Source organism: Lachnoanaerobaculum sp. MSX33, from assembly GCF_000512995.1.
Classification (GTDB): Bacteria; Bacillota; Clostridia; order Lachnospirales; family Lachnospiraceae; genus Lachnoanaerobaculum.
In genome coordinates this window covers 1-57,671 of record NZ_AZXX01000061.1, presented here as the reverse complement: position 1 = coordinate 57,671, position 57,671 = coordinate 1, and the positions used below count along the sequence as shown (strand labels likewise).

Sequence of the window (57,671 nt, the reverse complement as noted above, 5' to 3'; positions counted from 1 at the left end):
GTTGGAACTTGATATAATGCATATGGATAATGAAAGATATGCCAAAATATGGAGTATAAAAAACAGCTATCCGGTATATGCGGCCAAAAGACAGGAAATACTGGATGATAAATATGAAGCCAAGGACTTTATAGAAAAAGTATATAATGTGTATGAAATGCAGGATTATCTGATAAGCTATGGGGAAAGACTGATGGATGTTACTCTCAGTGAGAACAATGCCATATATCAAAAGAGAGCCGAATTCTTTAAGAAAATGCCTCTTGTAGTGGGGATAATACTGATACCTATCATAGTATTGATAATTTATATGGCATTCAAGCTACAGGCTCTTATAATCTCACCGATAAACAGGATGGTTGAGATATCAAAAAATATTGCCAAAAATGATTTTTCAGATAAGGACATCATAATACGCAATAAGGATGAGATGGGAGATTTGACAAATGCCTTTAACAAGATGAAGCATGCCACCTCGGTATATATTTCAAGTTTGGAGGAAAGGTATGAGCTTTCGGAACTTTTGCATAAAGAAGCCATGGAAAAGATGAACATGGAAAAAAGGCTCAATGAGGCAAGATTTGACCTGCTTAAAAATCAGATTAATCCGCATTTTTTATTTAATACCTTAAATATCATAGCGGCTTCGGCCAATCTGGAAGATGCCAAGGATACCGAGGATATGATAAGGGCACTTGGAAATATATTCAGATACAGCTTAAAGACCGATGAAAAGCAGGTAAGTCTTGAGAGAGAACTGAGCATTGTAAATGATTATATGTATATACAAAAGATGCGCTTCGGTGATCGTGTTTCATACGATATAGTTTCAAAAGTCGAAAATGATAAGGTGTATATTCCGTCATTTTCACTTCAGCCTATAGTGGAAAATGCGATAGTGCATGGAATTTCCAAAAAGGAAGAGGGCGGTAAGGTAGTAATAAGAGTATGGGAAAGAGAAAATATGCTTCACATTATTGTTGCGGACACCGGTGTCGGAATGAGCACTGAAAGGCTTAATCAGCTGAAAGATTTTATGAGAGAGAGGCCTACCGCAAAACTCGGAATAGGTTTCGGAAATATCTATAAGCGTATAAAGAATATATATAAAACAGGTGATTTGAGAATATATTCCAAAGAAGGAAAGATGACAGTGGTATATTTTCTGATACCGCAAACCGTTTAGGAAGGAGAAAATGTGAATTTACTGATAGCTGATGATGAAAACCTTGAGCTTAAGGTACTTGAAAAGACAATTAAGAAGTTTTTTTTAAATGAGCTTGATATTTTCATGGCAAGTAACGGAAAGCAGGCGGCAGGTATAGTTGAAAATACAGATATAAATATTGCACTTTTGGATATTGAAATGCCGGGTATGAACGGAATAGAGTTGGCAAAGCTTATAAGAGAGAAGAATCCGGATTGTATTATCATATTTATAACGGCATATGACAGATTTGAATATGCCATAGAAGCGATGCATATAAAGGCATTTGACTATCTTTTGAAGCCGTGGAAGGAGGAAAAGCTTACAGGACTTATCATTGAAGCCATATCAAGTATAAAAGAAATAAGTTCCGATGACGGTAAAAGTGAAAATCTTCAGGATTCACAAAAAAGCATTATAAAAAAATATATAAAGGAAAATTATAAAAGAGATATAAGTGCCGGAGATGTGGCAGGTATACTCGGTTATTCGGACGTTTATTTTTCAAAGATATTTAAGCAGCTCTTTGACGATACCTTTATAAATTATCTGACCAATCTGAGAATAGAAAAGGCAAAGGTACTTTTAAAGGATGTCAGTTTTAATATAAAAGAAGTCGGTGTAAGTGTGGGGTATACGGATTCAAACTACTTTACAAAGGTGTTTAAAAGGGCGGTAGGAATGAGTCCTTCAGAGTACAGAGGTAACATTTAGTTTAAAGATTAAAAATTTACTTATTATATTAAAATATTACCATTCACATAAGTTTTTCTTAAATATAGAATATATAAAAGAGATGTAAGACTTTTTAGTCTTAAGTATTTATTTTTTGGAGGAACAATGAAAAAGAGATTTTTTGCATTAGCAATTGCTACATTAGCATTATCAGCTTGCGGACTTAAGAGTCCTGAGACAACAACAACTGCAGCAAACAGCAACGAGACAACCGCAGCAAAGGCAGACGGCGGCAGCGAGGGTGCGGAGGTAACCTTGGTTTATGCGGAGGTAAATCCGCTTGATACAATCGTAGGACAGAGCGGTACGGCATTCAAGGAGAAGGTGGAAGAGCTTTCAGGCGGAAAGATTCATATCGATGTTCAGGCAAGCGGTGTACTCGGTTCAGAGAACGATGTACTTGACGGAATGCTTGGAGGAACAGGTACAGTAGATATGTCAAGAATTTCAGCTTTCGCTCTTACAAGCTATGGCGCAAAGAAGGCTTCACTTCTTTCATTACCATACACATTCAACTCAAGAGAGCATTTCTGGAAGTTTGTAGACAGCGACTTGTCAAAGGAGTTCTTACAAGAAACATCAGATCTGAACCTCGGTATCAAGAGCTTGTACTATGGTGAGGAAGGTTTCAGACACTTCTTTACAAAGAATCCTGTAAATTCTGTTGAGGATTTAAAGGGAATGAAGATGAGAGTTTCAAACGATCCTGTAATGAACGGAATGGTTGAGGGACTTGGTGCATCTCCTACAGTAGTTGCATTTAATGAGCTTTACTCAGCACTTCAGACAGGTGTTGTAGACGGTGCAGAGCAGCCTATAACAAACTATAAGTCAAATGCTTTCCCTGAGGTGGCTCCAAACATCATCCTTGATGGTCATACACTGGGAGCATTCCAGGTAGTAATCACTGATGAAGCTTGGGATAAGCTTACACCTGAGCAGCAGAATATCCTTGTTGAGGCCGGAAAGTATGTAGGTGAAGTAAACAGAGAAATCGCTCAAAAGGCGGAGGATAAGGTTTTAGAGGAGCTTAAGTCATCAGGTGTAAATGTTGTTGAAGTAACAGATAAAACACCTTGGAAAGAAGCTACAAAGAATGTTATCGATAAGAACACAACAGATCAGAAAGAATTATATCAGCAGTTAGTTGACTTGGATAAATAATATTATTGCCTCTTGGAGACTTCTCCAAGAGGTTTGTTGATAGAATAAGAGGTAATTATGTCAGATTTTTTTAAGGCGGTAGATAAAATAAAGCCGGCATATGATGCTACATACAAATTTGTTTTGCTTATATGTAAACTGTTATTGATAGGAGATATTGCCATCACAACAATGGCGGTTGCCGGAAGATATGTATCATTTATACCGGATCCCGCATGGAGTGAGGAGATAGTTCTAACATTTATGGCATATATGGCAGTGCTTTCAGCCGCACTTGCAATAAGAAGAGGCGCACATATCAGAATGACGGCCTTTGATCCGTATCTGCCTAAGAGTGTTGTAAGATTTTTGGATGTACTTTCAGATGTTGCGGTTTTGATACTTGCAGTGGTAATGATAGTGGTAGGATGGAAATATGCTATGAAGATTGGTGCAAAGGGTACTTATGTAAGTATGCCGGGACTTTCAAAATTCTGGCAGTACTTCCCGATACCTTTAGCAGGTGTTGCAATGTTAATATTTGAGCTTGAGGCACTTTATAATCATATAAAGGCTATTTGCTTAAAAGAAGATCCTAAGGAGGTGCAGGCATGAGTACAGGAGTAGCAATTGCTATATTACTTATAAGCTTTTTTGTAATGATATTTTTGCGTTTCCCGATTGCATATGCGGTAGCACTTTCATCTTTGCTCTGCCTTTTGGCACAGGGACAACCGCTTTCAACAATATGTCAGCAGATGGTTAAGGGTATTTCATCATTCTCACTTATGGCGGTACCGTTCTTTATAACAATGGGTTGCCTTATGGGAAGCGGCGGTATATCGGAGAAACTTATTGCACTGGCAAATGCCTGTGTAGGCTGGATGCGTGGAGGTATGGCGATGGTTAATATCGTGGCTTCATACTTCTTTGGAGGAATTTCAGGTTCTGCGGCAGCAGATACGGCATCACTCGGTTCAATCCTTATACCTATGATGGTGGATCAGGGATATGATGCGGATTTTTCTACAGCGGTTACAATTACATCATCATGCGAGGGACTTTTGGTACCTCCTTCACATAACATGGTTATATATGCTACCACAGCGGGCGGTGTATCGGTAGGAAGCTTATTCCTTGCAGGATATATTCCGGGAGCATTGCTTGCGGTATCACTTATGATCGGTTCATATATTATTTCAGTGAGAAAGAATTATCCGAAGGGTGAGAAGTTCTCGATGAAGGTGCTTTTAAAGCAGCTCAGCGTATCATTCTGGGCATTGGCGGCAGTGCTTATAGTAGTTGTAGGTGTAGTAGGCGGTGTGTTCACTGCAACAGAGTCGGCAGCTATTGCGGTTATCTACAGCCTTATTGTCAGCGTATTCATATATAAAGGTCTTGACTGGAAGGGTGTATGGAAGACTCTTGATGAATGTGTAAATACATTGTCAATTGTACTTATCCTTATTTCAACATCAAGTATCTTCGGATATTGCCTTACAACACTTCATGTTCCGGATATGGCTGCAAGTGCAATCACAGGATTTACAAACAACCCTATAATACTTGCATTACTTCTTAACCTTATTTTGCTTATACTCGGATGTATCATGGATATGGCACCTATCATACTTATTGCTACACCTATACTTCTTCCGATAGCAAACTCTATAGGAATAGGACCGATACAGTTCGGTGTAATGGTTATCTTAAACTGCGGTATAGGACTTCTTACACCACCGGTTGGAGGAGTACTCTTTATCGGTTCGGCCGTAGCAAAACTGCCTATGGAAAAGGTAGTAAAGGCAACATTGCCATTCTATCTGTGTATGATAATTACACTTTTACTTATAACATTTATACCTGTTATAAGCCTTGGACTTCCAATGCTTTTGGGAAGTTTATAAATAACAAAATATATTTTAAAAAATTTAACTGTACAAGCCCGAAAATGCTTGTTAAAAGTTATAAAACATAGTACAATTTGTTAAAGAGATGACAATAAATATTAAGATATATTTTGGAGGAAAATATGAGCAAGGTAGTAGTTGTTGGAGCAAATCATGCAGGTACTTGTGCAATCAATACAATCACAGGATTCAATGAGGGAGATGAGGTAGTAGTATTCGATCAGAACTCAAATATCAGCTTCCTGGGATGTGGTATGGCACTTTGGATAGGCGGTCAGATATCAAAGCCTGACGGACTTTTCTATTCAAACAAGGAAAAGCTTGAATCACAGGGTGCAAAGGTAAATATGAACAGCAAGGTTGAGAGAATAGACTTTGATAAAAAGTTTGTATATGCAACTTTGGAGAACGGTAAGAAGGTAGAAGAAAGCTATGACAAATTGATACTGGCTACAGGTTCACTTCCTATCGTACCACAGATACCGGGCAAGGATTTGGAGAATGTTCAGCTGGTAAAGCTTTTCCAGAATGCCGAAGAAGTAATTAAGAAACTTGAAAATCCTGATATCAAGACAATTGCGGTAGTCGGTGCGGGATATATCGGAGTAGAGCTTGCAGAGGCGTTTGAGAGACATAATAAGAAGGTAATAGTTGTTGATATAGCAAAGACTTCACTTTCAAGTTACTATGATCCGGAGTTCAGTGCACTTATGGACAAGAACCTCTCAGATCACGGTATCAAGCTTGCTTTCGGTGAGACTGTAAAGGAGATTAAGGGTAACGGCAAGGTAGAGGCTATAGTAACCGATAAGAATGAATATCAGTGTGATATGGTTATTCTTGCTATAGGATTCAGACCTAATACTGAGCTTGGAAAAGATTATCTTGAAACAATGTCAAACGGTGCATATATAGTTGATGAGACTCAGCAGACAAGCAAGAAGGATGTATATGCTATCGGTGACTGTGCTACAGTACTTTTTAACTCTACAGGAGAGAAGTCATATATCGCACTTGCAACAAATGCCGTACGTTCGGGAATTATAGCCGCATATAATGCATGCGGTAAGAAACTTGAGACTATCGGAGTACAGGGATCAAATGCTATTTCAATTTATGATTTAAAACTTGTATCCACAGGACTTAGCGAGCAGAAGGCGAAGCAGCTCGGTATGGATGTGCTTTCCACTTCATTTGAAGACTTACAAAAGGCAACATTCATTGAAACAACAAATCCTAAGGTAAATATAAAGATAGTATATGATGCAAAGACAAGAGTGATACTTGGAGCACAGATGGCATCTACATATGATATGTCAATGGGTATCCATATGTTCTCACTTGCAATACAGGAGAAGGTAACTATAGACAAGCTTAAATTGCTTGATATATTCTTCCTTCCACATTTCAATCAGCCATATAACTACATCACAATGGCTGCATTATCCGCAAAATAAAATTATAGTAAACCAAAAGGGAGCATATTTGATATGCTCCCCTTTTTATGAAGTGTGTTAATTATTATTTATTTTTAGCAAGTTTTTTGAACTCGTCCGCTACGAACTGAACTTTTGTACCGATAATAACCTGTACGGCAGTCTTTGAAGGTCTGATAACACCTGCAACACCTGCAGATTTGATCTTCTTCTCATCAACCTTTGTATAGTCCTTGATCTCAAGACGAAGTCTTGTGATACAGTTATCAATAGATGTAAGGTTTTCAGGACCGCCTACACCCTCTAAGATAATAGCCGCAACCGAGGTAAAGTCATCATTAGCTAAAACAGCCTTCTTTTCTTCTTCCTCATCATCCTCTCTACCCGGAGTCTTTAAATCAAACTTTGTGATAACAAAGCGGAAGATTGCATAGTATATTGCACCGTAAACCACGCCGATCGGAACCATAAGAAGCGGATTTTGTGCAAACGGAGCTTTAAAGCTGAGTACCCAGTCAACAAGACCGGCACTGAAGTTAAATCCTGCTCTTATAGGAAGGAGTGCAACTACAGCAAGTGAAATACCTGTTAAAACAGCATGGATAACGTAAAGTACAGGTGCAAGGAACATAAATGCAAACTCAAGCGGCTCTGTAACACCTGTAAAGAATGATGAAAGAGCTGCGGCAAGTAAAAGACCGTAAGCGGCTTTCTTTCTTGCATCCTTAGCTGTGTGATACATAGCAAGAGCAGCGCCCGGAAGACCGAACATCATTACAGGGAAGAATCCTGACATATACATACCTGTCTGTCCGAGGACACCGCCTTCTGCGCTTCCCCAGAATTTACCGATATCATTGATGCCTGCAACATCAAACCAGAATACAGAGTTAAGTGCATGGTGAAGTCCGAACGGAATCAAAAGTCTGTTGAGGAATCCGTAGATACCTGCACCTACAGCACCTGTGCTCAGAATCGCCTCACCGAAGCTTACCAATACACCATAAACAACAGGCCAGATAAAGAATAAAACAATAGCTGCAATAAGTGAAAAGCCTGCAGTAACGATAGCCACACTTCTCTTACCGCTAAAGAAAGAGAGTGCATCAGGAAGCTTTGTTGTTTTAAACTTATTATAGCAAACAGCACCGATAAGACCGCAAATAATTCCGATAAACTGAGTCTGTGTCTTACCGAAAGCCGCAGGAACGGCATCAGCCTCAACACCTGTAAACATAGCTACTGAACCCTTTGATAAAAGAGTTGTAACAACAAGCCATGAAACAAGTCCTGCAAGTGCTGCGGCACCGTCACCATCATCACTCATACCGACAGCAACACCTATGGCAAACAAGATAGCCATATTGTCAATGATAGCACCGCCTGCCTTTAAAAGGAAAGCTGCTATTATGTTATTTCCACCCCAACCGGTAGGATCGATCCAATAACCGATACCCATCAAAATCGCCGCCACAGGAAGGCAGGCTACAGGAAGCATCAAAGACTTCCCAAGACGTTGTAAATACTTCATAAAAATTTCTCCTTAATGTTTAAGTTCATCCCTTTGCCGGCCGGTCAAAGAGAAAATTTATTATTTTGGTATTACTACCAATATTTCACTATCCTTAGTCACAGCTATATCTGTGATACTTTCAACCGATTTAAAATCCGGAGTATTGCAAACAAGCATTATGGTTATAGTATTAAATCCTGCTGACTTTATTTTATCAAGATCTGCCTGTATAAGCGGATCTTTTGCTTTAACTCTATCCCCCGCTTTTACAAAGGAAGAGAATCCTTCACCGTTCATCTTTACGGTATCAAGCCCGATATGGATGAGAATTTCCTCACCTGTATCGGCTAATATACTGACAGCGTGTAAGGTTTCAAAAATCATAGTTACCTTACCGTCAGCAGGAGAGGTTACAAGACCGTCATTTGGAACGATTGCAACTCCCTTTCCAAGCATCTCTGATGAAAATGTCTCATCAGGAACCTCTTTTATAGAAACACTTTTTCCGCTCATAGGACTGAAAAATGTATTTTTCTTCTTCTTAAATAAACCGAACATATTTTACTCCTCTGCCATAGTTACTCTTTTTATATGAATTGCCAAGTAGGTCATTTCCATTCTTGTTATCTTTGAACGGGTTTCAACCTCTATATATTCTGCAATCCTTTTTCCGCATTCGAATTCTTCGGGATACTTTTCTTTCATCATATCCTCAAAAATTGTATCGTCGTCATGTAGCATCTCATTTCTGTAAAGTCTTTGAATAAGAAATTTTACATGAGTAACAAATCTTTCATAGTGGATAGAGTTTTCATTCAGCTCCACGTTCAATTCACTCTTTACAATGTCCATTATATCCCTCATAAGATGTGGAAGACTTAAAGTCTCCTTCATATGAGTGCTGTACTGCGCATTGACAAAATGAAGTGCAATAAAGCCTGCCTCCGAATCCGGAAGGGAAAGTCCTATTCTATCATCTATGAGTCTGAGTGTATAGAGTCCAAGGGCATATTCCTGAGGATAAAATCTCTTGATTTCCCACATAAGAGCATTCTCGGGAGTCATGCCTTCTTTAAATCGTTCAATGGCAAAATTCACATGGTCAACCAGAGTAAGATAAATGCTTTGGCTGAGCTTAAGCTTTTCCACATTGATTGCATATGAAATGACATCATCTGTAAGAGTTATCCTTTCAATAGGGATATCCGCAATCATATCCTGAAACTTAAGAAGCATTTCATTTTCCTTGATACGAAATACCTTTTCTATTTCAGACTCCGATAGAGAATCCCCTTTTTTTCTGCCGAAGCCTATACCCTTACCCATGGCAATAATTTCCTTGTTTTTATGGTCATGGGTTAAGACAATATTATTATTTATAATTTTTTCAATGATCATCGCACCACCATAAAGCAATAAAAAAAACCAAATAAACCATAGAACTATGGTAAATTCGGTCTTGCCTGCGTCTCAGTAACAATCCTAAAATATTAGAATTTATGTAAGTATTATGACAGAATTCTTAAGATAAATCAATCGGCAAAATGTAGGAATTATATTTCTAAAATTGGAGATAATAGATAAAGAATTGAGAATAAGAAATGAAAAGAGCAAAATTAAAGTATTAATTATTGCTAATAAACATTTTAAAAGCTAAAATACTTAATATAGCAATTCGTAAAATCTATTTATATCAGGAGGAATATGTTAGAAAAACTGAAAAAAGAGGTATATGAGGCAAATATGCTTTTGCCGAAATATGGTCTGGTGACATTTACATGGGGAAATGTATCGGGTATTGATGAAAGCGGAAAATACTTTGTAATAAAGCCCAGCGGAATAGAGTATGACAAACTTACACCTGATGATATGGTGGTAATGGACCTTGACGGCAACCGTATAGAAGGAAGATATAATCCTTCATCCGATACAAAGACACATCTTATACTGTATCAAAACTTTAAAGATATAGGTGGAGTTGTACACACACATTCACCCTATGCAACGGGATTTGCACAGGCAGGAGCGGATATTGCCTGTATGGGTACTACGCAATGTGATTATTTCTATGGTGATATTCCATGTATAAGACATCTTACAAAAGAAGAGTTGGATGAGGATTATGAGCTTAACACAGGTAAGGTGATAGTGGAAACTTTCAAAGAAAGAAATATCAATCCTGTATATATACCCGGATGTATATGTCACAGCCATGGTCCTTTTGCATGGGGTAAGGATGCATATACGGCGGTACATAATGCAGTAGTAATGGAAGAAGTTGCGAAGATGAATTTATTTGCACTAAGTATAAATCCGAATGCTGTGAAAGCGCCGAAATATTTACAGGATAAGCATTTTTTGAGAAAGCATGGTAAGAATGCCTACTATGGTAACTAGGGGGAATATGGAAGTAAAAAAGATAATAGAAACAGGAGATATATTCTTAGGAATTGAATTTGGATCTACAAGAATAAAGGCTGTATTGACTGATGAAAACGGAGAAGTACTGGGAACAGGGATCCATGATTGGGAAAACAGCTTTTTAGACGGTATTTGGACATATCCGCTTGATGAGATACTTTCAGGACTTTCAAGCTGTTATGCGAGTATAAAGAGGGATATAAAAGAAAAGTATGGAGTGACTCTAAAGCAGATAAAATACATGGGTATCAGTGCTATGATGCATGGATATATGGCGTTTGATAAGGATATGAATCTGCTTGCTCCTTTTCAAACTTGGAGAAATTCAAATACTTGGGAAGCGGCAAAGGATTTAAGTGAAAGCTTTAAGTTCAATATTCCGCTCAGATGGACAATAGCACATCTGTATCAGAGAATAATTGATAAAGAAGAGCATGTTGAGAAACTTGATTTTGTTACAACATTGTCATCATATATTCATTACCTGCTTACAGGTGAAAAGAATATAGGTATAGGCGATGCTTCCGGAATATTCCCTATAGATTCTGTTGCTATGGATTATGATGCATCAATGCTTAATATATTTGAAGAAAAGATTGCAGAGTACAAATTTCCGTGGAAGATAAGAGAGATATTGCCAAAGGTAATGGTTGCAGGACAAAGAGCCGGAGTACTATCAAAGTCGGGTGCAAGTCTTTTAGATAAAGACGGGGACTTACAAGAGGGAAGTATACTTTGTCCACCTGAGGGTGATGCGGGTACCGGAATGGTAGCAACCAACTCTATTAAAAAAGGTACAGGAAATATGTCTGCAGGTACAAGTATGTTTGCAATGCTTGTACTTGATAAGAAACTTAATGATTACTATGAGGAAATAGATATGGTGACTACACCGGCCGGAGATCCGGTGGCTATGTCACATGCAAATAACGGTACAAGTGATTTGAATGCCTGGGTTGGCTTATTTAGAGAATTTTCAAAGCTTTTCGGTATAAATATTTCAGATGGAGAACTGTTTGAAAAACTCTATACAAATTCATTAAATGGTAGCCCCGACTGTGGTAATCTGATGTCATTCGGATATTTTTCGGGAGAGGGTATTACGAAGCTAAATGAAGGAAGACCTTTATTTTTAAGAAGCCCTAAGAGTGAGTTCAATCTGGCAAACTTTATGAGAGCACATTTATACAGTTCACTTACAGCAGTTAAGGTGGGGCTTGATATCTTAACAGAGAAAGAGAATGTAAAGATAAAGAAAATGATGGGGCATGGAGGATTATTTAAAACCAAAGGAGTCGGACAAAGATATCTTTCTGCAGCAATCAATGCTCCTGTAGAAGTGCTTGAAACCGCAAGTGAAGGCGGTGCATGGGGAATAGCATTGCTGGCATTATATGTCAGCCGGGCGGATAAGTACAGCTTAGATGAGTTCCTGTCTAAGAAGATTTTTGACAAAAACACCGGAAGCGAAATTATGGCTGATGAAAAGGATGTGGAAGGATTTAAGACCTTTACACAGAGATATCTGAATGCTGTGGATATTGAAAGGTTGAGCGTGGAGAAATTCGCTGAATAAAAATGTAAAGAGTTCCGTGATTTTTATAAAATCACAGAGCTCTTTTTTATTTCAATACAAACTTTTCTAAATGTGACTATTACTAAAAAAAGTTTTACTAGATATATATCTTATAGTGATATATAATAAGAAAGTAATAGAAAGTTTAAATCATAAATTAAATAAATTTTAATAGACGGCTTTAGGGGCTGTGCAGGGGAACGGTTTAGATGGGTGGAAAAGAATGCTCCACATATATAAATATAAACGTATTGTGGAGAATAGCAGCTTTTATAATATCAACAGTATTTTATATTTCGGTTTCGGTATATAACAAAGAGAATATAAATCTGATTATTTTTTTGGGGATGTCAGTCTCATGTGCATTAAGTTGCTGGCTGTATAAAAAGGTCTGTGAGAACAGAATGCACTTTAGGATTATGTTCGTTTTGGAAGTATTTGCTTATGGGATATTTATATTTCTTAGCGGAGGGTTCAACAGTCCGTATTTATGGTATGAAGTAAACTGCATTTTGTTGATGGTTGCTTTAGACAGAAATATTATAGTAACATTTATTGCCTGTATCTGGTGTTTATTTTGTGCCATAGCCGGAAAGAGTATAGAAAATTCGTCTTATCAGGATATCAATATTATTTTGGGCATGGGTATGCTTATGTGCGAGTTCTATATAATCCGTTATTATGTAGCATACATAGGGAAGCAAAATGAAGAACTTGAAAGTTTGAATACGGAGCTGACTAAAGAAAAGGAACTTAGTAACTATGCTTTTGTAATGTTGACGGAGTTGAGTGAAAGCTTTGGACTCTTTGCAATGACGGATCCGAAAAAAATCATGGAAAAGCTGTCAATGCTGCTTAGAAATAACAATTTGTATCGGGAATTTGTGCTTGTAAAATTTGAACGTGATGATTTTCCTGAGATTATAGAGAGCTGCGGTATTGAAAAAGATGTATATGATGACATATCGGAAAAGGTAAAGTTTCAAGATGAATACACCGGTAATGGTGAGAATGTAGAAATATTAAAAATAGAGTCATCCGGTAATACTTATGAATTAATAAAAATAGGAGAGACCGATTATCTAAGCGGTATTTTGATAAGGCGTGCATCGGAGTTGCATGATGACGGAAAGGATTTCTACTTACAGTTGATAAAGACGGTATTCAATAATCTGGATACCTACGCCCAAATAGAAAGATATGTAGCTGTAGAGGAACAAAATCGTATTGCAAATGAAATACATGACACTGTAATACAGAAACTTTTCGGCATTACCTGTAATCTTGCGGTATTGGAAAGTAAGGTGAAGGCGGATGTAGAAAAAAAAGATATTATAGAGTCCATACATATACTGAAAAAATCTGTAGAGAGCACGATGGCGGAGCTTAGAGAAAGTATCTACGGAAAAAGATTCAAGGATAATATAAATACATTTATTCATGCGCTATATGCATATATGGAGGAACTTGAAAGGCTTAATGATGTAAAGATAAATTTAAATTTGGATGAAGAAGCGGATTATATAAAGATAGCGCAAAAGATAGCTCTATACAGAGTTGCATGTGAGGCTGTGAATAATGCTATAAAACATGGTAAGTCAAAAAATATAAATATCGAATTAAAAATGCAATCAGACACTGTAGAGCTTTTGATAGAAGATGACGGAACAGGTTTTTCAAGAGAGGATAAAAACTTCTCAGAAGGTAACGGATTGAGAAATATGCGAAATATAGCCGTTTTATTAAAAGGATATTTGAGTGTGGTATATGACAATAAAAAAGGCGTTAGAGTTAAACTTAGTTTGCCGAGATAACAGGAGGACGGAATATGGTACTTGTTTTAGACGATCACCCTATTGCAAGACAGGGACTGGAATCAATTATAAAACTTCATAAGCCGGAGGAGGAAACCTTGCAGGCGGGCACTGTCGGTGAAGCCATCGATTTGGTAGAGCATAAACCGGTAGATATGGCATTTGTGGATTTGCATTTACATAATGAGAGCGGATTTGAATTTTTGGAGTGGGTACAAAGACATGATAAAGCTATAAAGACATTTGTAATAACTTCATCTTCAAGTGAAAGTGATTTTGTAAAGGCAAAAAATCTCGGGATAGACGCGTATGTATTAAAAGATGCGTTTATAGACGATATTATGTATAGCCTTAAAGTTGTTGACAGGGGAGGAAAGTTCTATTCTTCAGACCTGGTTGACAATATGGGGAGCTTTACGGAAGAAGAAAAAAAGATAGAAGCTCTGACAAAAAGAGAACTGGAAGTCGCACTGCTTTTAAGAGAGGGCTATACAAATGCAAAAATTGCAGAGGACTTGTTTGTATCTGAAGGTACTGTAAAGAAACATATTTCAAATATATTCGGTAAGCTTGATATGTACAGCAGAACGGAAGTATTGGTATTTGTTGAACGAAATATTGAAAAATTTGAACTGGCATTTAATTTGGCTGAAACAAGCCATAATTTATAAAAATCATATATAGGATAGGAGAGTTATGCACAGTAATAGAAAGTTTTTAAAGAAACCGTTTGTTTTTTTGATTTTATTTTTCGGATTGGCGGCAATAGGCGGAGCTTATTCAAGCTGGCATTCCGCTTTATCGGCAGAAATGAAGATGACGAGCGGAGTTATGGATATATTATTTGCCGGAAATTCCGATGAGAAGTATTCGGTGTATCTGACTGATGAAAGCGGAAATAATGAAACTTTGATAGATGCCGAGTTCAGTACAACAGATAAGGAAGTTGAGATTACATTTACTGAGGGTTTGCCTGTGAATTCATTACTTGAGGGAAAGCTCTTGAAATTGGATTTTCCTCTTACAACCTCACAAGGAAGTACCGTAAATAAATTAAATTATACAAAGCTTGATATGACAAAGACAGGAGAGGACTTGGAGCTGAGAGCGGATAAGGCTGTGCTTGCATATGAAGGAGCGGCATATTCTCTTGGAGAAGATGAGGCTGCTTTTATGCAACCTCTACAGTTTGAAGTATATAAGACCTTGAGTGAAGAAGGAAAAGATGAGTTTAGCGGACAGATTTATCTGAAACTCAAGGCGGAAAGCGTGGAAAAAATACTTGAACTGCCGGTAAGTTTCATTATAAACAGTGAGAAAATGCAGGAAAGCCTTGATCTTGATTTTAATGAAGGAAACCTTGTAGCTTCAGTAGGAAACGGCGTAGTGGTGACATATTCCTGTGAGATACCTTTTGATGTATTTCAGGGAGGATCTAAAGTGCAGGACGACGGTAAATAGGAGAGGAATATGAAAAAAAGAATTTGTTTATGTATAGCCGCATCGGCAATGGCTTTAATATTCTGCTTGACTTCATGGGCATACTGGAAGGATGAGCTGAAGGTAAAGGCCAATGTTGCCTTTGCTTATGAAGCACAAATAGAAGTAAAAGAAGAAGCGGTTCAAAAAGAAAGCAAGGCGGATGAGGGGGCGATTTCAAAAGAGGAGAATGAAGATACGGTTAAAAAATCCGAACAAAGAGATAATATCAAACCTGATCAAAGGGACCTCGTTATAAGACCTAAAAAGTCTAAAGAAATTACACAGGAACCCGAGAAATCTTTAGGTGAAGATAAGTCTGAGAACATTATTGAATCCAAATGATATGAAAAAGATAAGCCTTGAAAAAAGATATATTATTTATGCAAGTATACTTTTACTATGTGTAATAATTCCGGCCTTACCATATATTAAAGTAAAGACCTTAGAGATGCCTTTTATTGTGTCTTTATATTGGTGCATACTGATAGGCATTATGCTTTTTATTTTACCATGGCTTTATATACCGGTAAAAAATCCTGCAAGCAGATACCTTGTAGGATACGGTTTATCAGGGGGAATAATATTTATAGCACTGAAATTTGTGCCGGCGGTATTTATGAAAAAGCTGGGAGCCAGCCCCTATGATACATCGATTCCGGGAATATTTGTAAATGCATTAACGATAATACCTGCAATTACGGCAAAGGAGATGATAAGGTATTACTCTTTTGCATCGGCATGTAAAACTTTAAAATATAAGAGAACGGCTATATTTTTAATAACAATAATAATGTGTCTTGTTGAAATCAATTTTGGAAATCTTTTGGCCATAAAAGAGTTTAAAGAATTGTTTATATACAGTACACAGATTTTATTGCCGATAGCGGCAAAGAACATTCTTATGTCGGTATTTGTATTCTATGGAGGTGTGCTGTCAAGTGTAGTGTATATCGGGATAATACAGATTTTTGAAAAATGCTTTCCTGTATTGCCTGAATTGTCGTGGCTTCTTGACGGAGCCATAGGAATCGCTTTTCCGATTGTCTATGCCATGTTTATATCGGACCATGTTTTTGCAACTGTAAGAAAGAGAAGTGAAGATAAAAAAAGCGATGTGATGTATCTGATTTCACTTTTAGCAGCAACAGCTTTTACCTGGTTTTGCGTGGGAGTATTTCCGGTATATCCTTCCGTAATACTTACAGGAAGTATGGAACCTCTAATAATGCCGGGAGATGTGGTGTTGGTACATAAAATATCAAATGAAGACGAGATATATGAGCTTTCAAAAGGAGATATTATAAACTTTAAGCGGGGTAATATCATAATAACCCACAGAATTAAAGAAGTTTTAAAAGATGAAGCGGGAAATTTGAGTTTTGAGACTAAGGGGGATAATAATAATGCCATCGATGAAGAGAAAGTACAACCGAATGATATAAAGGGTATAGTGATAAAAGTTGTACCTAAGATCGGTTTGCCGACATTGATACTGAAAGGACAGGATAAAATTCCGGAGGGAGTTATAGACAACTGATGAAGAAAATCATAAAAGATAACAGGAAAAAGACAAAAGATGTACATACCTTGGAGCAGGATAAAAAAGATGATTTTAAGCTGACAAAAAATACAAGATTTTTTCTATATGTTTTAGGCGGTATATTGTGTCTTGTAAGTGCGATACTCTTATTTATAAATATAAGACCACATACCCGAACAGAGGAAGTGGTTGTAAATTCCTATAACATAACAACAGGTGCCTCTTATAGGGTACATCTGAAAGAAAACAATGTTTTTGAAGAAGAATTTCTGGAAGAAGGAAGAGTATATCCAAGTGCAATTACAGATTTTATAAATATTGATTTTAAATCGGAACTTGCTATGACAAATGCTTTAAGCATATCCGGAGATTATATTATACGGGCTGTACTTGAAGGGTATCAAACAGGAAAAGATGAAGAGAAGGTTCCGGTGTATGAAAAAATATATCCTATTATTGAGGGCAGGGTTATTGAGAGTGTTACAAGCAGCTCCTCAATAAATGAAAGTCTGAGTATAGACAGAGCGGCATACAGAAATTATGCACAGGAGATAGAAAATGCACTTGGCGGAGAAACTGGAAAGGATTTCTACGTTGAGCTTAGCGGAAAGTATATTGTGGACGGAGAGGAAAAGCCGTTTTCATACAGAATTGATATACCTATAAACAATGATAAGTTCTATGAAATAAGAAAGGCCGAGCCGGTGGAGGACAGCGGTGATATTAAAGAATCAAATCTTGTTAATGTTATGCCTGCTTTCAGTTCTTATGCGATATTTATATTATTACTTTTTGTAGCTGCCGGTATTCTTGTATTTGTAAGATTCTTTACTGCAAATATGGAGGGAAAAGAACTTGAACAAAAGAAACTTTCAGAGTTGATGAGAAAGTACGGCAGCAGAATGGTTTGTATTGAAAATCTGCCCGATATTTCGCAAAAGTCTGAAATAAGAGTAAAAAGTATTACAGATCTGATAGAATTGGCAGATGAAATCAGAGAGCCTGTACTTTATATTGAAGGTGAAAAAGAGCTGCCTAAGGACGGTAAGATATATATCCTTTCAAAGGATTATATATACTTCTTTGAGAGTAAAGTTTAGACTTGATTATTCATATACTACTTTAGTGGTAGTTCAAATTATGACTTGAGTACATTTTATTAATGTAACAAATGCTATACAATTAGAGCATAAGTGAAAAACGAGAAAACATCCGTTTTTCAAAAGTTGAAATCATGATTCACAATTTAATATCCGATTTTTAGGAGGAAAAGATGAGAAAATCAAGAAGAAACACATTAGTTGGTGGAATAGTAGCATTAGGATTGGTATTGGCAGGAACAGGTTATGCGTATTGGACAGATTCATTAAACGTAACAACTAAGGCAACAACCGGAGATTTCGGTGTAAGATTCGTTGACCTCGGATTATACGGACAGTACTCAGATGAGACAATGAAGGGTGCAGGATGGTCAATCGTAGACGGTATAGATGAGTCAGGATTCGTTGGAGATCAGTTCTTCTTAAGAGGTCCTAAGGATTACAACAGTATTGCGGCACCGGGAACAGTTGATGCTTACAAAGACAGAGCAAAGGGATACAACAGTGTTGATTTCAATGCAGAGCTTGTAGATAAAGAGGGATTATCAAAGAAGGTAGGCCCTTACAATAAGGCGGTTACAGACGCAAGCGGTAAGATTCAGATAACAGTTGACAATATGTATCCGGGATATGCACAGGTATTCCGTTCAGATATCGTAAATGTCGGTGATATCGCAGCAAAGCTCAGCAATATTAAGTTTGAGGCAAAGACACTTGATAAGAAAGATATGGGAAATCTTGAGGATATGATCGGTGTTGCCGTATATATTCACAGAGAGCAGTACAATCCTAAGAATACAGGAAATGAAGATACATTCAAACTTGCTAAGGCTGTAGCAAGCGAAGTACCTAATGATGACAGATTCTTCACAGTTGGCGGTGTTGACTTTGTTAGATTGTCAGCTCTTGATGATGTAGACTTAAAGCAGGCTTTACAGAACAATATTATTAAGTGTGCACCTGCTACAGATCAAAGACTTGATATTTTCGTTGGTGTAGCTATGGATCCTGATGCAAAGGGTGTTTACACAACAGGTACAACAGAGAACAGAACAGATAAAGATGATAAGTTAAGCCAGGGCAAGGGCGTTCAGCTTTCAATGGATCTTCTTTGGGATCAGTTCAATGCAGGCAAGGATGCAGGAACAACAAATATCTTGGTAAACCAGAATAAGGCTGCTAAGTAATAACAAAAAAGTAATAGAAAAGGCTTTGACATCAGGGACGGGTTGAAATTCAACCCGTCTTTTTGCGTGAGAAACGCTATTTGCCAACCGGATATTTTTGATATAGAATAGTTATACAACACTAATACATGGAGGCCCTATGAATTACAAATTTCACTACAAGAATACAGCTTTTGAGTTGTTTAAGCTGTCTTTCTTTTTTCTATATTCTTCACTTGCGGGAATCGTGAATATTATTTTTACTTTTGCAATGCTTGCGCTTATAATTTCAAGATGGCATGAAGCCAATAATTTTCTCAGAGCAATACTTGTATTTGCCGTACTTTTCTTCGTGCTCTTTCAACCTTTTATGATGTATAACAGGGCGAGAGGGAATGTAAATACTCTTAAGGAACTGACACTTGAAATTGGTGAAAAAGGAATAACCGTAGAGGTGGAGGAAAAGCACGAGTATATTGACTGGAGTAGAGTCAAAGCCGGAAAGAGATTTCCGGGTATGCTTATAATTTTCACCGACAATACAAACGGATATATTCTGACAAAGAGAATTGTAGGTAAAGATTACAAAAAAATATTTAATGATATTTTGGGAAAAATAAAAAGATGAAGAGAAAACTGATATGGTTTTTTATCATTTTCGTTATGATTATTAATACTTCATGCGTGAGAAAAAATCCGGCTACCGAGTATGTTTTTACATATGCGGAAAACCACCCGAAGGATTATCCGACTACACTGGGAGCATTTGAATTTGCAAGACTTGTAGAGGAAAAGAGCAAGGGGAGAATAGTAATAGAAGTAGTATATGACGGAAAGCTTGGAGACGAGCTGAGTGTTATAAAACAGCTGAAGTTTGGAGGAATTGATTTTACCAGAGCATCTATTTCACCGCTCTCAAACGATATTGAGGTTTTGAACGTTTTGCAGATGCCTTATTTATACAGGGATGAGGAGCATATGTGGAATGTACTTTACAGCGAGATAGGCGATGAAATCCTTGCACAGTTTGAGGGTTCCGGCATTGAGCCTTTATCATTTTATACTGCCGGTGCGAGAAACTTCTATAACAATGTAAGACCGATAGAAGATATATCGGATCTGTCGGGATTGAAAATCAGAGTGCAGCAATCAGACCTTATGAAGGATATGATTAGAGCTTTGGGAGCTGAGCCGGTGGCACAGGAGTACAGTCTGGTTTACGCTTCTCTTGAAAGAGGTGTGATAGACGGTGCGGAGAATAATATTCCGTCTTATATATCGGCAATGCATTATCAATATGCGAAATATTACACAAAGGATGAGCATACCAGAGTTCCGGAAATGCAACTTTGCTCTGATGTGACATGGAGTAAACTTTCAGAAGAAGACAGGGCAATTATAAAAGAGGCTGCAGTAGAGAGCAGTATTTATGAGAGAGAAATCTGGGCAAAACAGGAAAAGATATATGAGAAGGAACTTGTCGATAAAGGTATAGAGATAAATACTTTATCAGGCGAGGATAGAGCAAATTTCAAGAAAATCTTGGAGCCCCTTTATGAAAAATACTGCAAGGACTATATGGACTTGATAAATAGAATAAATGAAAAGTGAGGTAGTATATGCAAAAGTTTAATTATTATTCACCTACAAGGATTGTTTTCGGAGCAGGAACAAGGAATGACATAGGAAATTTAATAAAAGAGTTCGGAGTAAAGAAGGTTGCAGTTATCTTTGGCGGAAACAGTGCAAAGAAAAGCGGCCTGCTTGATTTGGTAGAAGAAAAGATAAAGTCTGAAGGTATAGATGTACTATTACTTGGAGGTGTGGTGCCGAATCCGCTTTTAAGTAAAGCAAAGGAGATGACAAAGGAGGCTGTCAAGTTCGGAGCCGAGTTTGTACTGGCGGTAGGTGGCGGAAGTGTAATAGATACCGTAAAGTTTGTTGCAATCGGTGTGGCAAATCCGGATACCGATATAGAAGAGTTTTTCTTTCAAAGAAAGAAGGTGGAAAAATCTCTTCCGATAGGTACCGTTTTGACTATTGCCGCAGCGGGTTCCGAGACCAGTGACTCAGCCGTACTTACCGATGATGTAACCGGAAGCCATATAAAGAAAGGAATTAACACAGACTTTAGCAGATGTAGGTTTGCTATAATGGATCCCGAACTTACATATTCTTTGCCTAAGTATCAGATAGGTGCCGGTGCGGCAGATATCTTTATGCACACATCTGAGAGATATTTTACTAATATTCTGGGAAACCATTTGACTGATGAGATGGCTGAGGGACTCTTTAGAGATATTATAAAATTTGGACCGAAGGCTGTAAAAAATCCAACCGACTATGAAGCTATGAGTGAAGTTATGTGGTGCGGAAGTGTATCACATATAGGACTTACAGGTCTTGGAGCAAAAGGTGACACTCCAAGAGACGGTGACTGGTCATGCCATCAGCTTGGGATGGCTATATCATCACTTTATGATTCAACACATGGTGCTACACTTAGTGCAATTTTTGCTTCTTGGGCAAACTATGTAAAGAATGAAAATATAGAGCGATTTGCAAATTTTGCAAGAAAGGTATATGGAGTAGTTGAGACTGATGATAAAAAGGCGGCTGATATAGGTATTGAAAAGACTGTTGAGTTTTTCAAATCTGTCGGAATGCCTGTAAGTTTACATGAGCTTCTTAACAGAGAGGTAAGTGAAAAAGACTGTGAGGACTTGGCAATAAACTGTTCCTATAAGAAATCAAGAAGTATAGGAAGTTTTAAATCACTTGATTATAATGATATGTACAATATCTATATGGCTGCAAGATAATGTAAAAAGAAGGCTTTAGGAGTTGTATAAAGCCTTCTTTTCCTTTTTTTAGTATCTCCACTTAAGTAATCCGTACTTGGATATATATGAGTTGTGGTATCTGCCGTCTGTTGTAACATCTTCTCCGAACCATTCAGGCGGGGTGAAATTATCGGCTTCTTCTACAGAGTTAAACTCCACCTCTACAAGTTTGAGGCTGTCAAGGTCACCTTTAAATATATCAAGCTCCGCTATAAGATGATTGTTTTTTAGCGGAATTTTATATCTGCTTTTTGAGATAATTATACCGTCACATTTTTTAATCAGATGATTAAAAGATTCTTCATTGAGCGGAAGATTATATTCGCTGCGTGACAGCAATCCGCTTCCTTTATAAGTAAGAACATAATCATCATTTTCTTTTCTTATCCTGACTACGGGATTTGTATTTAAATACCCTTGAGTCATATCTATTCTTTCAAAGGTGTCAAGTTTATCGGGGATCTCCTTTACAAGAAATTTTCTTTCTATCTCTATATTTTCCATAGTACTCCTTCGTATTATAAATTTATTCTGCTTAATAAATTGACTTATGCTTAAATTATAAGCCTGTTCCGGTTCAAAATCAGTATACATAATTTTTTGTATTAATTAAAGAAAATATTTAAATATAACAGACATAGAAATATTGTAGACTTAAGCTATATTTGTTATAATATTCGTGCCTTTAATATATAAAGTGTAGGAATTTTTTGGAGGAATTATGAATAATACATTTTTAATTGTTGCAATTGTAGTGGTAGTTTGGGCGGTGCTCTTTGTTATTATGATGAGCTTTAATAAAAAGAGACAGGCAAAGGCTAATGAATTTAATAATGAGAATAGAGACAGAGCCATTGTATATCTGTATGGAAAAGATTTAAAGATTGACGGAAATGATATTTCACATTTTGATACAACTACCGGTGAGAGTCTGGAAAAGGTTGTAGCGCTTGATGCCGGTAAACATAGCTTTGAGGGTGTTTTTGAAACTACGGCGGTAGGCGCTGCAGGAAAAAATATAAATATAAAGACAGAAAATTTACAGTTTGAAGTGGATTTGCAGAGCGGACGTATTTACTCGGCAGGTATATATGATTATTCACCTGAGGATAGAGAGCGCTATGTAAAGGAATATGGCAGCAAGGTGGAGGATATTCTTGTGATGCCTTTAAGTCTTTACAAGGAGAGTGATTATGCAAGAGGCTGCCTGGTAGTCACATGTGATAAGTAAATTTAAGTTATTTTAATTCTAAAACTTTTTAATGACTGTTGTATGAGATTTATCTTTATGATATAATGGTTAATTAGATATGCCTCTTTAGGCATTTATGAAACAAGGAGAAACTTTAATGAGCGTAGAAGTACAAAAATTAGAAAAAAATATGGCAAAGCTTACAGTCACAGTAGAAGCTAAAGAATTTGATAAGGCTATAGCTGATTCCTTTAAGAGAAATAAAAATAAATTCAATGTTCCGGGATTTAGAAAAGGACATGTTACACAGGAAGTTTTTGAGAAGATGTACGGTTCTGAGAATTTGATTCCTGATGCTATAGACTTTATGCTTGACGCAACATATCCAAGCGCAGTAAGAGACAGTGAGCTTGAGATCGTTTCAAGACCACAGATAGAGATTAAGAATGCTAAAAAAGGCGAAGATTTCGTATACGAGGCATTGGTTGCAGTTAAGCCTGCAGTAACTCTCGGTGAGTACAAGGGCATCGAAGTAAAGAAGGCTGACGAAGTTGTTAATGACGATGATATAGCAAGTGCATTAAAGAGCGAGCAGGAGAAGAATGCAAGACTTATCACTGTTGAGGGAAGAGCTGTAGAAAGCGGAGACAATATTTCACTTGATTTCGAGGGAAGCATTGACGGAGTTCCTTTTGACGGCGGTAAGGGAGAGGATTATCCTCTTGTTATCGGTTCAGGTGCATTTATTCCGGGATTTGAAGATCAGATTATCGGACATAATGTCGGAGAGGCTTTTGATGTAAATATAACTTTCCCTGAGAACTATCAGATGAAGGACCTTGCAGGTAAGGCTGCAGTATTTGCTTGTACCGTAAAGGAAATTAAGAAGAAAGAGCTTCCAGAGCTTGATGATGATTTCGCAAGCGAGATCAGCGAGTTTGATACAATGGCTGAGTACAAGGAAGATTTAAAGAAGCAGCTTTCAGAGGCTAAGGCAAAGAGAGCGGCTACAGAGAACGAGAATGCTGTTGTGGACAAGTTGATTGAGACTTCCACTATGGACATTCCTGAGCCTATGGTTGAGGCACAGGTTGAAGGACTTGTGGCAGACTATGGCAGAAGAATGGAGAGCCAGGGTATTACACTTGATCAGTACCTTCAGATCACAGGTATGACAAAGGCCGATTTAAACAATCAGTTCAAGCCTCAGGCATTAAAGCAGATCAAGACAAGACTTGTACTTGAGGAAGTTGCAAAGGCTGAGAATATTACCGTAAGCGAGGCTGAGATAGATGAAGAGCTTCAGAAGATAGCAGATTCTTATAAGATGGACTTGGAAAAGATTAAAGGATTCTTTGGTGAGAACGAGAGAAAGCAGATGACTGATGATCTTGCAGTTCAAAAAGCTATTGACTTTTTAGTAGAAAATGCTAAATTAGTATAAACCAATTTAAAAATAAGTCAGCCATAAGGCTGGCTTATTGGAGTATTAAAGGATTTAAAAAAATCCTTAAAGATAGGAGAGTTATGAGTTTAGTACCTACAGTCATTGAGTCTACAAGCAGAGGCGAGAGAGCTTTTGATATATACTCAAGACTTTTAAAGGATAGAATAATTTTCTTGGGAGAAGAGGTGAATGATGTTACTGCAAGTCTTGTAGTTGCACAGATTCTTTTCCTTGAATCGGAAGATCCTACAAAGGATATCAATCTTTATATAAACAGCCCGGGCGGAAGTGTTGTGGCAGGTATGGCTATATATGATACAATGCAATATGTAAAATGTGATGTATCAACCATATGTATGGGTATGGCTGCAAGTATGGGTGCATTCCTTTTGGCAGGCGGTACAAAGGGTAAAAGATATGCCCTTCCTAATGCCGAGATAATGATTCACCAGCCTTCAGGCGGTGCGCAGGGACAGGCCAGCGATATAAAGATAGTTGCGGAACAAATATTAAAGACAAAACAGAAATTAAATAAAATATTGGCGGAGAATACAAATCAGCCGATAGAGGTCATAGAAAGAGATACTGAAAGAGACAATTATATGTCTGCCGAAGAAGCCCTTTCTTATGGAATCATAGATAAGGTTATAGAACACCACTAAGGAGGTATCATGGCCAATAAGGACAAAATATGTTGCTCATTTTGTGGAAAAACATCCGATCAGGTTAGACGACTTCTTTCAGGTCCGAACGGAGTATATATTTGTGATGAATGTATAGAATTATGTTCTGAAATACTTGAAGAGGAGCTTGACGGAGTATCTGACTACTATGATGCTTCAAATGAAATAAATCTTTTAAAACCTAAGGAAATCAAAAATTTCCTTGATGATTATGTAATCGGACAGGATGATGCAAAGAAGGTATTGTCTGTAGCGGTATACAATCATTATAAGAGAATTAAATCAAAGAAAAGCTCGGAAGTTGAGATTCAAAAGAGTAATATACTTATGCTTGGACCTACAGGTTCAGGTAAAACATATTTGGCACAGACTCTTGCAAAGATTTTAAATGTACCTTTTGCAATAGCAGATGCTACTACACTTACAGAAGCCGGATACGTCGGAGAAGATGTTGAAAATATTCTTCTTAAACTTATTCAGGCGGCTGACGGTGATGTCAAGAGAGCTGAATATGGAATCATTTATATAGATGAGATAGATAAAATAACAAAGAAGTCTGAGAATGTATCTATCACCAGAGATGTATCGGGTGAGGGTGTGCAGCAGGCTTTACTGAAAATTCTGGAAGGCAGTGTTGCTTCGGTACCGCCACAGGGAGGAAGAAAGCATCCTCAACAGGAACTTATCCAGATAGATACTACAAATATACTGTTCATATGTGGCGGTGCATTTGACGGACTTGAGAAAATAGTTGAGAACAGACTTTCAAAGGGCAGCATAGGATTTAATTCAGATGTTGTGGAAAAGAACTCAAAGTCTATAGACGAGCTTTTCAAGATGGTACTTCCGGGAGACTTGACCAAGTTCGGTCTTATACCTGAGTTTATAGGTCGTGTACCTGTAACGGTATCACTTGATATGCTTGATAAGGATGCTCTTGTACAGATAATGACAAAGCCTAAGAACGCTATTACTAAGCAGTATCAAAAACTTTTTGAGCTTGATGACGTTAAGCTTGAGTTTGATCAATCTGCGGTTGAAGAAGTGGCTAATCTTGCACTTGAGAGAAAAATCGGTGCCAGAGGTCTAAGATCCATACTTGAGGGTGTGATGACGGATATGATGTATGAAATACCTTCAGATCCGAATATAGGTATTTGTACTATTACAAAAGAAACAATTGACGGTGGAGAACCTGATATTGTGTACAGAGATAAATCTGTAAGAGCAAAAAAGAGAAAAGAAACAAATGAAAACAGCGAAAGTGCTTAAATTTAATTTTACCCTCGGATAACAACCGGGGGTATTATATTAGGGAGTAAATGAATAAATTAAAAACAATATTGATAAGGAACCAAATCATCTTTCCGGGAGAGGTGATAGGGTTTTCATCCGCAGACAGCAATATAATAAAGGCACAGCTGGATGCTTATGAAAATGATGAAGAACTTTTCATTTTAAGATACAAAGCGGACAATGAAGAGGAGAGAAAAGACAGTGCATATACCGAGACTAACGGTGTAATTGCCAAGGTTGAGAGTGTAAAAAATAAAGATAACGGTGTAATAGAAGTTGTAGTAAGAGCCTTAAGACGAGGTAAGCTGATTTCTCTAAATAATTATGCCGAAAATGAATATGAGGCGGAAGTAGAAGAGTACATACAGTCAGATGAAGGCTTTGACAGAATGTTAAACAGTCTACAGCTGATAATGAGAGGTTATAGCGATGTAAATGAGAGATTTAAAAAACATATTTTAAACGAATTGCTTGCCATTGATAACCTTCCTGAACTTTTGGACAGATTAAGACTTGCTCTAAACCTTGATTATGAGAAGAAAAAGATTATAAATGCCGCAAAGACACCGGTTGAAGAGTCTATGTTGCTTATGGAGATTATGAGCGAGGCTATAGACAGGAAAGAAATTGCGGAAAAAATAAAATCGGAAGTAGACAAGGATATTTCAAAGAACCAAAGAGATTATATTCTCAGAGAGCATTTGAAGGTAATCCAAAATGAAATGGCAAAAAACAGCGGCTATGAGACGGTTTCTGACGAGTACGAAGAGAAACTTAAAAACTTGGCGCTTGCTGATGAATATAAAGAGAAGTTAAAAAAGGATATTTTCAGACTTAATACAGCCGGCAGTAACGGTGCCGAGGGAAATGTGATCAGAACATATCTGGACACTATTTTTGAAATGCCTTTCCGTGTATACAGTGAAGATTTTAATGATATAATACGTGCCAAAAAGATTCTGGATGAGGATCATTACGGACTTGAAAAAGTAAAGGACAGAATACTTGAATATCTCTCTGTAAGAATATTAAACCCTACAGGAAATTCACCAATACTCTGTCTTGTAGGCCCGCCGGGAACAGGTAAGACTTCAATTGCAAAGAGTGTTGCAAAGGCACTTGGAAGAAAGTATGTAAGAATAAGCCTTGGCGGAGTTGGAGATGAGGCCGAGATCAGAGGACATAGAAGAACCTATGTAGGCGCTATGCCGGGAAGAATTGTCGAAGCTATAAAGCATGCCAAAGTTGCAAATCCACTGCTTTTGTTGGATGAGATAGATAAAAGCTCAAAAGACTATAAGGGTGATGTATCGGCAGCACTTTTGGAGGTGCTTGACGGAGAACAAAATAAGACCTTTAGAGACAGGTATCTGGAAATACCGCTTGATTTGTCTAAGGTTTTATTTATAGCCACAGCAAATACTCTGGATACAATTCCGAGACCGCTTCTTGACAGAATGGATATAATTGAAATCAGCTCATATACTGAAAATGAAAAATATCATATTGCCAAGAGTTACCTTGTTCCGAAGGAAGTGGAAGCAAACGGTATGAAGGATAAGGGAATTCATTTCAGTGATAAGGCTATAAAGAAGATAATCCACAACTACACAAGAGAGTCTGGAGTCAGAAACCTTTCAAGAAGGATTGGGGATATCTGCAGAAAATGTGCCAGAGAATCACTTGAAGGAAAAAAGACTTTTAAAATAACGGAAAAAAACATCGGAAAATACCTCGGAAAAGAAAAGGTAAGGCATGATGAGGTTGAAAAAGAGCCACAGGTCGGAATGGTTACAGGACTTGCGTGGACAAGTGTAGGCGGAGATACTTTAAGTATTGAGGTAAATATAATGCCCGGAAAAGGAGTACTTACACTTACAGGAAATATGGGCGATGTAATGAAGGAGAGTGCCGGAATCTCAAAGAGCCTTGTAAGAAGCATGGCGAAGGAATATGATATAGAAGACGGATTCTTTGAAAGGAACGATATACATTTACATATACCGGAGGGTGCCGTACCGAAGGACGGTCCAAGCGCAGGTGTGACAATGACCACCGCAATCATTTCAGCCATCACGGGAAAAAGAGTGAGAGCCGATGTGGCTATGACAGGAGAGATAACCCTAAGGGGCAAGGTGCTTCCTATAGGCGGTTTAAAAGAAAAGCTCCTGGCTGCCAAGCTTGCGGGAGTAAAGACAGTATGTGTTCCAAAGGAAAACGAAGTGGATGTATCAGAATTGTCGGCAGAAATCACAGAAGGTTTGGAAATCGTATATGTCAAGGATATAAAAGAAGTCCTAAAGGTGGCGCTGACAGATTAAAATTTTGATGTAATAATAAAAGAATATAAATGAGGTACTTATGATAATAAAAAAAGCGGAGCTGGAGACGGTATGCGGTATTACCAGTACATTTCCTGAAAATACAGATCCGGAAATAGTCTTTGCCGGCAAGTCAAATGTAGGAAAATCATCATTGATAAATTCTCTTATGAACAGGAAATCTTTGGCAAGAACATCAAGTCAGCCGGGAAAGACACAGACCATAAATTATTATAAAGTAAATGATAATCTATACTTTGTTGATCTGCCCGGGTACGGTTATGCCAATGCAAACCTTGCCACGAAGGAAAAATGGGGCAAGATGATAGAAAAGTACCTACATACTTCAAAGCAAATCAGATGTATATTCTTGCTGATCGATATAAGGCATGAGCCGGGTAAAAATGATAAGCAGATGTATGACTGGATTGTATATAACGGATATCAGCCTGTAATTATAGCTACGAAGCTTGATAAGCTAAAAAGAAGTCAGGTAGCTAAATGTGTTAAGACGGTGAGAGAAGGACTTGGATTACCTAAGAACAGCGTGCTTATACCTTTTTCATCACAGACTAAGCAGGGCAGAGAAGAAGTGTATGAATTTATAGAAAATCTTTTGGCAGAGGAAGAATCGGTTTAATTTAATGAAGATATTTATTGTGGAAGATGATGAAAATATAGTGGAGCTTTTGGGAGATGAACTCAGAGCGTGGGGATATGAAACAATGTCTGTGAAAGACTTTAATAATGTGGCAAAAGAGGTTGAAGAGTTTAAGTCGGATCTTGTACTTATGGATATCACTCTGCCATACTACAACGGATTTTACTGGACTCAGAAAATCAGAGAAAGTTCAAATGTACCTATAATTTTCATCTCTTCTCACAATAATTCGATGGATATTGTATCCGCAATGCAATTTGGAGCCGATGACTATATTACAAAGCCTATTGATATCAATTTGACCAGAGTAAAAATACAGGCAATCTTAAGACGGACTTATGAATATACAATGCAGGTCGATAAATTGACATTTGAAGGAATAAGTCTGGATACTTCAAGAGCGAAGCTCTTGTGTGAAAATTTTGATATAGACCTTACAAAGACTGAGCTTCTTATACTTGAGGCACTGTTTAATGCAAAAGGACAGATAGTAAGAAGAGAGGACATTATGAATCACTGCTGGCAGGGTGATGATTTTATAGATGACAATACTTTGGCGGTGAATATTACAAGGCTTAGAAAGAAACTTGATAATGTCGGATATAAAGAATTTATACAGACTAAAAAAGGTATGGGATATTATCTTGTGAGGTAGATATGGACAGATTATGGTCTTTTTTAAAAAGTGAATATCGTATTTTTATTACCCTTCTATATGTATGTTTAATATTTGGAGGGGTATTTTTATTTGCAAATTTTGATATGCAATATTTTATCTTAAGTCTTGAGCTTATATTGTTTTGCATGTTTGTTTTTCTTATCATAGAGTGGATATCTTATGTAAAGAGAGAAAAAATGTCTGAGGAAATTGAAAGGCTTCAAATTGAAAATAATACTCTCAGAAATAAGATAATTGATGAAAGAAAGGATTTGGAGGAGTACTTCCTACTTTGGATACATCAAATCAAAACGCCTATTACAGTCTGCAATCTTATTTTGGATAAAGCTGTAGCCGACAAAAGGCTTAAAGAGCAGATGTTTTATATCGAGGAATACACAAATATGGCTATGAACTATTTAAAACTGAAAGACAGAAGCACGGATATGGATATATATGAAGTGGATCTGGATGAGGTATTAAACAGTGTTATAAAGAAGTATTCACTTATCTTTATTGAAAAGAAAATAAAACTTGAATATATAAAAACAGGTGAAAGAGTAGTAAGTGATGCAAAATGGCTTTCCATAATATTGGAGCAGATTATTTCAAATGCCCTCAAATACACAAAGCATGGCAGTATAAGTATAGTCTATGATAAGGAACTTGCAAAGTTAAGTATAAAAGATACCGGAATAGGAATTCCTTCAAAGGATATCAGAAAAATCTTTGACAGAGGGTATTCGGGATTTAACGGTAGAATGAATGAAAAATCAAGCGGTCTCGGATTGTATATGGTAGGAAAGGCAGCTGAAATTTTGAATATTGAAATAGAAGTAAAATCCGAGCTTAATGTAGGTAGTGAGTTCTCTTTTATATTCAAGTCAAAATCCAATCTTACAAATATGTAAGATTACAGCCTATATTGTCATATTAGATAAATGCAGAAAATTTTTTGCTGATGTAGAATGGGCAATATAAAGGAGGAAAGAAATGAAAATATTAGAATGTAAGAATATAAAAAAGCTGTACAAGACAAAGAATGTCACGACTGAGGCATTAAAGGGGGTTAACTTCTCTGTGGAAGAGGGCGAATTTATTTCTATAATGGGTGAGTCGGGGGCAGGCAAAACTACGCTTTTGAATATTATTGCAACATTGGATAAAGCGACTTCAGGTACTTTAATGCTGAACGGTAATGATATCGGAAAATTAAAGACAAGTGATATATCGATGTTTAGAAGAAAGGAATTGGGTTTTGTATTTCAGGACTTTAATCTTTTGGATCAGTTTAATAACAGAGAAAATATTTACCTGCCATTGGTATTGTCTGATGAAAACAGAGATTTGATGAAAGAGAGACTGGATGAGATACAGGATAGACTCGGTATAAGGGAAATTTTGGATAAATACCCTTATGAAATATCGGGTGGACAAAAACAGAGAGTGGCCATTGCCAGAGCGATTATTACAATACCTACACTGCTTTTGGCAGATGAACCGACAGGGGCACTCGATTCAACATCTTCAGAGATGATTTTGAATTTATTTCAAAAAATAAATGAAGAAGGACAGACTGTTTTACTTGTAACACATTCTCTCCGTGCGGCAGCCTGTGCAAAGAGAGTATTATTTATTCGTGACGGAGTTGTTTTCCATGAAATTTACAGAGGGGAGGATGAGAGTCGAAATAATTTTATGGAAAGAATAAGTCAGGCGGAGTTTATGTTAAGCAGAGGTAAGAAGTTATGAGTTTTTCAATGGCAAAAAAATTTGCTCTTCAAAACCTTAAAGCAAATAGATTACTTGAGATTCCGTTTGTACTGTCATCAGGTGTAATGCTGATACTTTTTAATATAACAGCAAGTTTGGTAAACAACAATTATGTCAGAACAAGGCATCAGGCTTTGCCGACGCTTATAAAGTTCGGAATAGTTATTCTGGCGATATTTACATTTATATTTGTACAGTACGCCGCCGCCTTTTGGTTAAAAAGGAGAAGTAAGGAGTTTGCACTGTACGGCATCTTAGGTCTTGAGAAGAAACATGTAGGTAAGATTATCAGTATTGAATTTCTTATACTGTTTGCAATCATATGGTTTGTCGGTATAGTAGGAGGATATATATTCGGGCAGCTTTGCTTTTTATTCTTAAACTTTTTAATGAGAGATGTATCGGGAAGACTGATGGACTATCATTTCAGTATTTCGGCACTTATAGATACTACAGTTTTGGTAGCAATCCTCTATCTGATTATTATTATCGGAAGCGGACTTAGAATATATATGTCCACACCCATGGAGCTTTTACAAAGAACTCACAAAGGTGAGGGTGAACCGAAGTCAAGAATTATAATAATGGTTGTAGGGTTTTTGCTGCTGGTAGTTGGTTATGGTATTGCACTGTTTGTAGGCGGATTGCTTTCATCTATTAACTATTTCTTTGTAGCAGTGCTTGCCACCATATTGGCAACTTACCTTTTATATGCGACTTTTACGGTATTTATATTGAAAGCACAAAGAAATAATAAGAGCTTTTATACACCGAAGAGGTTTTTGAGTGTAAGCGGTCTTTTATACAGAATGAAAGGGAATGCAATATCTCTTGCAAGTATCTCTATTCTAAGTGCCGGAGTTATTATCAGTCTGTCTACTACGATAGCGATATACTCAAACTATATAAAGCTTGGGGACAGTGTAATGCCCAGAGAATACAGGATTGCAGCCGGAAGTGAGAATATAAGCAATGAAGCTATGGCAAAGAAACTGCAAAGTCTTGTGGAGTCAAGCGTTTCCGACAAGTCAATGATTAAAGATGAGTATACTACATTTGATATGACTGTAGCTGCAGTAAAGACAGGTAATGAAATAAGTAAATATCAAAGAGGAAGTAAGGCCAATCCGATATTTGTAATTGCAAGCGACCTTGAAGGATACAATGGAAGAACACATCAAAATATTAAGCTTGATGAAGGAGAAATATTACTTGGAGAGAATAAAAATAACAAAATCAGCGATATATTAAAAATCGGAGACAGAGATTTTAAAGTCATAAAAATAGACAGTATATTTCCTTTAGAATATTCGGGAGTTGACGGATACAGTATTGTCGTTAAGGATATGGCTACTCTGGAATTTTTAAGAGAGGCTTTGGACGGTTTGGATATAAATTGCAGTGTATATTGGGATGTAGACGGAGTAGATGATAAGGAATATGAGGATACATTGGTAAAGCTTAAAGACGGCATAAAGAATCAGCTTACAGGTGCTGGCAGAAGTGTGTATGATGTAAGCAGTCGTAGTGAGATGATACACAATCAGTATGAGATAAACGGAGGATTTTTATTCCTTGGGGTATTGATAGGCATTATCTTCCTTACAGGAACTGTTTTGATTACTTACTATAAGCAGATCAGTGAAGGCTATGAGGACAGAGAAAAGTATCAGATTATGAAAAAGCTGGGGCTTTCAGATGATTTGATAAAGAAAACCACCGATTCTCAAATCTGCCTGATGTTTTACGGACCTCTTATTGTAGCAGCTATTCATTGTATTGTGGCGTCAAAGATTATCTTCAGACTTTTGGGGTTGTTTGGAGTATCGGACGCTTTACTGTATATGATATGCCTTGGGGATGTGCTGTTAATATTTGCACTTATTTACTTTGTTATTTTTAAACTCACATCAAAAGTTTATACGAATATAGTCAGATAAATTTAAGTACATTAAATATTTAAATATAAGAATCATAATAAATTTAGATAATACAGATAGAGTTTTCTATGGTATAATGCAGTATTAAGATGACATTATAAGATAGAAAGAGGCTGTATGGATATTTTAAGAGATTTGATGAATTTTTTGGATTCATCAGTGACAATGTTTCATGCGATAAATGAATGCGAAAAAGTTTTACAAAAATCAGGCTTTACTTATCTGCCTGAAAATGAAAAATGGAATATAAACAAAGGAAAGTACTATACAAAAAGAAATTCATCAAGTCTTATAGCTTTTGATATAGCTGAAGGAGATTATCACTTTCAGATAAGTGCCGCACATTCCGATTCACCAACATTTAAGCTTAAGGATAAACCTATAATAGAAGCAAACGGCTATTTAAAGCTGAATGTGGAAGGTTATGGAGGTATGATTAATGCCACATGGATTGATAAACCTCTGACACTGGCAGGAAGAGTTATGGTAAATACCGATAAAGTTATTGAAACAAGACTTCTTCATATAGATAGAGATTTACTTATTATTCCAAATGTACCTATACATTTTAACAGGGAGATAAATAAGGGATTTGCTTTCAACAATCAAGTTGATATGCTTCCGGTATTCAGTGCAGGCAGTCTTAAAGAAGCTGACTTTGACAATATGGTTGCAAAGGAACTGGGTATAGAGCCTGAGGCTATACTTGCAAAAGATCTATATCTGGTAAACAGACAAAAGGCGGCGGTTATCGGATTTGACAATGAGCTTATATCAAGCGGAAGACTTGACGATTTGGAGTGTGTTTACACATCGCTTAGAGGATTTGTTGAGGCTGAAAATAAAAACCATATAAATGTCTTTGCGGTATTTGACAATGAAGAGGTGGGCTCCGTTACAAAGCAGGGCGCTATGTCTACATTCCTTGCAAGTACACTTGACAGAGTAAATACCGCACTTGGAAAATCAAAGGAAGAGTATTACACAGCTATAGCAAAGAGTATGCTTATCAGCTGTGACAATGCACATGCCGTTCATCCCAATCACCCTGAACTTTTTGATGTAAAGAACAGACCGGTTTTAAATCAAGGAATTGCAATTAAAGAAAGTGCAAATCAAAAATATACAACAGATGCATTCAGCAGAGCAATACTTAAAAAGATTCTTGAAAAGAAAAATATACCGTATCAGACTTTTGCAAACAGAAGTGATATTGCAGGTGGTTCAACTCTTGGAAATCTTTCAAATACCGTTGTAAGTATGAATGCTGTGGACATCGGATTGCCGCAGTTGGCAATGCATTCCGCATATGAGACTGCAGGTGCAAAGGATGTAGGATATGCTTTTGAGACACTTAAAGCCTTTTTTGAAGCAAATATTGATATAAAAGATGACAAGGTCGCTGTAGAGGTTTAAATGGAAGAAAATAAGAATGACATATATTTTAAATGGGGTTTAACAGCAGTTGCGGTTATAGTAATAGCCCTTGTGATATCTTTGATTTTCAGTAAACTTGGGCCTATTGCTACAGCCATAAGCGCTATAATATCAACCGTTTCTTCAGTGCTTTACGGTGTGGTGATGGCGTTTTTGATGGCACCGGTATATGATCGTATCGGCATATGGGTGGGTGAGATATTATCATCACTGTTTCCAAAGTGGAAGAAATCCGATAAGTATGCGAAGATGGTAGCCACTCTGGCCTGTCTTGTAATACTTATTTTGGTAGTGTTTGCTTTGATAATGATGATTATACCTGAGCTGGTAAACAGTATCACAAATGTTATCAGCTACGCACCTTCGGGTACACAGAATCTGGAAGCCTGGCTTAAGGATATACTGAATAAAAATCCGAATCTTGAGAAACTTATAATCGGGAATTATCTGGATATAAGCGCGAGACTTAGCGATATAGCCACTACAACGGTTTTGCCTAATGTAAATACCTATATAAAGAATCTCTCAAGCGGTGTGCTTAATGCTCTTGGTGTGGTCGTAAATATTATTATCGGTTTAATGGTAATGATGTATCTTTTAAATATGAAGACTACGCTGGCATCACAGGCAAAGAAAATAGTGTATGCGGTTGCAGGAGTAAAGATAGGAAATGAAATAGTTACAGAGGCCAGATATATCAAGAATATGTTTGAAAAGTTTATTGTAGGTAAGATAATAGATTCTATTATAATAGGAATAATAAACTATGTATTTATGGCCATAATACATATGCCGTATGCTCTGCTTATAAGTGTGGTGGTAGGTGTAACCAATGTAATACCTTTCTTCGGACCTTTTATAGGTGCTATTCCAAGTATTATACTTTTGCTTCTTATATCGCCTGTTACGGCACTTCAGTTTGCCGTATGGATTTTGATATTGCAGCAGGTGGACGGAAATATTATCGGACCTAAGATACTGGGACAGACTACAGGACTTCCAAGTTTTTGGGTACTGTTTTCGATACTGCTCTTTGGTGGACTCTTCGGTATTGTGGGAATGATAATAGCTGTGCCTACTTGGGCTATAATATACAGGACTATAAGCAGGCTTTCAGAGCATTTCTTAAAGAAAAAGGGATTGGAGCCTGACAGCAAACATTACATGGACCTTGATCATATAGATGAAGAAACAAAGAAATATATAAAATTAGAATAATTTATTTGCCCCTCATTTGATAAAAATAATGAGGGGTATTTTTTTAGGAGGAAAAATGACAAAAGAAAACTTAAAGTATATAGGAAATGTAAAGGTTAAGGATATACCTTGGCACAGAATAACCACAACTTATAAAAGGGCTACCGACTTCCCTAAGTACTTTGAAATCTTAAACGATATGAATGATAAAGAAGCAATAGAGACGGCAGGAGAGGAGATAGCCATGGGAATTGAACATCAGTCCACACTGTGGCATGCAACACCTTTTGCCTGTATATTTCTATACAGAGTCTTTAAAAAAGCTTTAGAGGACAGAGATAAAAACCCTGTAGCGGACTATCTTGTACCGGAGCTTGCGGAATTGTTCGGATATATAGCTGAAGCGGTAAATATTGTCGAAAATATGGAGCATGCAGATCCTTTACCGAACTTCAAAGATATGATTGATGAAAAGTATCTTTGGTCCGAAGTTTATGATGAAGAAGAGGATGAAATGAGATGGGAAGAAGAAGACGTATTTCCTGATGATTTGTTTTACAGCTTTTATTATTATTCAAAACAGGTGCTGCTGCTTTTAAAACATTTATTAAAACAGGCGGACGATGAATGTTCTAAGAAATTATATGAGCTTATAAAAGAATAGGAGACAATATGAAGACATTAAAGAGAATTTTACTTGGTTTTGTAATTATTATATCGGCAACGGCTTGCCTTTGGTTTGGTAGATTTAAGGTGGAAGAAATAAGCGCTCATAAAAAAATAGCGGATGTAAATTCATATATGAAGACTGTGGATGATATAAAAATTTCGGATAATGTAAATGTAGTTGCGATAGGAGAGGCGGCTCACGGCTGTAAGGACTTTCAGGAACTAAAGCTTTCGGTATTAAAGAAAATGGTGAAAGATTATGACTTCAGAGCGTTTGCCCTTGAGGCTGACTATGGTGAGTGTGCCACAATAAACAGATATATTCAAGGCGGTGACGGAGATATAGAAAGTATTGTAAAGACATTTTCATTTCCGATATATCGTACAAAACAGATGGAAGAGCTTATTTCATGGATGAGAGAATACAACAGTACTGTAAGTGAAGGTAAGAAACTTAGATTCTACGGCTTTGATATGCAAAATCCCGAAACAAGTTATGAGTTTTTAAAAAATTACTGTATATCAAAAGGACTTACAAGTGTAGAGGAGTTTGATAAAAATCTCGACTGTATAGAAAAAGGTGAGATAAGTGTAGGGAGTGCAAAAGCCGTTATTGATTTCGTTACCGGCGTGAAAGAAAAAATCGGTGATATAGATGTGGCAAATGCCGATGACAGAGATGCGGTATTTGAGTTAAATACTGTAAGACAGTCAATGGAGACCTTCACTAACAGCAATGAATCATATTATACTCTCAGAGATAATGATATGGCAGGCAATATAGAAGCCGTTTTGGATATAGAAAAGAAAATAGGTAGCGGAAAGCTTGTTATAGCGGCGCATGACGGACATATAGCAAAGATCGGTAACGGATATACATCTATGGGAGCCGTTTTATCAAATGATCTTAAAGATACTTACTACAGTATAGGCACAGATTTTTGGAAGGTCACAGACAATATTAAGGTCCTTGAAAAGAAAAAAAGAAGTATACAAAGTTTTATTTCAGCCGATCCGCTTGCGGCACAGGCAAGATTTGCAAAAGATAAGCAGTATTTATTGGACTTTTCCGATATAAAGGGGGGAGACAGTCTATACAGTCTGATAAGCTCTCCGTTAAGAATGGGATCCCTTGGAGAAGGATATACATGGATGATGAGGATAGTACAGAGCAGTTATAGACCTAAGGCGATGCAAAGCGACCTGTATGATGCAATGATTTTTGTATACGAAGGTAGTCCGATAGAGATAATAGAATAATATTGTATTAAAATTTACATAGAAACTTGTTTTTTGCGGACAAAGTGATATACTCCTAGTTAGCGATATCTAACCGGGAGGTTTTTTATGAATATTTTAAATATAATTATAGTATTAATTGTTGCGGCAATAGTTGTATTCGGTTCAATCAACTATATAAAGAAGTTGAAAAAAGGCGGAGATTGTTGTCCTGAGCATGAAGAAGCCACCAAGTCCGTAAAAGTAAAGGATAGAGATAAGTCACATTATCCGTATGAAGCCAAGCTTGCCATTGACGGTATGAGCTGCAATAACTGTGTAAGAAATGTAGAGAATGCACTGAATGCTCTTGACGGAACTTGGGCAACTGTAAGTCTCGAAGATAATATGGCGACAGTCCTTTTAAAAAATCCGCCTGATATTGAGAAGCTTTCAAAGGCGGTAACGGACGCAGGATATATGGTATTAAAGAGAAAATCAAAGATATAGCCTTAATAATATGTATATGTTATAATAAATATTACAAAGTATGAATATATCATATACTGTGAGTAGAAAGGAAAAGTTTATGTCAAAGAAGATTAAAGTTTTTTATGATTATACCTGTCCGTTTTGTTATAAAGGTTTAAAGGAACTTGGAGATATTCTTCCGGATTATAAAACTGTAGAGATTGAATGGTCCCCATGTGAAGCTCATCCAAGACCTGAACCTGCAAGTGTGCATTCCGATTTGGCCGCACAGGTAGGATTTTATTTGGCGGAAAACGGCTTTAATATCAAAAAGTACAATGATTCGGTATTTGAAGCACATTTTGAGAATCAGCAAAGAATTGATGATGTAGAGCTTTTGGCTGATTTGGCCGAAGCTGCAGGCGCAAAGAGAGAAGATATCCTTACCTTGCTTAATGAGGACAGGAATGCAAAGAAGGTGGAAGATTCAAATATTGAAGTTTGGCAGACTTTGGAGATTCAGGCCGTACCTTCTTATGTATACGGTGATAAGATGGCGGCATCGGGAGGCGGACTTTTGGTTCCTATAAGCAAAGTTGCAGAGCTTTTTAAAATCGCTTCAAATGCGGAATAGAGAGTAATTTTATATAGAAATTTACAAAAGTTACTTAAAAAATATTTAACAAAGTTTTATAGATAACATAAGAGATATCACGTTATTATATATAATTAATGTATTTTAACGTGATTTTTTTGTGCAGAAAAACCGAAAAAATAGAGTGGTCGAGCCTTTTTTAATGCTTCGCAAAGAGAATGCAACATTTTCTTATTGACATTTAACATTTATGTAATATAATTAGTGTATCCCGACGAACAAAAGATTCGTTCTTTGCAAGAAAGGAAGTAAATGATAAATAAAATAAAAAAGGTTACTTTAGTAGCATGTGTATTTTCTGCATTGATGGCAGGAAGTGCTTATGCAGCTACACAGGCGGAGGTTGACAAAGTTACAGGTCCCGCATTCGGTTTGAATGCCGATCAGTATGAAACAACGCTTGACTCATATAAACAACAGCAGGAAGCTGAGCTTGTAGCAAAGGAGGATGCGGAAATAGCTGCTCTTAGAGAAGCGGCTAAGGGAAGATCCATAGGTAAGTTTAAAGCCTATGCCTACTCACATGATTGCGATCCTTCAAATATAACAAAAGCAGGCACAACACCGGTTGTTGGAAGAACTATTGCAGCTGACTGGTCAGTGCTCCCAAGGGGTACAAGAGTCCGCATAGGAAATAGTGATACTATCTATGTTGTTGAGGATACAGGTGGTAATATCAAGGGAAGAACCATTGATATCTATATGAACAATGATAGTGAAGCCAGAGCGCACGGAGTAAGATATCCGGAACTTTATATTGTTGAAGGCGATGCGAAGGAGGCTCAGCAAAAGATTGAAGCAATCTTGGCAAGAAGAGCTGAAAGACAGGCCGGACAGAATCAGTAAAAATAGAATACAGCAAATAAGTTAATATAAAAGAACAGTTAGACATAGTTACAGCAGGTAACGTGAGCAATATACAGCATATATGGCTCAGAGGCCTCTTTATCAAGAAGGGGTAATATAGTTAATACATTTGCAAAAGGGATATTAGAGAGAAAATCATTTCGGTTTTCTCTTTTTTATATTTTGTGTATTAAAAAAGGTCTTAATTCCTTCCGAAGTAATAAAATGGAAAAATTAAGACCTTTATATATTATTTTGCAAACTGTCTTGGTGGTGTATTTTCATTAAGAAGCTCAAACTTATATCCGTCAGCTTGCAGTCTCTCTATGATTGTAGGGAGAGCGTCGTGTACGAATGCGGTATTCGGCATATCATGCATAAGTAAAATGGAGTGAGTATTCTCATTTACCTGTCTGATAGTCTGGTCGATAAGTTCCTGACCTCTCTTGCCCTCTACGTCACCGTCAAATGAGTTCCAGTCAAAGTATACTATTCCTCTGTCTCTTACAGCCTGTAAAAGCTGAGGTCTTATAGCTTTATTATAGCTTGCATTGCTTCCGCCCGGGAAACGAAGCATAGTGCTGTGCTCACCTGTAGCCTTAAATATAAGATCGTCCATAGCGTCATAGTCTGCCATAAAAGCATCTACGGAAGCATATATCTGCTTGTAGTTATGTGTCAAACTGTGAACGGCTACATTATGTCCTCTGTCTTTTATCTGCTTAAGCATATTTATCAGAGGTTCAGTATCCATATACTGTGCTGTAACAAAGAAGCAAGCCTTGATATTGTACTGATCCAAGATATCCAAAAGTCTTGGTGTACCTGTCCAAGGACCGTCGTCAAATGTGAAATAAACAACCTTTTCATCCGGACCCGGATTGCTCACAGGTACTGTGGTGGTTTCAGCCGTTGTATCCGTCTCACTCTCGGATATTGCATTGATTTCACCGTCGGTTGAAGTTTCACTTTGATTTACTTCTACAGTTTCATTTGCATTCTTTGAGGAATCGGCTACTTTTACATTCTTTTTACGTGACTGCCATCCATAGGCAACCATTGCCGTAAAAATACAACAAAAAATTAAAACTACAATCGGGACGAAAATATTCTTTCGTCTTCTTCTACTTCTCTTTTTCATTTCTACCTTCCTTAGATAAATTGAATGCCCTGAGTTGTGTGGAATCTACGATAGACAAAATATAAGATGTAGATGACATACAGAGTATTCGATACATTTACCTAGTATAGCAGATAATACTATATTTGTGTTGATAAATTTCTTAAATACTTTTAAAGGAATATGTAATTGCTCTTTAAGCAGTAGATGAATAGAAATAAAGTTTATTTTTAATACTTATGTTGACAATCTGAAAATATATAGATATTATGTCTGTGTTCAGTTTTTAATGTAAAGGAATGATTTTATGGTATATATATGGCTTATTTTAGGCTTCGTATGTCTTGTGGGAGGAGCCAATTTTTTTGTTGAGGGTGCTTCGGGAGTGGCAAGAAAGTTGAATGTCCCTTCGGTTGTAATAGGGCTTACTATAGTGGCTTTCGGAACCAGTGCACCTGAGGCGGCGGTAAGTATTGATGCGGCATTAAAGGGCAACAATGCAATAGCGCTTAATAATGTAATCGGATCCAATATATTTAATCTTCTGGCTGTAGTGGGAATTTGTGGAATAATACATGCTATGCCGGTGGATAAGGCGCTTTTGAAATTTGATTATATTGTAAATATTGTTATAACAATATTGTTGCTTGGATTTGTTTTCTTTTTAAGCGGCATAGACAGAATTGCCGGAGTTATTTTTCTGCTGATTTTTATAGCGTATATGATATACACTATAAGACTTGCATTAAAGGGAAGCAATGACGCTAATGATGAAAAGAAAAAGAATTTACCGATACATTTGGCCATTGTTTATATAGTGGGAGGACTTGCTCTTGTAGTGTTTGGCGGTGACAAGGTAGTGGAATCCGCTTCCGAGATAGCGTTGATGTTTGGAATGAGTGAGACTCTGGTCGGACTTACAATAGTCGCTATAGGAACATCGCTTCCTGAACTTGTGACAAGTATTGTAGCATCAAGCAAGGGAGAGAATGCGCTTGCCCTTGGAAATGTTGTAGGTTCAAATATATTCAATATAATATTTATTCTGGCATTTTCATCGGTACTTAATCCGATAGGTGCGGAAGTTGTGGCTGTATACGATACATTATTTTTGCTTTGTGCAAGTTTGATGGTATATATACTTGCCAAGAATGACGGTGAGATATCAAAAAAAGAAGGCCTCGCAATGGTAGCGGCCTATATAGCGTATACTGTATATATTATTTTAAGATAAGAAAAAAGTACCGGTTGTGGGCCGGTACTTTTTATGTTTATGCCAGGAACGGGACGAGGAATAGGAATCCGCATCCAATGATTATTCCCGTTACAATAAGAACTATAGCGCAATATCCCATAATATCTCTTGCACCGAGACCTGCTATACCGAGAGCCGGTAGGGCCCAGAACGGTTGAAGCATATTTGTCCATGCATCACCCCATGCAATAGCCATGGCTGATACTGCCGGAGAGACTCCAAGAGCATTTCCGGCAGGCATTACGATAGGAGCCTGTACAGCCCACTGACCGCCACCTGAAGGTACGAAGAAGTTTACAATACCTGCTGAAAGGAAAGTAAACAACGGGAATGTAGTCTGATTTGATATATTTACAAAGAAATCACTTATAGCACCTGCAAGTGACTGTCCTGTAGGACCTGTAGCGGTCATAATGCCCATGATACCTGCATAGAACGGGAACTGTAATATAATACCTCCGGCACTCTTTGCGGCATCTGTAATAGCGTTTACATAACTTATAGGTGTTCCATGGAATATAATTCCAAGTGTAAGGAAAATCAAATTTACTACATTAAGTGACAAAGTGATACTTCCCTTTGTTTTATATGTGTATATTAAATAAACTATGGCAAGTATTGCCACAAGTATTGAAAGCAGAGGGAATCTCTCAAGCCATTCAGCCGGTGTCGCTGTTTTATCCGTAACCTTGGCAGTTTCGGTTTCTACCAATAGCTTAGGATCTACAGTAACGGTATCCTCAGGAGTGGGATGCATCTGTGCATTTACAAATGCTATAACTATAATTATAGCTATAACAATTATAAGATTCCAAGCTGAGAATATTGTCTGTGAAGTAGGTATTGATTCTGTTACAGCACCTGCTGTTTGTGTACCTATAGCTTCACTGTATGATGCAAGCTGAAGCGGTATGGAACCTGAGAAACCTGCATGCCATATTACGAAACCTGAATAAGCCGATGCGATAAGAAGTCTGTAGTCAACGCCTTTTACTTTTTTTGCAATTTCCTTTGCGAGTATGGCACCGACTACAAGTCCGAATCCCCAGTTAAGCCAGCAGGCAATCATTGAAACCACTGTAATAAAAATAATTGCCGATGTAGGAGATTTAGGAACTCCTGCAGCCGCATTTATAGCCCTCTTTACCAGCGGTGCGGTAGCAAGTGCCGTGCCGAGAACAAGCACCAAAGCCATCTGCATTGAGAATCCGAGCAATGACCACATACTCTCGCCCCAAGCGTTCGCTATTTCAAACGGATTCATTTTGCTGACAGGCATTGCAGCGACAAAAACAAGAATAGTAAGTACGATACAAAAAATAAATGCGTCCGGCAAATATTTCTGAACAATATTTACACATGCGTTTGTAAATTTCTTAAACATTTATCTGCCTCCTTTTTGCAAATTGTTTAATTATTAACATTATTATATCAATCCGATATCCGTTTTTCCAGTCTTAAAAATAACGAAAATGTATAAATATATTATATATATCACACAAAAATATCTTTGTAATTAGTATTTTCTGATACTGAAGTCATCCGATATGAGATTATAAAAGACCGGAATGTCGATCTTAAAAGAGATTAATCTTTTAAATACGGCATCCCGGTCATGGGAATTTAAATTATACTAAAATAAATTAGAATGTCTTTAAATCATCTGCAACCTTAAGAGGTGCCTCTGTCTTTGCTATAACATCTTCCACACTTACGCCCTCAGCTACTTCTGTAAGCACAAGACCTTCATCTGTAACCTTTATTACAGCCAATTCAGTAACAATTTCATCAACTGCATGAATAGCTGTAGCAGGGAGTGTGATATCTTTTAAAATCTTCGGTGCACCGTCTTTGGCGGTATGTGTCATAGCGACAACAACCTTCTTTGAACCTGTAACAAGATCCATAGCACCGCCCATACCGGGTACCATTTTACCCGGAACTATATGGCTTGCAAGATTTCCGTGAGCATCCACCTGCAATGCACCTAAAACGGTCATATCAACATGGCCTCCTCGAATAATCATAAATGAGAATGCGCTGTCAAAGTATGCGGCACCCGGAAGCACGGTAACATTTTGTCCGCCGGAATTAATTAAATGTTTATTTGCTGTTGCACTTGAAGCCAAAGGTCCCATACCGAGGATTCCGTTCTCTGACTGAAGTGTAATTTCTATACCCTCAGGTACATAGTCAGCCACCATTGTAGGAAGTCCTATACCTAAGTTTACCACGTCACCATCGTTTAAATCTCTTGCAACACGTCTTGCAATTCTCTCTTTTGACATTATGACTCACCTCCTACAAGATAATCTACAAATATTGCAGGTATTGCAACATTTTCAGGCTGTATATCGCCTACAGGAACTATAAGTTCCGCACCTGCAATAACAACATCGGCAGCAGTTGCCATAACTGTATTGAAGTTTTTGCTGGTAGCCGTAAAGTAAAGGTTTCCCTTCTCATCGGCTATTGTTGCACCGATAAGTGCAAAGTCAGCTCTTAAAGGTTTTTCCAAAAGATAATCTTTACCGTCAATATTTAATACCTGCTTACCTTCGGCAACCTCGGTACCTACACCTGTAGGTGTAAGTACACCTCCAAGTCCTGCGCCGCCGGAACGTATTCTCTCTGCAAGTGTACCCTGAGGAGAAAGCTCAACCTCCATAGTGCCGTCATTCATCTTTTGTCCTGTTATAGGATTTGTACCTATATGTGTTGCAATAACTTTTTTTACCTGATTGTTGGCAACCAGTTTACCGATACCTGTGGTAGGAGTTGCCGTATCATTACAAATAAGCGTTAAGTCCTTTACACCTTTTTCAACTAATGCATCAATAATCGGTTCGGGTGTACCGCATGCTAAAAATCCGCCTACCATGATTGTAGCGCCGTCATTGATACCTGCGATAGCATCTTTGATTGAAACTATTTTCATTTTGTCTCCCTTTCTACAACAATTGCTGTGCCCATTCCACCACCTATACACAGTGTAGCAAGGCCGCATTTAACATCTCTTTTTTGCATCTCAAAGAGTAAAGTGGTGAGTATTCTTGCACCTGATGCTCCGATGGGATGTCCAAGTGCGATTGCACCGCCGTTTACATTTGTGATTTCTCTCTTAAATCCGAGTTCGTTGCATACTGCAAGAGCCTGTGCCGCAAAAGCTTCGTTTGCCTCTATAAGTTCAAGATCGTCGGCTGTGATACCTGCCTTTTGCATTGCTTTTTGTGATGCCGGAATTACTCCGAGTCCCATTACGCTTGGGGCAACACCTCCTGAAGCATATCCCTTTATAGTAGCCATGATAGGAAGATTAAGCTCAAGTGCCTTTTCCTTTGATGCGATAATGAACATTGCGGCACCGTCATTGATACCTGAAGCATTACCTGCAGTTACAGTACCGTCTTTTTTAAATGCCGGTTTAAGCTTTGCAAGATTTTCGATTGTAGTATTGAACTTAGGATATTCATCCGTATCAAATACCTTAGGATCGCCTTTTCTTTGAGGAATAAGTACAGGAACTATTTCATCTTTTAATCTTCCGGTCTCTATAGCTACCTGTGCTCTTCTCTGGCTTTCAACCGAGAATACATCCTGGTCTTCTCTTGTTATTCCTTTTTGTTCAGCAATATTTTCAGCTGTCACGCCCATGTGATAGTTGTTGTAAGCATCCCAAAGACCGTCTGTAATCATCTCGTCAATCAATGTTTGATTACCCATCTTAACGCCGAATCTTGCGCCTTTAACAAGATATGGAGCGTTTGACATGCTCTCCGTACCGCCGGCAAGAATGATATCCGCATCACCGGCTTTTATAATCTGTGCTGCAAGTTCAACAGTTCTAAGACCTGAACCGCAAACCTTATTTATTGAAAATGCGGGTGTTGTATTTGGCAATCCCGCTCCGAGTATTACCTGACGAGCGATATTCTGGCCAAGTCCTGCTCCTAAAACATTTCCTATAACGGCTTCGTCGATAAGAGAAGCGTCAATGCCTGCACGTTCAATAGCTCCCTTTGCTGCAGTTATACCGAGGTCTACTGCACTTACACCTGCCAATGAACCGCCGAAACTACCGATAGCTGTTCTTGCAGCACTGACGATAACTACTTCTTTCATATTTTTCACCTCACTTATTCTATAAAAGTGGACAATACCGATTGAGTAAACTTTTTTGTATTGTCAGATATATGTATCACATATAGCATATCACAAGTGTAATCAATTATCCACCCCTTGGTTATTCAAAATTGCTATAAAAAAAATAATATGTTTTTATATATATCTTATTTAAACAATGTGTTATAATAAATAAAAATATTGGTATGTAAAAAATATTAAAGATGAGTCGTGTTTAATCTTTTGCAGATAATAAAAAGAACAGCAAAATAATTTTGCTCAATATAAATGAAAAAAATATATGTTTTAAGCATGATGATATTTCGATTTTAGAATATTGTTATGCAAAATGGATATAATAATTAGTCGAAAAAACTAATTGATTGTCGGATACATATATGTTATATTTTTATCATATGGATTTACATGTCAAGCTTGATTCCTGACATGCAATATTGACAAGGAGGTGTTTTATGGGTTTTGTAAGGTTTGATACAGAAGGTGCTGTAGGTATTGTTACAATAGACAGACCGAAGGCGCTCAATGCTTTGAACTCTGAAGTACTGGCTGAGCTTGATGCTTGCTTTGACAGTATTGACACTAATACAATCAGAGCCGTCATTTTGACAGGTTCAGGAGATAAGTCTTTTGTAGCAGGTGCCGATATAGGTGAAATGAGCAAATTAAGTCCGGTAGAGGGTGAGGCTTTCGGAAAGAAGGGAAATGATGTATTCAGAAAGATAGAAACTTTCCCTGTTCCTGTTATAGCCGCTGTAAACGGATTTGCACTTGGCGGAGGATGTGAGATTGCTATGAGCTGTGATATTCGTATATGCTCAGATAATGCAGTGTTCGGTCAGCCTGAGGTGGGACTTGGAATCACACCTGGATTTGGCGGAACACAAAGACTTGCAAGAATAGTCGGCGTAGGAATGGCAAAGCAGTTGATTTATACAGCAAGAAATATAAAAGCTGATGAGGCGTTTAGAATAGGGCTGGTTAACGCTATATATTCACCGGAGGAACTTATGCCTGCCGCAAAGAAGATGGCGGCTACTATAGCACAAAACGCTCCTATTGCAGTTCGTGCATGTAAGAAAGCTATCAATGACGGACTTGATGCGAAGATGGACGATGCGATTGTGATTGAAGAAAAGCTCTTTGGAAGTTGCTTTGAAACACATGATCAGATAGAGGGTATGAACACTTTTCTTGAAAAGAGAAAAGAGAAGAATTTTACTAATTCATAAATACCGGTTTAATATAAAAAATTATAAAAAAGTCAAAAATATATATTTTAATTCAGAAAGGATAAAAAAATGAAAGTTGGTATTATCGGTGCAGGTACAATGGGTTCAGGAATTGCTCAGGCTTTTGCAATGACAGAAGGATATGAAGTAAGACTTTGTGATATTAAGGAAGAATACGCACAGGCAGGTTTTGCAAAGATTCAAAAGAACATCAATTTCCTTGTAGGAAAAGAGAAAATATCAAAAGAGGCCGGAGATGCAATTATTTCAAAAATAAAAGTAGGCCTTAGCGATATCTGCAGTGACTGTGATTTGATTGTGGAAGTAGCGCTTGAAAAGATGGAAGTTAAGCAGCAGATTTTTAAAGAGCTTCAGAATATAGTTCCTAAGGATTGTATTTTCGCTTCAAATACTTCATCACTTTCTATCACAAGAATAGGTGAGGCGCTTGACAGACCTGTAGTAGGTATGCATTTCTTTAACCCTGCAGACAGAATGAAACTTGTTGAGGTAATCGGTGGAGAAAAGACACCTGCAGAATTGGTGGAAAAGATTAAGAAGATATCTGAAGATATAGGAAAGACTCCTGTACAGGTTAAAGAAGCACCGGGATTTGTAGTAAACCGTATCCTTGTTCCAATGATCAATGAAGCAATCAATGTATGGGCTGCAGGCACAGCAGATGCTGAAGGTGTAGACACAGCTATGATTCTGGGATGCGCACATCCTATGGGACCTCTTCATTTGGCAGATCTTATCGGACTTGATATATGTCTTGCCATTATGGAAGTTATTCACAATGAGACAGGGGATGACAAGTATTTACCGGCTCCGAAGTTAAAAGAGCTTGTAGCTGCAGGTAAGCTTGGTAAGAAGACCGGAGAAGGAATATTCTCTTATAAGTAAAATATATATCCCCTTTTTACAGTTAAAATGTAGAAAGGGGTTTTAATGTGAGATAGATACAAAAGGCGGGTTTGTATTTACTATATAGGTGAAAGAAAACTAAGAAAGGATAACGCAAACAAAGACTTTCACTATTTATGTTTGCACTTGGATTTATTCAAGTAGGTATGATTCATGGATTTTACTTTAGACAAGAAACATGAGATGGCAAGATCCCTCTTTAGGGAGTTTGCCGAAAAGGAAGTAAAACCTCTTGCAATAGAGGTGGATGAAACGGAAATATTTCCAAGAGAGACTGTAACAAAGATGGCAAAATACGGTTTCCTTGGTATTCCTGTAGCAAAGGAGTATGGAGGACAGGGAGCCGATCCTCTTGCATATGTGATGTGTGTAGAAGAGTTGTCAAAAGTATGTGCTACAACAGGTGTTATTGTTTCCGCTCATACATCACTTTGTGCAGATCCTATCGCTATGTACGGTACACCCGAGCAGAAGGAAAAATATCTTGTTCCTTTGGCAAAGGGAGAGAAGCTTGGAGCTTTCGCACTTACAGAGCCTAATGCAGGTACGGATGCACAGGGTGCGGTTACAAAGGCTGTGCTTGACGGTGACGAGTATGTACTTAACGGTTCAAAGATCTTTATAACAAACGGTAAAGAGGCTGATATCTATGTTGTAATTGCTTGTACAGAGATAAAGGTGGATGCAAAGGGCAGACAGAAGAAGATTTTCTCCGCATTCATAGTTGAGAAGGATACACCGGGATTCGGATTCGGAACAAAGGAAAAGAAGATGGGTATCAGAGGTTCATCTACTTATGAGCTTATTTTTACAGATTGCAGAGTTCCAAAGGAAAATATGCTCGGTCCTGCAGGTAAGGGATTCGGTATCGCAATGCATACTCTTGACGGCGGTCGTATCGGTATTGCCGCACAGGCACTTGGTATCGCTGAGGGAGCACTTGAGAGAACCGTTGCATATGTAAAAGAGAGAAAGCAGTTCGGAAGATCTATCGGAGCATTCCAGAATACTCAGTTTGAGCTTGCAAATATGGCAACCAAAGTAAAGGCGGCACAGATGCTTGTATATAGAGCAGCTATGGCTAAGGCAACACAGAAGACATATTCGGAGGAAGCGGCTATGGCTAAGCTTTATGCTGCAGAAGTGGCAATGGAAGTTACCACAAAGGCAGTACAGCTTCACGGCGGATATGGATATACAAGAGAATATGAAATTGAAAGAATGATGCGTGATGCAAAGATTACAGAAGTATACGAAGGTACAAGTGAAGTACAAAGAATGGTAATTTCAGGCGCATTGCTTAAATAATTGTGCTATTACGAATGGAGGATGTCATGAAGATAGTTGTTTGTATTAAACAAGTGCCGGATACAAAGGGCGGTGTTGTTTTTAACCCTGACGGCACATTAAACAGAGGAGCTATGCTTACAATTATGAACCCGGATGACAAGGCGGGTCTTGAGGCTGCTCTTAGACTTAAAGATAAATACGGTGCAGAAGTTACTGTAGTTACTATGGGACTTCCAAAGGCTGATGAAGTGCTTAGAGAAGCTATGGCAATGGGCGCCGACAAGGCTGTGCTTATAACAGACAGAGTACTTGGAGGAGCCGATACATGGGCTACATCACAGACTATAGCCGGAGCACTCAGAAAATTAGAGTATGATCTTATTATCACAGGTCGTCAGGCTATAGACGGAGATACTGCACAGGTAGGACCGCAGATTTCAGAACATCTGGATTTACCTGTTATCAGCTATGCACAAAAGATAGAGATTGATGGCGACAGCGTCGTGGTAGAGCGTCAGTTTGATGACAGATATCATGTTTTAAAAGCAAAAATGCCTGTACTTATTACAGCTTTATCAGAGCTTAATGAGCCAAGATATATGACTCCGGGTGGTATTTTTGATGCTTATGACAAAGAAGTAACTGTATTCTCAAGAGCGGACCTTGTAGGAGTTGATGACTCAAATATAGGTCTTAAGGGTTCACCGACACAGATTGCAAAAGCATCCGATAAGGTTAGAAAGGGTGCCGGAGAGCAGGTAAACCTTGGTGCATCAGAGTCTGTTGACTACATCATAGGCAAGTTAAAAGAAACACATATCATCTAAAAAGGAGTCGTTTATGAGACAAAATACAGAAGAATACAGGGGAGTGTTTACATTTGCCCAGCAGGTAGACGGCAAATTGAGCGGTATTTCCCTTGAACTTATAGGAAAAGGTAAGGATTTGGCTGCTGATCTCAATACTGAGGTTACAGCAGTATTACTTGGATCTGATATAAAGGGACTGGTTGAAGAACTCGCCGAGCACGGTGCTGATAAGATAATAGTTGTAGATGATCCTAAACTTAAAGAGTACCGTACAGAGCCTTATACACAGGCACTGTCAGCGGTTATAAACGAGTTTAAGCCTGAGATATTCATTATCGGTGCTACAGCAATCGGTAGAGATCTGGGACCCAGAGTTTCAGCAAGAGTAGGAACAGGACTTACAGCAGACTGTACACAGCTTGAGATCGGTGATTATCCATTGGTTGCTATTGCAGGAAGAGAGCAAAAGCATAATCAGCTTCTTATGACAAGACCTGCATTTGGTGGAAATACCATAGCTACTATCGCATGTCCTGAGAACAGACCTCAGATGGCAACAGTTCGTCCGGGTGTTATGCAAAAGAAGGAAAGAGTTGCAGGAGCAAAGGCGGAGGTAATAGACTTTGATGCCAAGCTTGAAGAGAACAGCAAGTATGTTGAGATTCTTGAGATAGTAAAAAATGCCAAGACAACGGAAGATATCATGGCTGCAAAGATTTTGGTATCAGGAGGTAGAGGTGTAGGTTCTGCTGAGAACTTTAAGATACTTAAGGATTTGGCAGATGCACTTCATGGCACTGTAAGCTGTTCAAGAGCTGTGGTTGATGCAGGTTGGATGTCAAAGGATATTCAGGTAGGACAGACAGGTAAGACAGTTCGTCCACATCTTTATTTTGCAATAGGTATTTCAGGTGCTATACAGCATTTGGCAGGTATGGAAGAGAGCGACATTATCATCGCTATCAATAAGGATGAGAATGCGCCTATCTTCAGCGTTGCCGACTATGGTATAGTAGGTGATTTGAACAAGATAGTTCCTGCACTTACAGAGAAGATTAAAGCGGAGCTTGCTAAAGAAGATTAATATTGTAAAAATTTTGAGGCTGTCACACTAAGTGATTAATGTGCAGCCTCTTTTTTACCTGGACATATCTATTGACGCTTAAAACTTATGCATGAACACAAATCTGGTAAATAAATACTCTGATATAATAATGATTACATATTGAACTCATTCTTTATTATATAGCCAAATAAATCCTGTGGAAGAAGTGTTAAATTTTCACTCTTTATTCCATTAATTGAATCTCTCATTTTTTTGCCTAAAATTTCTTTACTAAAAAAATGCTTCCTATAATCACTCGGTATTAAATCCTGTATTTTATTAGCTTTTCCTACAAAATTTGCAACTTCCATCTTTTTTCCATCAATACTTAATTTATATTTATTTATAGCCTGATTAATTGAATCTAAATCATCTGATGTAAACTTTCCAGTCCCCTTAGCTTCCATCAGTTGATCTATATCTTTTTTCTCTTTAAAATAAATTTCATCCATTATCCAATTGTTAATAGCATTATATGTTCCAATTTTATTAATTTGATAAGATCCATTTGGTTGCTTCATTTTATACCATTCAATCAATTTATTTTCAAACATATTTTGATTTGTTGTTTTAAAATAGTGTTCAATAATAGCATTCTCCCATTTTTCTACCATTTCATCTTTCAAATTACTCTTCAGGTTAAGTGCATCTTTCATAAAGTCGTCTAATAAATTAAAACATTCACTTTCTAAATCCAATAATCCTTTTATTAGTTTTTCAAAATCTTCATTTTCTGTTGGATTATTATTTCCGCAATGTTCGAATTGCCATTCTTTGAATTTAAGGCTAATTTCTTCTCTAATATTTTCTTCACTAATTGTGTGGCATCCAACAGTACGCAGCATATTTATGGTTTCGCTTATATATTTTATCTGTTTAGCATTTTTCTGTTTTTTATGAGCTATTCCATTTTGTCCATATAATCGTGTGACTAAACTTGAATCAATAATCACATTATATAAATCAAATATTGCCTTTATATATTTTGCATTAAAATTCATAGCAGGAAGGATAGAATCTTTATACCCACAAAACATCCATAAATGGTTTGCAATTTTTTGTTTTATTTCATCATTAATTCTCTTCGTGTCTTTCTCAAAAGAGATAATTTCAAGTTCGGACATTACATGTTCCCCCTATTCTTTCTTCCAGTTTCAGTATATGCTGAAAAGCCAGTATACCCGATTCCAATTTCTAGATCTGAAATCAGCCTATTCTTATTAGGGAGTATTCTTTCTCCAATATTATTAGCAAAAACTCTTACTCCTCTTTTTTTTCCCATATCCATCGGAATTCCAGATACTTCTAAATATCCCGAGGTCTGATTATCTGAATTATAAAGTCTACCTGAATACTTTTCAGATATTCCTGGTTCTTTACAAACTATATATGGAACTCTCATTCTTGCTTGAGATGCAAAAGAAGCTGTACCCTTTTTATCCATACTGGCAATAGTCTTATATGCCATTAAGTAATCCCCAACCGTTTGAATTATTGATAATGCATAAATCAAATACATAATTGGTTTCTTGTTCTCACCTTTACAATTGATATATGCTTCACAAATATCAAAAATAACTTTCCAGTTTTCATTTTCAATATATGTAAGTTGAGCCTCCTTATTTCCAATATTTAACGGTCTCTTATTAAATAATAACCAAGCCACTCTAAGTTTTAAATACAGAGCAAAAGCATCATGTTCTATACAAGTTTTATATTCTTCTTTAGATAAAAAATCAAATACCTTTTGACATATGTCTAACTGCTTATCTGATAGAAGATCACTATATATTTCTCCTTTTTCATCCCCACTTATATGTAATAGTTTATGTTTATCTAGTTCTTGTTGGCATACAAATACTATTGCATATGCTTTATTTTTTGATAGACACTCATTAAACACTCTTACAAACGAATCATCCTTTTCTCCTTTTTCCACAACATCAATGTCTACAGGATATTCGGATGCCATTCCCTCAATCTTTACAATATTCTCCTGAATCTCATCTCTTCCATTCATCCCTCTGTTAACTATATCCAAGGTTCTAGCTTCTTCAACATAGCCTCTAATTTCACTCAAAATAGAAAGTTTTTGTTCATCACTACTAAGTTTTGAATACTCATGTTCAAATAATTTAAACATAGCATTATATGAAAAGCCATTAACAGGATTTGAATTAATAGCTCTTACTAAAAATGGATATATCTGAAAATACTCTGGTGTTATAACATCATTATTATTAATTTTTCTATTACTTTCCACTAACTTTTCTATAGCTATTTTACAATATGCAATCTCATATGCAAAAATATTAATTTGATCCTGGATATATTTTTTTTGAATTGAATCAACTATTGATTGTGCATCTTGTAGCCGGTTTATACAAGTTTGAGCTAATTCTAAAGCTTCGTTCAATTTATTTACTCTTTTTTCTCTAAACTCATCCGTATTATTTCCCTGTAGTTTTTCCCATAGTTTACCATAATATTCTCTTGTAAATGTAATTTCTAATTGAGCAAGAGTACTGTCAAAACTATCTGAATTTGAAAGTTTTCTTATACTGGAAAGTTTAGAAATAACTTCATCTAAATGCTGTAGTATTTGATGATGTTCTTTTGTCTCCATTTCATTATTGTAATACTCTGAATTAGGTCCCATAATTCTAGCTAAGTTAATCAAAGCATACTTTATATCTTCATCTTCTTGATACTCATTAACATATAGATCAAGCATTTTCACCAAAATCTTTATCTTCTTTTCACCGTCTATTCCATTGTTTTTAAGAAAAATATCTGCCTCTCTTGAGTTTCTAAACCTAAAAATAAATTTGTCATGAGAATCTGTACCATAAAAAAGCCATGGTATAGAAGTAATGATAAAATCAAAAAGCTGTGGATCCCCATATATTGAATCAGCTGTCCTATCTGAATCAACAAACAGCATTGAGAATGCAAGCTTATATGGAGATGTCAATTTATATTTACTAAACAATGCAATAGCTGAATTAAAAGAGTTTAAATCAAAATCTCTGTTTGCCTCTATTTTTTTTTGTTCATTATGTTCAATAGCATTAATTGTACTTTCTTCCAACTTAATTCCTGCTTTGAGTAAAGCTTGATACATCGGATTTAACAATCTCTCTTCTTTTTTACGATGAGTTATCATATTTAATTGATTTTTTACATAATACCCAACTATTCTCTGTTCTAAGTTTAACCCTTCAGCCAGTCGTTCCCTCAATTCATCCCGTAATAGAAAATAGTACATAAAAATATCATTTTCCTCACTTAACCTCTCATTCAAAATTTTCTTTTCTTCTCTACTCAAATCACTATATTTGTCAATTTTCTTAGCTAAATTTTTTTTATCCTCCTCAGATAAGTCTCTGTTTGTAGCAACAAACAAAGCACGACCATTACTATAAACATATTTCCCACTATTATCTTTTTCATCAGCATTTATCAGTGAAAAATTATCCTTTAACTCTAACTTCCATGCTTTTTTAATATTAGATTTTTTCTCGGAATGTGGATTAATATTAACATCTTCTTTACTAGCTCCCCTATAAGCGGTACATACTAAAACGAAACGTCTCCCAAGATTGTCTAATAGCCTGCTTAAATTTCCTGCAATATCCTCAACATTTCTATAAGCTGCCGTATCCCATATTATTAAAATTCTTTCGTCAGATCCCGGAACTCTCTCTACTTCGCTTAGCAACTTATTTAGTAAATCAAATTCACGTCCATATTCATTATTAAATGATATCTCTTCATTTTTTATGAAAACCACCGGGTTCTTATGTTTTTTAAATACTCTGTATGCAATAGCTGCTAACGCAATACTTTTTGAGGTTCCAGGGTCACCTTCCAAAATAATTGGTAACCTTTTATTTTCAGAATCATGTGCTAAATCTTTGCCATCCAGTGAGCGTTCTACTAGTTTTAACAGGGTTTCTTCAAAAGGTCGTTTTAAATGATAATTCAGTTCAGGAAAGTATCCGTACCATTGAGGAGATACAGATGAATTATCCAAAAAAAGTTCATAATATCTTCTTTGTTCGATTTCCCCTATAGGCTTTATTCCATTGACATTTTCATCTGTTAATAGTTGAGCAAAGTTTTGACATTTTAATAGTATTGTATTTTCGATATAAGCTGCTTTATTCCCTTTATAGAATAACTGCTTTGGCGAACTTGTTTCCACTTCGCTTAAAACACTACCCGCATAATCGACGGAATTTAATGCATCACTCAACGATGATTCACACCAATAATCATTTCTATTTTGGACAAGTTCCTTCATCTTTTTTGTAAAGTCGTTATTTATGCCATCATTGAATATAAAAACTTTTGCTCCCCTTATCTGACTCAATCTAGGAAAAAAAATTTCAAACTTCAATTCATTACAATCTGTAGGATTATAACCTATAACAACTAGCTTACTTCTTGTATCTAACTTGTTTACAATATTTCCCATGATATCAGATGCATTCATATCTGCAGTCATATCATCTAGTTCATTCTTTCCTTCAAAGCCCAGTAATTGTATAACAGGTAAATTTATACTACTAAAAGATACGTTTTTAATTTCTTTTAGCTCCGTGTAAATATCTGTATCCCTTTGTTCAGAGGAGAAAAACTTTCCAAAATCCCCTCTTTTCTGACTTGTTATTACAAATCTCCACTTTTGTGATAATACAACATTTGTTAAGTCTTCCATTTTTATCCCTTGACCAACAAATAATCCAACATTATATAGTTGCATGCTCTCCAAAAGTTCTGTAATCATCTTGTTAATCATCACAATATCCATTTTCATTCTTTCTCCTGTTTTTAGTATTTTTCTATCTTATTATGTACATTAAATTTTTATCTTACTCCACTATCCTTATATCTCCAACCTCCAATCACATACACTGCTATTGTGATAAGCATATAGTTAGACTCAGTATTCTGATTTTTTGCCGTTTCGATTAATTCATTAATCGCAATATTATATGTTAAGATCTTTCCGTCTAAAAATTAAATTACATTCTCAATTACAGATGTAAGTGACATGTACATCTTATAATACGTGATAACTATATACATCATAATTAGGTGACCTCTGTTCTTACTCTATCTTAATAATTAGATAACAGTCTGAAAAGCTCAAAATCTACACAACTTTTAGTGTATAGACATAATAGTTTTTGGTTAAACTTAATTCACAGAAACTAAAGTTAACTTTCTATTGATTTATTTCAAAAAATCATTCTAATAATTAACTGTAAGTATAATCATATTATAGCATATAACATAGAAGGATAGATATCTTTAAAAAAAAATTATGTGTTTGGGGTTGTTAAGAATTGGTTCGCAACAAACATTTTTATGGACATCAGTTCTCGATTACCTAATTTTTTTATCTTTAAGAAAAAATATGTCAAGCATAAATGAT

General features: G+C 36.9%; 52 protein-coding genes (1 of these 52 running past the window's edge). 41 read left to right on the top strand and 11 right to left on the bottom strand.

The window, feature by feature from the left end; translation table 11 throughout:
* From HMPREF1495_RS05900 to nox, 6 genes are all read left to right on the top strand, one after another.
* On the top strand, positions 1-1,186 hold the 3' portion of the coding sequence (locus tag HMPREF1495_RS05900; protein WP_034212871.1) for a sensor histidine kinase. The gene continues 278 nt to the left of window position 1, outside the view; only the last 1,186 of its 1,464 coding nucleotides appear in the window; its start codon lies off the left edge, out of view; it ends in the stop codon at positions 1,184-1,186.
* Positions 1,187-1,198: 12 nt separating this feature from the next.
* Positions 1,199-1,921: a response regulator transcription factor gene (locus HMPREF1495_RS05895; RefSeq protein WP_034212869.1), complete on the top strand. Its 723-nt coding sequence runs from the start codon at positions 1,199-1,201 to the stop codon at positions 1,919-1,921.
* 126 nt (positions 1,922-2,047) lie between these two features.
* Positions 2,048-3,106 carry a TRAP transporter substrate-binding protein gene (locus HMPREF1495_RS05890; RefSeq protein WP_034212867.1) on the top strand — a complete coding sequence of 353 codons (1,059 nt, stop codon included), beginning with the start codon at positions 2,048-2,050 and terminating at the stop codon, positions 3,104-3,106.
* Between the two features lie 57 nt (positions 3,107-3,163).
* Positions 3,164-3,700 carry a TRAP transporter small permease gene (locus HMPREF1495_RS05885; protein WP_034212865.1) on the top strand — a complete coding sequence of 179 codons (537 nt, stop codon included), beginning with the start codon at positions 3,164-3,166 and terminating at the stop codon, positions 3,698-3,700.
* A complete protein-coding gene (locus HMPREF1495_RS05880; protein WP_034212863.1) occupies positions 3,697-4,992 on the top strand; it encodes a TRAP transporter large permease in 1,296 nt (431 codons plus the stop codon). The genes HMPREF1495_RS05885 and HMPREF1495_RS05880 overlap by 4 nt, the downstream gene beginning before the upstream one ends.
* A 125-nt stretch (positions 4,993-5,117) precedes the next feature.
* The gene (gene nox / locus HMPREF1495_RS05875) at positions 5,118-6,452 is read left to right on the top strand and encodes a H2O-forming NADH oxidase (RefSeq protein ID WP_034212861.1); all 1,335 of its coding nucleotides are present in this window, start codon (positions 5,118-5,120) and stop codon (positions 6,450-6,452) included.
* A 64-nt stretch (positions 6,453-6,516) separates the two neighbouring features.
* On the opposite strand, the gene nagE is transcribed toward nox, so the two are convergent.
* The 3 genes from nagE to licT are packed head-to-tail and all read right to left on the bottom strand — an operon-like array spanning position 6,517 to position 9,342.
* Positions 6,517-7,962, bottom strand: a complete 1,446-nt coding sequence (gene nagE / locus HMPREF1495_RS05870) for an N-acetylglucosamine-specific PTS transporter subunit IIBC (protein ID WP_034212860.1) — start codon at positions 7,960-7,962, stop codon at positions 6,517-6,519.
* A 60-nt stretch (positions 7,963-8,022) separates the two neighbouring features.
* Positions 8,023-8,502 carry a PTS sugar transporter subunit IIA gene (locus HMPREF1495_RS05865; protein WP_034212858.1) on the bottom strand — a complete coding sequence of 160 codons (480 nt, stop codon included), beginning with the start codon at positions 8,500-8,502 and terminating at the stop codon, positions 8,023-8,025.
* 3 nt (positions 8,503-8,505) lie between these two features.
* Entirely contained in the window at positions 8,506-9,342 is an 837-nt protein-coding gene (licT, locus tag HMPREF1495_RS05860; RefSeq protein ID WP_034212856.1) for a BglG family transcription antiterminator LicT, read from the bottom strand.
* Between the two features lie 306 nt (positions 9,343-9,648).
* Here licT and HMPREF1495_RS05855 point away from each other — a divergent pair, with 306 nt between their 5' ends.
* The 12 genes from HMPREF1495_RS05855 to HMPREF1495_RS05800 all read left to right on the top strand — a co-directional run bounded on the left by HMPREF1495_RS05855 (position 9,649) and on the right by HMPREF1495_RS05800 (position 21,865).
* Positions 9,649-10,341 (top strand): L-ribulose-5-phosphate 4-epimerase, encoded by a 693-nt coding sequence (locus tag HMPREF1495_RS05855; RefSeq protein ID WP_034212854.1) that lies wholly within the window; start codon positions 9,649-9,651, stop codon positions 10,339-10,341.
* A gap of 7 nt (positions 10,342-10,348) precedes the next feature.
* Positions 10,349-11,941, top strand: a complete 1,593-nt coding sequence (locus tag HMPREF1495_RS05850; protein WP_034212853.1) for a xylulokinase — start codon at positions 10,349-10,351, stop codon at positions 11,939-11,941.
* Between the two features lie 209 nt (positions 11,942-12,150).
* Positions 12,151-13,755: a sensor histidine kinase gene (locus tag HMPREF1495_RS05845; protein WP_007595410.1), complete on the top strand. Its 1,605-nt coding sequence runs from the start codon at positions 12,151-12,153 to the stop codon at positions 13,753-13,755.
* 14 nt (positions 13,756-13,769) lie between these two features.
* Positions 13,770-14,426, top strand: a complete 657-nt coding sequence (locus HMPREF1495_RS05840) for a response regulator transcription factor (protein ID WP_007595411.1) — start codon at positions 13,770-13,772, stop codon at positions 14,424-14,426.
* 25 nt (positions 14,427-14,451) lie between these two features.
* A complete protein-coding gene (locus tag HMPREF1495_RS05835; RefSeq protein WP_034212851.1) occupies positions 14,452-15,216 on the top strand; it encodes a hypothetical protein in 765 nt (254 codons plus the stop codon).
* Positions 15,217-15,225: 9 nt separating this feature from the next.
* The gene (locus HMPREF1495_RS05830) at positions 15,226-15,579 is read left to right on the top strand and encodes a hypothetical protein (RefSeq protein ID WP_034212849.1); all 354 of its coding nucleotides are present in this window, start codon (positions 15,226-15,228) and stop codon (positions 15,577-15,579) included.
* Position 15,580: 1 nt separating this feature from the next.
* The gene (locus HMPREF1495_RS05825) at positions 15,581-16,774 is read left to right on the top strand and encodes a signal peptidase I (RefSeq protein WP_034212885.1); all 1,194 of its coding nucleotides are present in this window, start codon (positions 15,581-15,583) and stop codon (positions 16,772-16,774) included.
* On the top strand, positions 16,774-17,877 hold the full coding sequence (locus HMPREF1495_RS05820) for a DUF5305 domain-containing protein (RefSeq protein ID WP_084544500.1): 1,104 nt from the start codon (positions 16,774-16,776) through the stop codon (positions 17,875-17,877). The genes HMPREF1495_RS05825 and HMPREF1495_RS05820 overlap by 1 nt, the downstream gene beginning before the upstream one ends.
* 173 nt (positions 17,878-18,050) lie before the next feature.
* Positions 18,051-19,064: a hypothetical protein gene (locus HMPREF1495_RS05815; protein ID WP_007595416.1), complete on the top strand. Its 1,014-nt coding sequence runs from the start codon at positions 18,051-18,053 to the stop codon at positions 19,062-19,064.
* Positions 19,065-19,203: 139 nt separating this feature from the next.
* Positions 19,204-19,671 (top strand): YcxB family protein, encoded by a 468-nt coding sequence (locus tag HMPREF1495_RS05810; RefSeq protein ID WP_034212847.1) that lies wholly within the window; start codon positions 19,204-19,206, stop codon positions 19,669-19,671.
* The gene (locus tag HMPREF1495_RS05805) at positions 19,668-20,654 is read left to right on the top strand and encodes a TRAP transporter substrate-binding protein (protein WP_034212845.1); all 987 of its coding nucleotides are present in this window, start codon (positions 19,668-19,670) and stop codon (positions 20,652-20,654) included. The genes HMPREF1495_RS05810 and HMPREF1495_RS05805 overlap by 4 nt, the downstream gene beginning before the upstream one ends.
* 8 nt (positions 20,655-20,662) lie before the next feature.
* Entirely contained in the window at positions 20,663-21,865 is a 1,203-nt protein-coding gene (locus tag HMPREF1495_RS05800) for an iron-containing alcohol dehydrogenase (RefSeq protein WP_034212843.1), read from the top strand.
* A 48-nt stretch (positions 21,866-21,913) separates the two neighbouring features.
* On the opposite strand, the gene HMPREF1495_RS05795 is transcribed toward HMPREF1495_RS05800, so the two are convergent.
* Positions 21,914-22,390 carry a CYTH domain-containing protein gene (locus HMPREF1495_RS05795; RefSeq protein WP_034212842.1) on the bottom strand — a complete coding sequence of 159 codons (477 nt, stop codon included), beginning with the start codon at positions 22,388-22,390 and terminating at the stop codon, positions 21,914-21,916.
* Between the two features lie 217 nt (positions 22,391-22,607).
* Here HMPREF1495_RS05795 and HMPREF1495_RS05790 point away from each other — a divergent pair, with 217 nt between their 5' ends.
* The 17 genes from HMPREF1495_RS05790 (at position 22,608) to HMPREF1495_RS05710 (ending at position 40,350) form a co-directional block, all read left to right on the top strand.
* Positions 22,608-23,117 carry a hypothetical protein gene (locus HMPREF1495_RS05790; RefSeq protein WP_034212841.1) on the top strand — a complete coding sequence of 170 codons (510 nt, stop codon included), beginning with the start codon at positions 22,608-22,610 and terminating at the stop codon, positions 23,115-23,117.
* A gap of 118 nt (positions 23,118-23,235) precedes the next feature.
* Positions 23,236-24,522, top strand: coding sequence for a trigger factor (gene tig, locus HMPREF1495_RS05785; RefSeq protein WP_007595425.1), 1,287 nt, complete (start codon positions 23,236-23,238; stop codon positions 24,520-24,522).
* 83 nt (positions 24,523-24,605) lie between these two features.
* A complete protein-coding gene (clpP, locus tag HMPREF1495_RS05780) occupies positions 24,606-25,187 on the top strand; it encodes an ATP-dependent Clp endopeptidase proteolytic subunit ClpP (RefSeq protein WP_007595427.1) in 582 nt (193 codons plus the stop codon).
* A gap of 9 nt (positions 25,188-25,196) precedes the next feature.
* On the top strand, positions 25,197-26,480 hold the full coding sequence (gene clpX / locus HMPREF1495_RS05775) for an ATP-dependent Clp protease ATP-binding subunit ClpX (protein WP_034212840.1): 1,284 nt from the start codon (positions 25,197-25,199) through the stop codon (positions 26,478-26,480).
* Between the two features lie 50 nt (positions 26,481-26,530).
* Positions 26,531-28,825 (top strand): endopeptidase La, encoded by a 2,295-nt coding sequence (gene lon / locus HMPREF1495_RS05770; RefSeq protein WP_034212839.1) that lies wholly within the window; start codon positions 26,531-26,533, stop codon positions 28,823-28,825.
* Positions 28,826-28,865: 40 nt separating this feature from the next.
* Positions 28,866-29,465, top strand: coding sequence for a ribosome biogenesis GTP-binding protein YihA/YsxC (gene yihA, locus HMPREF1495_RS05765; RefSeq protein ID WP_034212838.1), 600 nt, complete (start codon positions 28,866-28,868; stop codon positions 29,463-29,465).
* A gap of 4 nt (positions 29,466-29,469) precedes the next feature.
* Positions 29,470-30,141: a response regulator transcription factor gene (locus HMPREF1495_RS05760; RefSeq protein WP_034212836.1), complete on the top strand. Its 672-nt coding sequence runs from the start codon at positions 29,470-29,472 to the stop codon at positions 30,139-30,141.
* Positions 30,142-30,143: 2 nt separating this feature from the next.
* Positions 30,144-31,055, top strand: a complete 912-nt coding sequence (locus HMPREF1495_RS05755; protein WP_034212834.1) for a sensor histidine kinase — start codon at positions 30,144-30,146, stop codon at positions 31,053-31,055.
* Between the two features lie 82 nt (positions 31,056-31,137).
* Positions 31,138-31,896: an ABC transporter ATP-binding protein gene (locus HMPREF1495_RS05750; protein WP_034212832.1), complete on the top strand. Its 759-nt coding sequence runs from the start codon at positions 31,138-31,140 to the stop codon at positions 31,894-31,896.
* Entirely contained in the window at positions 31,893-33,857 is a 1,965-nt protein-coding gene (locus HMPREF1495_RS05745) for an FtsX-like permease family protein (protein ID WP_034212830.1), read from the top strand. Before HMPREF1495_RS05750 ends, HMPREF1495_RS05745 begins: the two co-directional genes overlap by 4 nt.
* A 117-nt stretch (positions 33,858-33,974) precedes the next feature.
* Positions 33,975-35,273 carry a M18 family aminopeptidase gene (locus HMPREF1495_RS05740; RefSeq protein ID WP_007595442.1) on the top strand — a complete coding sequence of 433 codons (1,299 nt, stop codon included), beginning with the start codon at positions 33,975-33,977 and terminating at the stop codon, positions 35,271-35,273.
* The gene (locus tag HMPREF1495_RS05735) at positions 35,274-36,512 is read left to right on the top strand and encodes an AI-2E family transporter (protein ID WP_034212828.1); all 1,239 of its coding nucleotides are present in this window, start codon (positions 35,274-35,276) and stop codon (positions 36,510-36,512) included. It begins immediately after the preceding gene.
* Between the two features lie 55 nt (positions 36,513-36,567).
* A complete protein-coding gene (locus HMPREF1495_RS05730) occupies positions 36,568-37,155 on the top strand; it encodes a hypothetical protein (protein ID WP_034212826.1) in 588 nt (195 codons plus the stop codon).
* A gap of 8 nt (positions 37,156-37,163) precedes the next feature.
* Positions 37,164-38,420, top strand: a complete 1,257-nt coding sequence (locus tag HMPREF1495_RS05725) for an erythromycin esterase family protein (protein ID WP_034212824.1) — start codon at positions 37,164-37,166, stop codon at positions 38,418-38,420.
* 87 nt (positions 38,421-38,507) lie between these two features.
* A complete protein-coding gene (locus HMPREF1495_RS05720; protein WP_034212822.1) occupies positions 38,508-38,888 on the top strand; it encodes a heavy-metal-associated domain-containing protein in 381 nt (126 codons plus the stop codon).
* Between the two features lie 79 nt (positions 38,889-38,967).
* A complete protein-coding gene (locus HMPREF1495_RS05715) occupies positions 38,968-39,483 on the top strand; it encodes a DsbA family oxidoreductase (RefSeq protein ID WP_034212820.1) in 516 nt (171 codons plus the stop codon).
* 273 nt (positions 39,484-39,756) lie between these two features.
* Positions 39,757-40,350 (top strand): 3D domain-containing protein, encoded by a 594-nt coding sequence (locus HMPREF1495_RS05710; RefSeq protein WP_007595456.1) that lies wholly within the window; start codon positions 39,757-39,759, stop codon positions 40,348-40,350.
* A gap of 250 nt (positions 40,351-40,600) precedes the next feature.
* Here HMPREF1495_RS05710 and HMPREF1495_RS05705 read toward each other — a convergent pair whose 3' ends face one another.
* Positions 40,601-41,491 carry a polysaccharide deacetylase family protein gene (locus HMPREF1495_RS05705; RefSeq protein WP_034212817.1) on the bottom strand — a complete coding sequence of 297 codons (891 nt, stop codon included), beginning with the start codon at positions 41,489-41,491 and terminating at the stop codon, positions 40,601-40,603.
* A gap of 286 nt (positions 41,492-41,777) precedes the next feature.
* Here HMPREF1495_RS05705 and HMPREF1495_RS05700 point away from each other — a divergent pair, with 286 nt between their 5' ends.
* Positions 41,778-42,704: a calcium/sodium antiporter gene (locus HMPREF1495_RS05700; RefSeq protein ID WP_034212815.1), complete on the top strand. Its 927-nt coding sequence runs from the start codon at positions 41,778-41,780 to the stop codon at positions 42,702-42,704.
* Positions 42,705-42,741: 37 nt separating this feature from the next.
* Here HMPREF1495_RS05700 and HMPREF1495_RS05695 read toward each other — a convergent pair whose 3' ends face one another.
* From HMPREF1495_RS05695 to HMPREF1495_RS05680, 4 genes are all read right to left on the bottom strand, one after another.
* Positions 42,742-44,109, bottom strand: coding sequence for a short-chain fatty acid transporter (locus tag HMPREF1495_RS05695; RefSeq protein WP_034212813.1), 1,368 nt, complete (start codon positions 44,107-44,109; stop codon positions 42,742-42,744).
* A gap of 259 nt (positions 44,110-44,368) precedes the next feature.
* Positions 44,369-45,013, bottom strand: coding sequence for a 3-oxoacid CoA-transferase subunit B (locus HMPREF1495_RS05690; protein ID WP_034212811.1), 645 nt, complete (start codon positions 45,011-45,013; stop codon positions 44,369-44,371).
* The gene (locus HMPREF1495_RS05685) at positions 45,013-45,663 is read right to left on the bottom strand and encodes a CoA transferase subunit A (protein WP_009663214.1); all 651 of its coding nucleotides are present in this window, start codon (positions 45,661-45,663) and stop codon (positions 45,013-45,015) included. The genes HMPREF1495_RS05690 and HMPREF1495_RS05685 overlap by 1 nt, the downstream gene beginning before the upstream one ends.
* Positions 45,660-46,847 carry an acetyl-CoA C-acetyltransferase gene (locus HMPREF1495_RS05680; RefSeq protein WP_034212807.1) on the bottom strand — a complete coding sequence of 396 codons (1,188 nt, stop codon included), beginning with the start codon at positions 46,845-46,847 and terminating at the stop codon, positions 45,660-45,662. Before HMPREF1495_RS05680 ends, HMPREF1495_RS05685 begins: the two co-directional genes overlap by 4 nt.
* A 473-nt stretch (positions 46,848-47,320) precedes the next feature.
* Between HMPREF1495_RS05680 and HMPREF1495_RS05675 the strand changes: the two genes are divergently transcribed.
* The 5 genes from HMPREF1495_RS05675 (at position 47,321) to HMPREF1495_RS05655 (ending at position 52,207) form a co-directional block, all read left to right on the top strand.
* Positions 47,321-48,097, top strand: coding sequence for an enoyl-CoA hydratase-related protein (locus HMPREF1495_RS05675; protein ID WP_034212805.1), 777 nt, complete (start codon positions 47,321-47,323; stop codon positions 48,095-48,097).
* A 69-nt stretch (positions 48,098-48,166) separates the two neighbouring features.
* Positions 48,167-49,003 (top strand): 3-hydroxyacyl-CoA dehydrogenase family protein, encoded by an 837-nt coding sequence (locus tag HMPREF1495_RS05670; protein WP_034212803.1) that lies wholly within the window; start codon positions 48,167-48,169, stop codon positions 49,001-49,003.
* A 174-nt stretch (positions 49,004-49,177) separates the two neighbouring features.
* Positions 49,178-50,332 (top strand): acyl-CoA dehydrogenase, encoded by a 1,155-nt coding sequence (locus HMPREF1495_RS05665; RefSeq protein ID WP_034212801.1) that lies wholly within the window; start codon positions 49,178-49,180, stop codon positions 50,330-50,332.
* A 26-nt stretch (positions 50,333-50,358) separates the two neighbouring features.
* Positions 50,359-51,141, top strand: a complete 783-nt coding sequence (locus HMPREF1495_RS05660) for an electron transfer flavoprotein subunit beta/FixA family protein (protein WP_034212799.1) — start codon at positions 50,359-50,361, stop codon at positions 51,139-51,141.
* Positions 51,142-51,154: 13 nt separating this feature from the next.
* The gene (locus tag HMPREF1495_RS05655; protein WP_034212797.1) at positions 51,155-52,207 is read left to right on the top strand and encodes an electron transfer flavoprotein subunit alpha/FixB family protein; all 1,053 of its coding nucleotides are present in this window, start codon (positions 51,155-51,157) and stop codon (positions 52,205-52,207) included.
* Between the two features lie 134 nt (positions 52,208-52,341).
* On the opposite strand, the gene HMPREF1495_RS05650 is transcribed toward HMPREF1495_RS05655, so the two are convergent.
* On the bottom strand, positions 52,342-53,352 hold the full coding sequence (locus tag HMPREF1495_RS05650; protein ID WP_034212795.1) for a hypothetical protein: 1,011 nt from the start codon (positions 53,350-53,352) through the stop codon (positions 52,342-52,344).
* Complete coding sequence (locus HMPREF1495_RS05645; RefSeq protein WP_034212793.1) at positions 53,352-57,050, bottom strand: hypothetical protein; 3,699 nt, start codon at positions 57,048-57,050, stop codon at positions 53,352-53,354. The genes HMPREF1495_RS05650 and HMPREF1495_RS05645 overlap by 1 nt, the downstream gene beginning before the upstream one ends.
* Positions 57,051-57,671 lie beyond the last annotated feature (621 nt).

Bases quoted from the DNA above. Each gene is read 5' to 3' on its own strand.
- HMPREF1495_RS05810 (WP_034212847.1), top strand. From the start codon at position 19,204: ATGAATTACAAATTTCACTACAAGAATACAGCTTTTGAGTTGTTTAAG.
- HMPREF1495_RS05655 (WP_034212797.1), top strand. From the start codon at position 51,155: ATGAGACAAAATACAGAAGAATACAGGGGAGTGTTTACATTTGCCCAG.
- HMPREF1495_RS05835 (WP_034212851.1), top strand. From the start codon at position 14,452: ATGCACAGTAATAGAAAGTTTTTAAAGAAACCGTTTGTTTTTTTGATT.
- HMPREF1495_RS05805 (WP_034212845.1), top strand. From the start codon at position 19,668: ATGAAGAGAAAACTGATATGGTTTTTTATCATTTTCGTTATGATTATT.
- HMPREF1495_RS05820 (WP_084544500.1), top strand. From the start codon at position 16,774: ATGAAGAAAATCATAAAAGATAACAGGAAAAAGACAAAAGATGTACAT.
- HMPREF1495_RS05840 (WP_007595411.1), top strand. From the start codon at position 13,770: ATGGTACTTGTTTTAGACGATCACCCTATTGCAAGACAGGGACTGGAA.
- HMPREF1495_RS05800 (WP_034212843.1), top strand. From the start codon at position 20,663: ATGCAAAAGTTTAATTATTATTCACCTACAAGGATTGTTTTCGGAGCA.
- nagE (WP_034212860.1), bottom strand. From the start codon at position 7,962: ATGAAGTATTTACAACGTCTTGGGAAGTCTTTGATGCTTCCTGTAGCC.
- HMPREF1495_RS05690 (WP_034212811.1), bottom strand. From the start codon at position 45,013: ATGTCAAAAGAGAGAATTGCAAGACGTGTTGCAAGAGATTTAAACGAT.
- HMPREF1495_RS05645 (WP_034212793.1), bottom strand. From the start codon at position 57,050: ATGAAAATGGATATTGTGATGATTAACAAGATGATTACAGAACTTTTG.
- nox (WP_034212861.1), top strand. From the start codon at position 5,118: ATGAGCAAGGTAGTAGTTGTTGGAGCAAATCATGCAGGTACTTGTGCA.
- HMPREF1495_RS05660 (WP_034212799.1), top strand. From the start codon at position 50,359: ATGAAGATAGTTGTTTGTATTAAACAAGTGCCGGATACAAAGGGCGGT.
- yihA (WP_034212838.1), top strand. From the start codon at position 28,866: ATGATAATAAAAAAAGCGGAGCTGGAGACGGTATGCGGTATTACCAGT.
- HMPREF1495_RS05685 (WP_009663214.1), bottom strand. From the start codon at position 45,663: ATGAAAATAGTTTCAATCAAAGATGCTATCGCAGGTATCAATGACGGC.
- lon (WP_034212839.1), top strand. From the start codon at position 26,531: ATGAATAAATTAAAAACAATATTGATAAGGAACCAAATCATCTTTCCG.
- HMPREF1495_RS05845 (WP_007595410.1), top strand. From the start codon at position 12,151: ATGGGTGGAAAAGAATGCTCCACATATATAAATATAAACGTATTGTGG.
- HMPREF1495_RS05710 (WP_007595456.1), top strand. From the start codon at position 39,757: ATGATAAATAAAATAAAAAAGGTTACTTTAGTAGCATGTGTATTTTCT.
- HMPREF1495_RS05735 (WP_034212828.1), top strand. From the start codon at position 35,274: ATGGAAGAAAATAAGAATGACATATATTTTAAATGGGGTTTAACAGCA.
- HMPREF1495_RS05745 (WP_034212830.1), top strand. From the start codon at position 31,893: ATGAGTTTTTCAATGGCAAAAAAATTTGCTCTTCAAAACCTTAAAGCA.
- HMPREF1495_RS05665 (WP_034212801.1), top strand. From the start codon at position 49,178: ATGGATTTTACTTTAGACAAGAAACATGAGATGGCAAGATCCCTCTTT.
- HMPREF1495_RS05680 (WP_034212807.1), bottom strand. From the start codon at position 46,847: ATGAAAGAAGTAGTTATCGTCAGTGCTGCAAGAACAGCTATCGGTAGT.
- licT (WP_034212856.1), bottom strand. From the start codon at position 9,342: ATGATCATTGAAAAAATTATAAATAATAATATTGTCTTAACCCATGAC.
- HMPREF1495_RS05705 (WP_034212817.1), bottom strand. From the start codon at position 41,491: ATGAAAAAGAGAAGTAGAAGAAGACGAAAGAATATTTTCGTCCCGATT.
- HMPREF1495_RS05750 (WP_034212832.1), top strand. From the start codon at position 31,138: ATGAAAATATTAGAATGTAAGAATATAAAAAAGCTGTACAAGACAAAG.
- HMPREF1495_RS05795 (WP_034212842.1), bottom strand. From the start codon at position 22,390: ATGGAAAATATAGAGATAGAAAGAAAATTTCTTGTAAAGGAGATCCCC.
- HMPREF1495_RS05755 (WP_034212834.1), top strand. From the start codon at position 30,144: ATGGACAGATTATGGTCTTTTTTAAAAAGTGAATATCGTATTTTTATT.
- clpP (WP_007595427.1), top strand. From the start codon at position 24,606: ATGAGTTTAGTACCTACAGTCATTGAGTCTACAAGCAGAGGCGAGAGA.
- HMPREF1495_RS05730 (WP_034212826.1), top strand. From the start codon at position 36,568: ATGACAAAAGAAAACTTAAAGTATATAGGAAATGTAAAGGTTAAGGAT.
- HMPREF1495_RS05760 (WP_034212836.1), top strand. From the start codon at position 29,470: ATGAAGATATTTATTGTGGAAGATGATGAAAATATAGTGGAGCTTTTG.
- HMPREF1495_RS05850 (WP_034212853.1), top strand. From the start codon at position 10,349: ATGGAAGTAAAAAAGATAATAGAAACAGGAGATATATTCTTAGGAATT.
- HMPREF1495_RS05675 (WP_034212805.1), top strand. From the start codon at position 47,321: ATGGGTTTTGTAAGGTTTGATACAGAAGGTGCTGTAGGTATTGTTACA.
- tig (WP_007595425.1), top strand. From the start codon at position 23,236: ATGAGCGTAGAAGTACAAAAATTAGAAAAAAATATGGCAAAGCTTACA.
- HMPREF1495_RS05700 (WP_034212815.1), top strand. From the start codon at position 41,778: ATGGTATATATATGGCTTATTTTAGGCTTCGTATGTCTTGTGGGAGGA.
- HMPREF1495_RS05670 (WP_034212803.1), top strand. From the start codon at position 48,167: ATGAAAGTTGGTATTATCGGTGCAGGTACAATGGGTTCAGGAATTGCT.
- HMPREF1495_RS05865 (WP_034212858.1), bottom strand. From the start codon at position 8,502: ATGTTCGGTTTATTTAAGAAGAAGAAAAATACATTTTTCAGTCCTATG.
- HMPREF1495_RS05725 (WP_034212824.1), top strand. From the start codon at position 37,164: ATGAAGACATTAAAGAGAATTTTACTTGGTTTTGTAATTATTATATCG.
- HMPREF1495_RS05740 (WP_007595442.1), top strand. From the start codon at position 33,975: ATGGATATTTTAAGAGATTTGATGAATTTTTTGGATTCATCAGTGACA.
- clpX (WP_034212840.1), top strand. From the start codon at position 25,197: ATGGCCAATAAGGACAAAATATGTTGCTCATTTTGTGGAAAAACATCC.
- HMPREF1495_RS05720 (WP_034212822.1), top strand. From the start codon at position 38,508: ATGAATATTTTAAATATAATTATAGTATTAATTGTTGCGGCAATAGTT.
- HMPREF1495_RS05855 (WP_034212854.1), top strand. From the start codon at position 9,649: ATGTTAGAAAAACTGAAAAAAGAGGTATATGAGGCAAATATGCTTTTG.
- HMPREF1495_RS05815 (WP_007595416.1), top strand. From the start codon at position 18,051: ATGAGAAAATCAAGAAGAAACACATTAGTTGGTGGAATAGTAGCATTA.
- HMPREF1495_RS05650 (WP_034212795.1), bottom strand. From the start codon at position 53,352: ATGTCCGAACTTGAAATTATCTCTTTTGAGAAAGACACGAAGAGAATT.
- HMPREF1495_RS05890 (WP_034212867.1), top strand. From the start codon at position 2,048: ATGAAAAAGAGATTTTTTGCATTAGCAATTGCTACATTAGCATTATCA.
- HMPREF1495_RS05715 (WP_034212820.1), top strand. From the start codon at position 38,968: ATGTCAAAGAAGATTAAAGTTTTTTATGATTATACCTGTCCGTTTTGT.
- HMPREF1495_RS05830 (WP_034212849.1), top strand. From the start codon at position 15,226: ATGAAAAAAAGAATTTGTTTATGTATAGCCGCATCGGCAATGGCTTTA.
- HMPREF1495_RS05825 (WP_034212885.1), top strand. From the start codon at position 15,581: ATGAAAAAGATAAGCCTTGAAAAAAGATATATTATTTATGCAAGTATA.
- HMPREF1495_RS05790 (WP_034212841.1), top strand. From the start codon at position 22,608: ATGAATAATACATTTTTAATTGTTGCAATTGTAGTGGTAGTTTGGGCG.
- HMPREF1495_RS05695 (WP_034212813.1), bottom strand. From the start codon at position 44,109: ATGTTTAAGAAATTTACAAACGCATGTGTAAATATTGTTCAGAAATAT.
- HMPREF1495_RS05880 (WP_034212863.1), top strand. From the start codon at position 3,697: ATGAGTACAGGAGTAGCAATTGCTATATTACTTATAAGCTTTTTTGTA.
- HMPREF1495_RS05885 (WP_034212865.1), top strand. From the start codon at position 3,164: ATGTCAGATTTTTTTAAGGCGGTAGATAAAATAAAGCCGGCATATGAT.